This window comes from Streptomyces sp. NWU339 (assembly GCF_003143855.1).
Lineage (GTDB): Bacteria > Actinomycetota > Actinomycetes > Streptomycetales > Streptomycetaceae > Streptomyces.
This window is the reverse complement of the sequence record NZ_QFRK01000040.1, coordinates 1-56789: the sequence shown is the minus strand read 5'-3', so window position 1 is coordinate 56789 and position 56789 is coordinate 1. Positions and strand designations below refer to the sequence as shown.

The 56789-nt window shown below is 70.5% G+C and carries 54 protein-coding genes and 1 pseudogene (1 of these 55 running past the window's edge); 10 read left to right on the top strand and 45 right to left on the bottom strand.

Going from position 1 to position 56789, the window contains the following annotated elements:
* The 3 genes from DIZ27_RS33035 to DIZ27_RS33025 all read left to right on the top strand — a co-directional run.
* Positions 1 to 1424, top strand: the 3' portion of a protein-coding gene (locus tag DIZ27_RS33035) for an acyl-CoA synthetase (RefSeq protein ID WP_109382090.1). The gene continues 64 nt to the left of window position 1, outside the view; the window shows 1424 of its 1488 coding nt (coding positions 65-1488); its start codon lies beyond the left edge, outside the window; its stop codon occupies positions 1422 to 1424.
* Between the two features lie 148 nt (positions 1425 to 1572).
* A complete protein-coding gene (locus tag DIZ27_RS33030) occupies positions 1573 to 2610 on the top strand; it encodes a rod shape-determining protein (RefSeq protein ID WP_109382089.1) in 1038 nt (345 codons plus the stop codon).
* 396 nt (positions 2611 to 3006) lie between these two features.
* Positions 3007 to 3678 carry an ANTAR domain-containing protein gene (locus DIZ27_RS33025; protein WP_181383801.1) on the top strand — a complete coding sequence of 224 codons (672 nt, stop codon included), beginning with the start codon at positions 3007 to 3009 and terminating at the stop codon, positions 3676 to 3678.
* A gap of 23 nt (positions 3679 to 3701) precedes the next feature.
* Here DIZ27_RS33025 and DIZ27_RS48910 read toward each other — a convergent pair whose 3' ends face one another.
* Positions 3702 to 4022, bottom strand: a complete 321-nt coding sequence (locus DIZ27_RS48910) for a hypothetical protein (RefSeq protein WP_181383800.1) — start codon at positions 4020 to 4022, stop codon at positions 3702 to 3704.
* A 362-nt stretch (positions 4023 to 4384) separates the two neighbouring features.
* On the opposite strand from DIZ27_RS48910, the gene DIZ27_RS33010 reads away from it, so the two are divergent.
* Together DIZ27_RS33010 and DIZ27_RS33005 are read left to right on the top strand one after the other, a co-directional pair.
* Entirely contained in the window at positions 4385 to 5224 is an 840-nt protein-coding gene (locus tag DIZ27_RS33010; protein ID WP_109382103.1) for an SDR family oxidoreductase, read from the top strand.
* A gap of 6 nt (positions 5225 to 5230) precedes the next feature.
* The gene (locus tag DIZ27_RS33005) at positions 5231 to 6709 is read left to right on the top strand and encodes an NAD(P)/FAD-dependent oxidoreductase (protein WP_258308650.1); all 1479 of its coding nucleotides are present in this window, start codon (positions 5231 to 5233) and stop codon (positions 6707 to 6709) included.
* Here the strand turns inward: DIZ27_RS33005 and DIZ27_RS32995 are convergent.
* The 3 genes and pseudogenes from DIZ27_RS32995 to xerC all read right to left on the bottom strand — a co-directional run bounded on the left by DIZ27_RS32995 (position 6669) and on the right by xerC (position 12951).
* Positions 6669 to 8488 (bottom strand): annotated as a pseudogene (locus DIZ27_RS32995) (glycoside hydrolase family 15 protein). The gene DIZ27_RS33005 and the pseudogene DIZ27_RS32995 sit on opposite strands and share 41 nt — an antisense overlap.
* Before the next feature lie 123 nt (positions 8489 to 8611).
* Positions 8612 to 10414, bottom strand: coding sequence for a sodium:proton antiporter (locus DIZ27_RS32990; RefSeq protein WP_109382087.1), 1803 nt, complete (start codon positions 10412 to 10414; stop codon positions 8612 to 8614).
* A 911-nt stretch (positions 10415 to 11325) separates the two neighbouring features.
* Positions 11326 to 12951, bottom strand: coding sequence for a tyrosine recombinase XerC (xerC, locus tag DIZ27_RS32985; RefSeq protein WP_109382086.1), 1626 nt, complete (start codon positions 12949 to 12951; stop codon positions 11326 to 11328).
* Positions 12952 to 13161: 210 nt separating this feature from the next.
* Here xerC and DIZ27_RS32980 point away from each other — a divergent pair, with 210 nt between their 5' ends.
* Entirely contained in the window at positions 13162 to 13470 is a 309-nt protein-coding gene (locus DIZ27_RS32980) for a helix-turn-helix domain-containing protein (RefSeq protein ID WP_219933674.1), read from the top strand.
* Positions 13471 to 13544: 74 nt separating this feature from the next.
* Here the strand turns inward: DIZ27_RS32980 and DIZ27_RS32975 are convergent, their stop codons facing one another.
* Complete coding sequence (locus DIZ27_RS32975; protein ID WP_181383799.1) at positions 13545 to 14360, bottom strand: phosphotransferase; 816 nt, start codon at positions 14358 to 14360, stop codon at positions 13545 to 13547.
* Between the two features lie 72 nt (positions 14361 to 14432).
* Between DIZ27_RS32975 and DIZ27_RS46075 the strand changes: the two genes are divergently transcribed.
* Positions 14433 to 14927, top strand: coding sequence for a GNAT family N-acetyltransferase (locus DIZ27_RS46075; protein WP_181383798.1), 495 nt, complete (start codon positions 14433 to 14435; stop codon positions 14925 to 14927).
* A gap of 77 nt (positions 14928 to 15004) precedes the next feature.
* On the opposite strand, the gene DIZ27_RS46070 is transcribed toward DIZ27_RS46075, so the two are convergent.
* The 7 genes from DIZ27_RS46070 to DIZ27_RS32940 form a co-directional block, all read right to left on the bottom strand.
* Positions 15005 to 15160: a hypothetical protein gene (locus tag DIZ27_RS46070; protein ID WP_181383805.1), complete on the bottom strand. Its 156-nt coding sequence runs from the start codon at positions 15158 to 15160 to the stop codon at positions 15005 to 15007.
* Positions 15157 to 16281: a radical SAM protein gene (locus tag DIZ27_RS32965; protein ID WP_109382083.1), complete on the bottom strand. Its 1125-nt coding sequence runs from the start codon at positions 16279 to 16281 to the stop codon at positions 15157 to 15159. Before DIZ27_RS32965 ends, DIZ27_RS46070 begins: the two co-directional genes overlap by 4 nt.
* 279 nt (positions 16282 to 16560) lie before the next feature.
* Positions 16561 to 17253: a hypothetical protein gene (locus DIZ27_RS32960; protein WP_109382082.1), complete on the bottom strand. Its 693-nt coding sequence runs from the start codon at positions 17251 to 17253 to the stop codon at positions 16561 to 16563.
* Positions 17250 to 17648 (bottom strand): DUF6415 family natural product biosynthesis protein, encoded by a 399-nt coding sequence (locus tag DIZ27_RS32955; protein ID WP_258308649.1) that lies wholly within the window; start codon positions 17646 to 17648, stop codon positions 17250 to 17252. Before DIZ27_RS32955 ends, DIZ27_RS32960 begins: the two co-directional genes overlap by 4 nt.
* A complete protein-coding gene (locus DIZ27_RS32950; RefSeq protein WP_109382081.1) occupies positions 17645 to 17995 on the bottom strand; it encodes a hypothetical protein in 351 nt (116 codons plus the stop codon). Before DIZ27_RS32950 ends, DIZ27_RS32955 begins: the two co-directional genes overlap by 4 nt.
* Entirely contained in the window at positions 17985 to 18545 is a 561-nt protein-coding gene (locus DIZ27_RS32945; protein ID WP_258308648.1) for a hypothetical protein, read from the bottom strand. Before DIZ27_RS32945 ends, DIZ27_RS32950 begins: the two co-directional genes overlap by 11 nt.
* A gap of 199 nt (positions 18546 to 18744) precedes the next feature.
* Positions 18745 to 19995, bottom strand: coding sequence for a helix-turn-helix transcriptional regulator (locus tag DIZ27_RS32940; RefSeq protein ID WP_258308647.1), 1251 nt, complete (start codon positions 19993 to 19995; stop codon positions 18745 to 18747).
* A gap of 477 nt (positions 19996 to 20472) precedes the next feature.
* On the opposite strand from DIZ27_RS32940, the gene DIZ27_RS46065 reads away from it, so the two are divergent.
* A complete protein-coding gene (locus DIZ27_RS46065; protein ID WP_181383797.1) occupies positions 20473 to 20649 on the top strand; it encodes a hypothetical protein in 177 nt (58 codons plus the stop codon).
* Positions 20650 to 20804: 155 nt separating this feature from the next.
* Here DIZ27_RS46065 and DIZ27_RS32930 read toward each other — a convergent pair whose 3' ends face one another.
* From DIZ27_RS32930 to DIZ27_RS32880, 10 genes are all read right to left on the bottom strand, one after another.
* Positions 20805 to 21200 carry a hypothetical protein gene (locus DIZ27_RS32930; protein WP_146229036.1) on the bottom strand — a complete coding sequence of 132 codons (396 nt, stop codon included), beginning with the start codon at positions 21198 to 21200 and terminating at the stop codon, positions 20805 to 20807.
* Positions 21201 to 21267: 67 nt separating this feature from the next.
* Positions 21268 to 21588, bottom strand: a complete 321-nt coding sequence (locus tag DIZ27_RS32925; RefSeq protein ID WP_109382078.1) for a hypothetical protein — start codon at positions 21586 to 21588, stop codon at positions 21268 to 21270.
* Entirely contained in the window at positions 21585 to 21878 is a 294-nt protein-coding gene (locus DIZ27_RS32920; RefSeq protein ID WP_109382077.1) for a hypothetical protein, read from the bottom strand. The genes DIZ27_RS32925 and DIZ27_RS32920 overlap by 4 nt, the downstream gene beginning before the upstream one ends.
* A 4-nt stretch (positions 21879 to 21882) precedes the next feature.
* Entirely contained in the window at positions 21883 to 22968 is a 1086-nt protein-coding gene (locus tag DIZ27_RS32915) for an N-acetylmuramoyl-L-alanine amidase (protein ID WP_109382076.1), read from the bottom strand.
* Entirely contained in the window at positions 22968 to 23321 is a 354-nt protein-coding gene (locus tag DIZ27_RS32910) for a hypothetical protein (protein WP_109382075.1), read from the bottom strand. Before DIZ27_RS32910 ends, DIZ27_RS32915 begins: the two co-directional genes overlap by 1 nt.
* Before the next feature lie 14 nt (positions 23322 to 23335).
* Positions 23336 to 24205: a hypothetical protein gene (locus DIZ27_RS32905; RefSeq protein WP_109382074.1), complete on the bottom strand. Its 870-nt coding sequence runs from the start codon at positions 24203 to 24205 to the stop codon at positions 23336 to 23338.
* 200 nt (positions 24206 to 24405) lie between these two features.
* Positions 24406 to 25137 carry a hypothetical protein gene (locus tag DIZ27_RS32900; protein ID WP_109382099.1) on the bottom strand — a complete coding sequence of 244 codons (732 nt, stop codon included), beginning with the start codon at positions 25135 to 25137 and terminating at the stop codon, positions 24406 to 24408.
* 501 nt (positions 25138 to 25638) lie between these two features.
* A complete protein-coding gene (locus DIZ27_RS32890) occupies positions 25639 to 27321 on the bottom strand; it encodes a poly-gamma-glutamate hydrolase family protein (RefSeq protein WP_146229034.1) in 1683 nt (560 codons plus the stop codon).
* 120 nt (positions 27322 to 27441) lie between these two features.
* Positions 27442 to 28767, bottom strand: coding sequence for a hypothetical protein (locus DIZ27_RS32885; RefSeq protein WP_109382071.1), 1326 nt, complete (start codon positions 28765 to 28767; stop codon positions 27442 to 27444).
* A 2-nt stretch (positions 28768 to 28769) separates the two neighbouring features.
* A complete protein-coding gene (locus DIZ27_RS32880) occupies positions 28770 to 31604 on the bottom strand; it encodes a hypothetical protein (protein WP_258308646.1) in 2835 nt (944 codons plus the stop codon).
* 156 nt (positions 31605 to 31760) lie between these two features.
* Here DIZ27_RS32880 and DIZ27_RS47655 point away from each other — a divergent pair, with 156 nt between their 5' ends.
* Positions 31761 to 32123, top strand: coding sequence for a hypothetical protein (locus tag DIZ27_RS47655; protein ID WP_258308645.1), 363 nt, complete (start codon positions 31761 to 31763; stop codon positions 32121 to 32123).
* On the opposite strand, the gene DIZ27_RS32875 is transcribed toward DIZ27_RS47655, so the two are convergent.
* The 22 genes from DIZ27_RS32875 to DIZ27_RS32775 all read right to left on the bottom strand — a co-directional run bounded on the left by DIZ27_RS32875 (position 32101) and on the right by DIZ27_RS32775 (position 55082).
* The gene (locus DIZ27_RS32875; RefSeq protein WP_109382069.1) at positions 32101 to 32319 is read right to left on the bottom strand and encodes a hypothetical protein; all 219 of its coding nucleotides are present in this window, start codon (positions 32317 to 32319) and stop codon (positions 32101 to 32103) included. The genes DIZ27_RS47655 and DIZ27_RS32875 overlap by 23 nt on opposite strands.
* Positions 32320 to 32324: 5 nt before the next feature.
* Positions 32325 to 32864 carry a hypothetical protein gene (locus DIZ27_RS32870; RefSeq protein ID WP_109382068.1) on the bottom strand — a complete coding sequence of 180 codons (540 nt, stop codon included), beginning with the start codon at positions 32862 to 32864 and terminating at the stop codon, positions 32325 to 32327.
* An 87-nt stretch (positions 32865 to 32951) separates the two neighbouring features.
* The gene (locus tag DIZ27_RS32865; protein WP_109382067.1) at positions 32952 to 33329 is read right to left on the bottom strand and encodes a hypothetical protein; all 378 of its coding nucleotides are present in this window, start codon (positions 33327 to 33329) and stop codon (positions 32952 to 32954) included.
* Positions 33326 to 33910: a hypothetical protein gene (locus DIZ27_RS32860; protein ID WP_109382066.1), complete on the bottom strand. Its 585-nt coding sequence runs from the start codon at positions 33908 to 33910 to the stop codon at positions 33326 to 33328. The genes DIZ27_RS32865 and DIZ27_RS32860 overlap by 4 nt, the downstream gene beginning before the upstream one ends.
* A gap of 12 nt (positions 33911 to 33922) precedes the next feature.
* Complete coding sequence (locus DIZ27_RS32855; protein ID WP_109382065.1) at positions 33923 to 34732, bottom strand: hypothetical protein; 810 nt, start codon at positions 34730 to 34732, stop codon at positions 33923 to 33925.
* Positions 34733 to 35449 (bottom strand): hypothetical protein, encoded by a 717-nt coding sequence (locus DIZ27_RS32850; RefSeq protein WP_109382064.1) that lies wholly within the window; start codon positions 35447 to 35449, stop codon positions 34733 to 34735.
* 13 nt (positions 35450 to 35462) lie between these two features.
* Positions 35463 to 36152 (bottom strand): hypothetical protein, encoded by a 690-nt coding sequence (locus DIZ27_RS32845; RefSeq protein ID WP_181383796.1) that lies wholly within the window; start codon positions 36150 to 36152, stop codon positions 35463 to 35465.
* 83 nt (positions 36153 to 36235) lie between these two features.
* Positions 36236 to 36541 (bottom strand): hypothetical protein, encoded by a 306-nt coding sequence (locus DIZ27_RS32840; protein WP_109382063.1) that lies wholly within the window; start codon positions 36539 to 36541, stop codon positions 36236 to 36238.
* Positions 36542 to 36615: 74 nt separating this feature from the next.
* Positions 36616 to 37089 carry a hypothetical protein gene (locus tag DIZ27_RS32835; RefSeq protein WP_109382062.1) on the bottom strand — a complete coding sequence of 158 codons (474 nt, stop codon included), beginning with the start codon at positions 37087 to 37089 and terminating at the stop codon, positions 36616 to 36618.
* 57 nt (positions 37090 to 37146) lie between these two features.
* Positions 37147 to 38532, bottom strand: coding sequence for a hypothetical protein (locus DIZ27_RS32830; RefSeq protein WP_109382061.1), 1386 nt, complete (start codon positions 38530 to 38532; stop codon positions 37147 to 37149).
* Between the two features lie 77 nt (positions 38533 to 38609).
* Positions 38610 to 44615, bottom strand: a complete 6006-nt coding sequence (locus tag DIZ27_RS32825) for a hypothetical protein (RefSeq protein WP_109382060.1) — start codon at positions 44613 to 44615, stop codon at positions 38610 to 38612.
* 3 nt (positions 44616 to 44618) lie between these two features.
* Complete coding sequence (locus tag DIZ27_RS32820; RefSeq protein ID WP_258308651.1) at positions 44619 to 45134, bottom strand: hypothetical protein; 516 nt, start codon at positions 45132 to 45134, stop codon at positions 44619 to 44621.
* Positions 45135 to 45139: 5 nt separating this feature from the next.
* Positions 45140 to 45982, bottom strand: coding sequence for a cupin (locus tag DIZ27_RS32815; protein ID WP_109382058.1), 843 nt, complete (start codon positions 45980 to 45982; stop codon positions 45140 to 45142).
* 88 nt (positions 45983 to 46070) lie between these two features.
* Positions 46071 to 47723 (bottom strand): major capsid protein, encoded by a 1653-nt coding sequence (locus DIZ27_RS32810; RefSeq protein ID WP_109382057.1) that lies wholly within the window; start codon positions 47721 to 47723, stop codon positions 46071 to 46073.
* Positions 47724 to 47831: 108 nt separating this feature from the next.
* The gene (locus DIZ27_RS32805) at positions 47832 to 48092 is read right to left on the bottom strand and encodes a hypothetical protein (RefSeq protein WP_109382056.1); all 261 of its coding nucleotides are present in this window, start codon (positions 48090 to 48092) and stop codon (positions 47832 to 47834) included.
* A complete protein-coding gene (locus tag DIZ27_RS46060) occupies positions 48092 to 48247 on the bottom strand; it encodes a hypothetical protein (protein WP_181383795.1) in 156 nt (51 codons plus the stop codon). The genes DIZ27_RS32805 and DIZ27_RS46060 overlap by 1 nt, the downstream gene beginning before the upstream one ends.
* Before the next feature lie 26 nt (positions 48248 to 48273).
* Positions 48274 to 51600, bottom strand: a complete 3327-nt coding sequence (locus DIZ27_RS32800; RefSeq protein ID WP_109382055.1) for a phage minor head protein — start codon at positions 51598 to 51600, stop codon at positions 48274 to 48276.
* A 3-nt stretch (positions 51601 to 51603) separates the two neighbouring features.
* Positions 51604 to 51828, bottom strand: a complete 225-nt coding sequence (locus DIZ27_RS32795) for a hypothetical protein (RefSeq protein ID WP_109382054.1) — start codon at positions 51826 to 51828, stop codon at positions 51604 to 51606.
* Positions 51825 to 53606, bottom strand: coding sequence for a hypothetical protein (locus DIZ27_RS32790; protein ID WP_109382053.1), 1782 nt, complete (start codon positions 53604 to 53606; stop codon positions 51825 to 51827). The genes DIZ27_RS32795 and DIZ27_RS32790 overlap by 4 nt, the downstream gene beginning before the upstream one ends.
* 6 nt (positions 53607 to 53612) lie before the next feature.
* Positions 53613 to 53978 carry a DUF1360 domain-containing protein gene (locus DIZ27_RS32785; RefSeq protein WP_109382052.1) on the bottom strand — a complete coding sequence of 122 codons (366 nt, stop codon included), beginning with the start codon at positions 53976 to 53978 and terminating at the stop codon, positions 53613 to 53615.
* A 334-nt stretch (positions 53979 to 54312) separates the two neighbouring features.
* Complete coding sequence (locus DIZ27_RS32780) at positions 54313 to 54594, bottom strand: hypothetical protein (protein ID WP_109382051.1); 282 nt, start codon at positions 54592 to 54594, stop codon at positions 54313 to 54315.
* 143 nt (positions 54595 to 54737) lie between these two features.
* Positions 54738 to 55082, bottom strand: coding sequence for a hypothetical protein (locus tag DIZ27_RS32775; protein ID WP_109382050.1), 345 nt, complete (start codon positions 55080 to 55082; stop codon positions 54738 to 54740).
* A 545-nt stretch (positions 55083 to 55627) separates the two neighbouring features.
* Here DIZ27_RS32775 and DIZ27_RS32770 point away from each other — a divergent pair.
* The gene (locus DIZ27_RS32770; RefSeq protein WP_109382097.1) at positions 55628 to 56020 is read left to right on the top strand and encodes a VOC family protein; all 393 of its coding nucleotides are present in this window, start codon (positions 55628 to 55630) and stop codon (positions 56018 to 56020) included.
* Positions 56021 to 56034: 14 nt separating this feature from the next.
* Here the strand turns inward: DIZ27_RS32770 and DIZ27_RS32765 are convergent.
* Positions 56035 to 56789 (bottom strand): IS630 family transposase (locus DIZ27_RS32765; RefSeq protein ID WP_219933673.1); only part of this gene is annotated, 755 nt, incomplete at its 5' end.

The window sequence follows — 56789 nt, the reverse complement described above, 5'->3', positions numbered from 1 at the left end:
GCGAGCGCTCACTGACGTACGGGGAACTCGCCGCCGCGGCCGGCGCGGTGGCCGGCGGCGTGCGGGAGGCGCGGCGGGTCGCCGTCTGGGCGACGCCGACGCTGGAGACGGCGGTCGCGGTCACCGCGGCGCTGCTCGCCGGGGTGACCGTGGTGCCCCTGAACCCCCGGTCGGGCACGAAGGAGCTCGGCCACATCCTGTCCGACAGCGCCCCGGACCTGGTCCTCGCCGCCCCCGGCGAGGACCTCCCCGCCCCACTGGACGGCCTGCCCCGCCTGGACGTCGACCCGGCCGACCGGGCCCCGGGCGATCGTCCCCTCCCCGAGGACCGGGGGCGGGACGAGGACCCGGCCCTGGTCGTCTACACCTCCGGCACCACCGGCCCGCCCAAGGGCGCCGTCATCCCCCGCCGCGCGATCGCCTCGACCCTGGACGCGCTCGCCGACGCCTGGCAGTGGACCGGCGACGACGTCCTGGTGCACGGGCTGCCGCTGTTCCACGTGCACGGGCTGGTCCTGGGCGTCCTGGGCCCGCTGCGCCGCGGCGGCTCGGTGCGTCACCTCGGCAGGTTCAGCACCGAGGGGGTGACCCGTGAGCTGAGCGGCGGCGCGACCATGCTCTTCGGGGTGCCGACGATGTACCACCGCGTCGCGGAGGCGCTGCCCACCGAGCCGGAGCTGGTCAAGGCCCTGGCCGGGGCGCGGCTGCTGGTGTCGGGGTCGGCGGCGCTGCCCGTGCACGACCACGAGCGGATCGCGGCGGCGACCGGGCGCCGGGTCGTCGAGCGGTACGGCATGACGGAGACGCTGATGAACACCAGCGTCCGCGCGGACGGCGAGGCCCGCCCCGGCACGGTGGGCGTGCCGCTGCCGGGCGTGGAGCTGCGGCTGGTGGAGGAGGCCGAAGAGGGTGAGGAGGCCGAAGAGGGCGTGATGTTGGTGACGGCGTACGACGGGGAGACCGTGGGCGAGATCCAGGTGCGCGGCCCGAACCTGTTCACCGAGTACCTGAACCGTCCGGACGCCACCGCGGACGCCTTCACCGCCGACGGCTGGTTCCGCACCGGTGACATGGCGGTGCGCGACGCCGACGGCTACGTCCGGATCGTCGGCCGCAAGGCCACCGACCTGATCAAGAGCGGGGGTTACAAGATCGGCGCCGGGGAGATCGAGAACGCGCTGCTGGAACACCCCGGGGTCCGGGAGGCGGCGGTGACCGGGGAGCCGGACCCCGACCTGGGCGAGCGGATCGTGGCGTGGATCGTCCCCGCCGCCCCCCAGGCACCGCCCTCCCTCGAGGAGTTGGCCGACCACGTCGCCCGCCGTCTGGCCCCGCACAAACGCCCCCGGGTGCTGCACCGCCTCGCCGCGCTCCCCCGCAACGACATGGGGAAGATCATGAAGCGGGCGCTGCGCGACGGCTGACCGGCAGCCCCTCCGCGCCCGTCGTCCCCCGTTCGGCGGCCCCCCGCTCGGCCCCCTAAAACGGGTGAAAACTCCTGAATCCGCGCAGGATGGTCATGAGGTCCGCCGCCCGGCGGCCCGCAGGACCGCGCACTCGGGAGGATCTGCCGTGACCGCCAGTCTGGAGCAGTTGCGCCGCTGCCACTTCGCCGTCGACCTGGGAGCGGCCCGCACCCGGGTCTACGTCAAGGGTGCCGGTCTCGTCGTGGACCAGCCGTCCGCCGCCGCGGTCAACACCCGCAGCGGCGCGCTGATCGCGGTCGGGGAACTCGCGGAGCGGATGACGGGACGGACCCCGGGTTACATCCGCGTCGTACGGCCCGTCTCCGGCGGCACCGTCGTCGACATCGAGATGGCGCAGCGGATGCTGCGGCATCTGCTCGACGACAGGGTCCGCCGCACGCTGCGCCGCAGGCCGGGCCTGCGCGCCGCCGCCTGCACCCCGCACGACGCCGATCCGCTCGCCCAGCGCGCCGCGATCGAGACCCTGGTGGGGCTGGGCGCGCGCCGGGTGGAGCTGGTCGACACGCTCATCGCCGCCGCCGTCGGCTGCGGGCTGCCGGTGGAACGTCCCGAGGCGACCATGATCATGGTGTGCGGGGCGGCGACCACGCAGGTGGCCGTGCTCTCCCTCGGGTCGATCGTGACGGCCGAGCGCATGCCGGTCGGCGGTGACGCCGTGGACAACGCCATCGTCCAGCACCTGCGCCACCAGCACGAACTGATGCTGCCGAGCCAGTCCGTACGGCCGTTGCAGCTGGCCCTGTCCGGCAACGGGCTCACCCCGCACGGCCCGGAGTCGACGGAGATCCACGGCCGGGACGTCGCCACCGGCCTGGCCCGCTCGGTCAAGGTCGACACGGCCGCCGTGCGGCACGCCATCCAGACCCCGCTGACCGCGGTGCTGGACGGGATCGGCAAGGTGCTGCGGGGCTGCCCGCCCGACCTGGTCGCCGACCTCGCCGACCGCGGGATCATGATGGTCGGCGGGAGCGCCCTGCTGCCGGGTCTCGACCAGATGCTGCGGCAGGCGACGGGCATGCCCGTCCACATCGCCGAGCGGCCGGACATCTGCGCCGTCCAGGGCCTGGGCGCCATGCTCGAGGGCAAGATCGCCCCCTTGGTCCTGGACCCCCTGGCCACCTGACCCGGGCACGCGGTCCCGGCAGCCGGCTCGGGCAGCGAACGTCACCGGGGCCGCCCGGAGGACCGGGACCCCACCCACCGCACGGCCCGCGGCCGCCTGCCCACAGCCCGCCGCACGGCGTGGCCGGCCGCCCGGGAGCCCGCCCCGCCCCGCACCCGCCGACCCGGCTCCGGGGTCGAGGTGCGGCCACGCGCGCTGTCGCCCCGGTGCACGACCGCGCCCGGTCACCGCCCCGTGCCGCCGGAATCACGCCGGTTCGAAAAGCGGGGGTGTAGGACGTCGCACAGCGGGCAGGCGCATCCGCGAGCGCAGCCCGGACCCCGCACTGCCCGCCGCCCGGTCCACGGCGGCCGAACCCGACGCCCGGCCACGTACGGGTACCGACGAGGCGGTGACATGACCTCCGCGGCACCATCCCCTTCCTCCGGACGGCACGACGTCCTGGTCATCGGCGGACGCATGGACGCCGACCGGGCCCTGCTCACCCCGCGCGGTGAACTCGTCCGGGGATGCGCGGACACCCTCGCCGAGAAGCTGGCCCAGCTGCCCGCCCGCACGGCCCGGGTCGATCTGGACATGAGCGGGGTGCGCTTCATGGACACGGCGGGGCTGCGGTTCCTGGACGTGCTGCGCGACCACGGCCGCCGGCGGTCGGTGCCGGTCACGGCCACCCGCTGGAGCGGTCAGCCGCGCCGCCTCCTGGAACTCGTCGGCCTGGACACCACCGACCCGCTGCGGCCCCCGCGCCGCGGCGGCGCTCCCACGCCCTCCCCCCCGGCCCCGCACGGGACGGACCGGGCGCACATGGCGGAGGAGGAGATCGAGCAGCTCCGGCAGGCCATCGCCGCCCGGCCGGTGATCGACCGGGCCCGCGGCATCCTCATGGCCTCCCACGGCTGTAGCTCGGACACCGCCTGGCGCGTCCTGCGCGAGGCGTCCCAACTGTCCGGCACCGGGCTCCGCACGGTCGCCGCGGCCGTCACCGCCGGTGCCGGCCGGGCGGGCCCCCGCCCTCCGGAGGAGGTACGGGAGGCCCTGGCCACGGCCCTCGCCCGCCACCTGCCCTGAGCCGCCACCTCGGCGGTGGTGGATCAGGAGGGTGCGCCCACCGGCACGTCCGGCCGCGGCTCGCCGTCCTCGTCCAGGTCCGGCGGGACCGTCGGCAGCGCGCTCGCGCGGAGGCCCTTCGTACGCGGCATCCGGAAGCCGATGAGCGCGGCGGCGGACCCGAGGATCGCGCAGAGGGTCACGGCGCCGTGGAACGCGGTCATGAACGCGTCCCGTCCCGCGGCCACCACCTGCTCCCGCAGGGCGCCCGCGTTCGCGGCGACGGCGTCGAACGCGCCGGACCCGCCGGCGTTCCCGGAAGGGCGGTCCGCCGCACGGGGCCCGGACTCGTCCCGATCCGCCACGGCCGGATGTCGGGGTCCCGTTCCGCTTCCACCGGACGCCGCGATCACGGCGTCCGACCTGGCCGACGGCCCGCGCTCGGGACTCACGGCCCAGCTGTGCGGAGACGCGCACCCGCTGGGCTTCCGTCTGCCTCCCTCCCCGGAGGAACGGCCTCCGGGTGCCGGGTCCGGGGGCGACCGCACTCTCATAGGCCGCCCGTGTGGTGTGCCCGGCCCGATGCGGCCGCGTGGCGCGCCGGTGTGTCCTGCCCGCGGCGCAGGGTGCTTGGGTCGGGACGCAGGGTGTGCGACGACTCCTGTGTCGTCCGCGTCGCCCGTTCCTGGCGTGCGTGACCTGTCGAAACGCTGAAGGAGAGATCGTGGTGGCAGGAAAGGGCGACGTGAACCGTGGGGCGGTGTCCGCGCAGCTCCTCAGGGGCCAGAAGGCGCTGGTGACCGGTGCCAACTCGGGCATCGGCCTGGCAACCGCCGTTGCCCTGGGCCGGGCCGGAGCGGACGTCGTGGTGAACTACGTCGTCGGTGCGGACGAGGCCGACAAGGTCGTGGCGGACATCGAGGGCTTCGAGGTCCGCGCCTACGCCCACGAGGCCGACGTGTCCGACGAGGACCAGGTGACCGCCATGGTCGCGCGGATGGTCGAGGAGTTCGGCACCATCGACATCATGGTGGCCAACGCGGGCCTCCAGCGGGACGCGCCGGTGACGGAGATGACGCTCGCCCAGTGGCAGAAGGTCATCGACGTCAATCTGACCGGCCAGTTCCTGTGCGCGCGGGAGGCCGCCAAGGAGTTCGTGCGGCGCGGCGTCGTGGAGGAGGTCTCCCGGTCGGCCGGGAAGATCATCTGCATGAGCTCGGTCCACCAGATCGTCCCGTGGTCGGGGCACGTGAACTACGCCTCGTCCAAGGGCGGTGTGGGCATGCTGATGCAGACCCTCGCCCAGGAGCTGGCCCCCCAGCGGATCAGGGTCAACGCGATCGCACCCGGTGCCATCCGCACCCCGATCAACCGCGACGCCTGGTCCACCCCCGAGGCCGAGGCCGACCTGCTGCGCCTCATCCCGTACCACCGCGTGGGCGACCCGGACGACATCGCCAACGCCGTCGTCGCCATGGCCTCCGACCTGCTCGACTACGTCGTGGGCTGCACGCTCTACGTCGACGGCGGGATGACGCTCTTCCCCGGCTTCGCCACCGGCGGCTGATTCCCGATGCAGGACCACGTCACGCCCCGCAGGGTGGTGATCCTCGGCGGAGGGTTCGCCGGGCTGTTCGCCGCTCGTGCCCTGCGGCGGTCACCGGTCGCGGTGACCGTGGTCGACCGCCGCGCGCACCACCTTTTCCAGCCGCTGCTCTACCAGTGCGCCTCCGGCATCCTGTCCGAGGGGCAGATCGCGCAACCGCTCCGCTGGGTCCTGCGGCGTCACCACGACGTGAGCTGCCTGCTCGCCGAGGCCACCGACGTGGATGCCGAAGCCCGGCTGGTCCACGCTCGACGGCCCGACGGCGAAGCCGTCGAGTTGCCCTACGACGATCTGATCGTCGCGGTCGGCCTGCGCCAGTCCTGCTTCGGGCACGACGAGTTCGCCGCGCACGCTCCCGGCATGAAGACGCTGGACGACGCGCTGGACATCCGCCGCCGGATCTACCGGGCGTTCGAGATGGCCGAAACGGCGGCAGACGACCGGGAACGGCAGCAGTGGCTCACCTTCGCGCTCGTCGGCGGTGGGCCGACGGGTGTCGAACTCGCCGGACGGCTCCGGGAGATCGCCGGCCACACGCTCGACCGGGAGTTCCGGACGATCGACTCCGCCACGGCCCGGGTGCTGCTCTTCGAGGGGTCCGACGAGGTGCTGGGGGCATTCGGCCGCCCCTTGGCCCACCGTGCGGCGCGGAGCCCGCGGAACCTCGGCGTGGAGCTTCACCTGGGCACGACGGTCACCGACATCGACGAACGCGGCCTGACGGTACGCGATCGTGACGGCGCGACGACCCGGTTCGAGGCACGCACCGTGCTGTGGACGGCCGGGGTCGAGGCGCCGCCGATCGCCGCCGCACTGGCGCGGGCGACCGGCGCCGACCAGGACCGCGCGGGGCGCATCAAGGTCGAACCCCGCCTCACCGTCCCCGGCCACCCGGAGATCCGCGTCACGGGCGACGTGATGAGCCTGGACCGGCTGCCGGGCCTGGCCGAGGTCGCCATGCAGTCCGGCGCTTACGCGGGCCTGAGCGTGCGCCACGCCGTGGAGGGCAGGACGAAGCAGCCGAAGCCCTTCACCTACCGGGACCTCGGCAGCGCCGCCTGCATCGCCCGCGGCCGGGCCGTCGTCAAGGCCGGTCCGCTCCGTCTTTCGGGTTTCACCGGCTGGCTCGTCCGGCTCTTCGTCCACCTGGCCCCCCTCATCCGGTGCCTCGCGGGCTCCGGGTCGTCCGGACCGGACGACGTCTCCACCGGTGCGGCCAAGGTGACCGTCCGACCGGTCCGCCCCTCGCGGATGGCGGCCGGCACACGGGCGGGGGTGAGAGCGGCCGGCGTGCCCCGGTCGCCCTCGACCCAGGCGGCGCGCGAGGCCAGGCGCCGGTACAGCACGGCGGACTCGGCCGCGCTCAGCCGTGGCTGCCCTGCCGGACGGGCATGCGTGACCACGGTCAGCGCCCTTGCTCCGCGTCGAGCGCCTCGTCGAGGGTGATGGCGGCCATGATCAGGGAGAGATGGGTGAACGCCTGGGGGAAGTTGCCCAGTTGCTCCCCGGACGGACCGATCTCTCGGCGAACAGCCCGACGTGGTTGGCGTAGGTCTGCATCTTCTCGAAGGTGTAGCGGGCCTGGGCCGACCGCCCCGCCCGGGCCAGCGCGTCGACGTAGAGGAAGGTGCACAGGCTGAAGGTGCCCTCCGAGCCGCGCAGCCCGTCCGGCGACGCCGCCGGGTCGTAGCGGTAGACGAGGCTGTCGGAGACGAGCCTGCGGTCCATCGCGTCGAGCGTGGAGAGCCACGCCGTGGTCCGGGGAGCGATGAACCCGACCCTGGGCATGAGCAGCAGCGAGGCGTCGAGGACATCACCGTCGTAGTGCTGGACGAAGGCGCGCTCCTTCTCACTCCAGCCGCGCTCCACGATCTGGTCGAAGACGGCGTCCCGCACCGTGCGCCACCGCTCCAGATCGGCGGGCCTGCGGAAGGACTCGGCCAGGCGCAGCCCGTGGTCGAAGGCGACCCACGACATCACCCGGCTGAAGGTGAAGTCCTGGCGGCCGCCGCGGGTCTCCCAGATGCCCTCGTCCGGCCGGTCCCAGGTGTCGGCGAACCAGTCCAGCGTCCTGGTGAGCGCCTGCCATCCCTCGAAACTGGCCTGCGGCGCGATCTCGCGCCCCTGGGCCACCGCGTAGATGGCCTCGCCGTAGATGTCCAACTGGAGCTGATCGGCGGCGCCGTTGCCGACGCGGACGGGGTAGGAGCCGCGATAGCCCTCGAAGTGATCGAGCGTCTCCTCCGGCAGGTCGGGATCGCCGTCGATCCGGTACATCGTCTGGAGCGGCTCTCCCTCCGTGCCCGCGCGCTCGCGCAGCCTGTCCACCAGCCAGTGGACGAAGGCGGTGGCCTCCTCGACGAAGCCGAGGTCCAGCATGGCCCGCACGGACAGCGAGCCGTCGCGTACCCAGGTGAACCGGTAGTCCCAGTTGCGCTCTCCGCCGACCTGCTCGGGCAGGCCGGTGGTGGCAGCCGCGATCAGGGCGCCGGTGGGGGCGTAGGTGAGGAGTTTGAGGGTGATGGCCGAGCGGTGCACCAGCTCGGGCCACCGTCCTCGGTAGCGGGACCGGCGCAGCCAGTGCTGCCAGAACCGGCCGACTTCCTCGACCTGCCCGTTGAGCCCGTCGACCGTGGGGGGTGCGGGCGCCTCGCCGCCGGACGCGCAGACGGTGAACACGGCGCCGCCGAACTCCCCGGCGTTCAGCGTCACCTTTCCGCGCACGTCCTGACCCTCGCGCTCCAGCGGGAAGGTGGAGCGCAGGTGCCCGTCGATCCCGCGGGTCCGGAACAGAGCGCCGTCCTCGCCCAGTTCGAGCTCGTGCTCGGCCCGGCCGTAGTCGAAGCGCGGCCTGCATTCGAGGGTGAACTCGACCGTCCCCCGCACGGCACGGACCCCGCGGATCAAGGTGTGCCGGTCAGTGGCGGTTCCGGTCCGGTCGGGGGGCATGAAGTCGATCACCTCGCCGACCCCGTCCGGTGACATGAACCGGGTGACCAGGATGGCGGTGTCGGGGTAGTAGAGCTGCTTGCAGGTCCCGTCGGGATGCTCGGGGGCCAGCCGCATGTACCCGCCGCGGTCGTGGTCGAGGAGGGCGGCGAAGATGCTGGGCGAATCGAACCTGGGAGCGGCGAACCAGTCGATGACGCCCTGCGACGAGACGAGCGCGGCGGTCTGCAGGTCGCCCACCAGGCCGTGTTCGGCGATGGGAGGGTAGCGGTCCATGGCTGCTCCGAGGTCTCGGAAGACGCCCCCGCGTCCACTATCCGGCACTCCGGTCGCGCCTGTCACGCCGAAGCGGTCGGCGCCCGCCCGCCCACAGCCCGGCCGCGGCGGCCTGCACTCGCCTCATCCGGAGACGGGTCCGGGAGGCTCCTGAGGGGTAGCGGGGTGATCCGGTACGAATCCGATCATGATTGCGACGTCACCGGGCTGCGGTGTGGGTGTGCCACCGTCGTCGGCGGGCACCAGTCGGCCCCCGGGACGCACCAGGAGCAGCATGTCGTGCTGGTGCGGGACCGTGCCGTCGAAAGGCCGCGCCACGATACGGGCCCCCCGTGCGTACCGCTGGGAGACGGCGAGACGGGTGAGTTCCGGAGCGAGCAGGGTCTCACCACTGCCATAAGGGGCGACGACTCCGTACTCGCGACTGCGCGGTCCGAGGCGGTAGACCGGAACCTCTCCGCCGCGGCGCAGCACCGTTGCCGCCAAGGCGTTGAAATCGTCTTCGTCCGTGAGGAGCAGCACCGAGGTGATGCCCTCGAGCCGGGCGCCGCGTCCGGTGGCCGCTGCCAGCAGCTCTCCGGGGGCCAGTTCCAGTCCTGCTTCCCGGATACGCCCGCGCTGTTCCTCGGAGCTCGCCCACATCAGCACCTCCAGTCCCGCCGAGCGCAGTGCGCGCCCGAGATCGACCGCCCACGGATCACCGCCGACCAGCAGGGGCCGGGCGCGGGTGGAGCGGGTGACACCCAGGCGCCGGGCCACGGGTGCCGCAGTCAGGCCGTAGAGCGTCACGGTCGCGGCGATCACCAAGAACGCGGCCGGAAGGATCTTCGAAGCCCCGTCGACACCAGCCGCGACGAGACCGACGGAGAAGGTCGACGCGTTGGCCGCGGCCACGATGCCGCGCGGGGCCATCCACGCGAGGAAGCCGCGCTCGCCGCGTGTGAGGCCCGTGCCGAGCGTGGCCGACCACACCGCGAGCGGACGCGTGAGCAGGACGAGGACCGCGACGATGCCGAGTGTCGGAAGGACCACACCGCTCAGGGAGTCCGGGGTGACCGTGGAGGAGATGGAGACGAACAGCAACCCGATGACCAGCTGGACCAGCGTCTCGAGGAAGGGACGGCGCTCGGGCAGGTCGAAGCCGGGCAGGTAGGTCACCGCGAGGCCCATGAGGATGGCGGCGATGAGCCCGGTGTCGTCACGGGCCATGTCGCAGGCCGCGGCCACCGCGATCACCGTGGCCAGCTGTCCGGTGGCGGCGAGCACCTCACCGGGCCGGAGCTCGACCAGCAGCAGCCACAGCAGCGCCGTGCCCACCACGGCTCCCGCCAGACCGACCCCGACGCTGACCGCGAAGTGCACCGCCCCACTGCCGAAGTGCCTGTTGTGGCTGTGCTCCAGGACGGCGGCGAAGACGAGGGCCCCCAGAATGGCCCCCACCGGGTCCACCAGGGAGCCCTCCCAGGCGAGGATCCGCTGGAGCCGGTCGGTCGGCCGGACGAAGGCGAGCAGCGGCCCGACGACCGTCGGCCCGGAGACCACGAGGATCGCCCCGAGCATCACCGCCGCGTCGGCGGACATCCCCAGCAACGGCCCGGCGAGCAGCGCGACGGTCACCCCTGACAGGATCACGCCGGCCACGATCAGCCTGACCACGGTGCGGCGCGTTCGCCCCCGGAGCTTGCGCGGGTCGAGCCCGAGCCCGGCCTCGTACAGGATCACCGCCACGGCAAGCGACACCAGAGGCTCGAAGGCCGCACCCAGCAGCCGGTCGGGGTGGATGTCGTCGGTCAGGGCGCCCGCGACGAAACCCGCCGGGAGCAGGATGATCAGCGCCGGAACCCGCACACGTGCGGCAACCACCTGGGAGCCGACCGCGAGTACGAACGTCAGGCCCACGCCGAAGAGGATCTCGTCAGTCGTCACCGCTCGCCCTTCTCCCCACCTCCCACCACCGCTGTCGCCACCGTCCGCGTCCCATGGTCACCCAGCGAGGAGCCACCCGCCTCCCCTGCACTCCCACGCCGTGTCACCGGCTCTTCCGCGCACCGATGAGGGCCGTAGGGCAGGTCGAACATCCGCAGCGCTTCCAGGGAGCGGACCGGCACCGCCACCGGCGCGCGGGCTTCACCGGTCGCGCAGCACCGTCATCCGCCAGGTCCGTATCCGCGCTTCGCCGACGGGAACGGTGACGGCGACATCGCCGGCGCCCACCCCCGCCTGACATCCACCGAAGCGAGGAACTCGGCCTGCCGGAGTGCGAGTGCGGGGCACTGCGGTGGAGCTCCAGCACCGACGTGCTGTCCCGGGGACCGCGATCGCGACAGCGTGACGCAGCGAAGGGGCGGAGAGCAGCCCCTCTCGGTCCCTTCCCCATACCGATGTCCTCGCAGTGCCCTCGCACTGCGGCTCTTGCGCGATACGTTCGGCCCGCCGCGGCTCGCACCAGCTGTGCCTCTACCGCGTCCGTACAGGTCAAACGGGCATCAGCCGATGCAAGGACTGAGTGGAGGTGACGCTCCGCCACCTCGAAAGGAACGTTTCCGCAAGCCAAGGGCCTGCTTTGGTGGGGCGGGTGGGACTCGAACCCACGGCCGACGGATTATGAGACTGCCGTCGGGCCACCGCCGCTCGTGACGCCTAATGACGCCCGGTGCCGCACACTGCCGAACAGTGCAGGTCAGCGGCCCTATCGGCACCCCCGCCGCGCCCCGCTCATGATGCCTCGTGACGCGGAATGTCGGCGCGTTACGGGGCGTTCGGGCGAGCATCGGGCGAGCAGAAGGCCCCCCTCACCTGCGGTGATAGGGGCCTCAACGTGCGCTCACCCAACGAGCCTACGCAGCTTCGTCGGCGTCGTCTTCCCTCTCCTGGGCGTCCTCGACCGGCTCGGTGGGGACGTTCTCCGGGCTGCGCCGGGCCCGCGGGACCAGGCTCGCGGCTCTCTCCGCGATGCCCCGGTCGACGTCCTCAAGTAGCTCCGTATAGGTGTCCGAGGTGAGCTGAATGGTCGTATGCCGGAGCACCTTCTTCACCGCGTGGATGTCGCCGCCGCCTGCGTGCACGAGCGTCGCCGCGAGGTGGCGCAGGTCCCGGAGGTTGATCGGCGGCAGCCCGGCCCGCTTGGAGATCCGGCGGAACTCGTCGCTGACCTGCTCCGGGTGCAGCCACGAGCCGTCAACCTCGGTGAACACCTTCCCTGTGTCCACCCAGTCCGCGACGTCCTTGCCCTTCGCGCGCTCGGCGGCCGCGTGCCGGTTCCACTCGTCCCGCTCGGCGAGCTGCCGCTTCCGGTGCTCACGCAGAACGGCGACATTCAGCGAGTCGAGCGCGATCGTCGACTGAGACTCCTCCGTCTTCGGGTCGTCCTCGAAGACCTCCCAGTTGTCGACCACAAGGTTCTTCGACGGCGTGATGAGCCCGGCGTCCAGGTCGATGTACGACCACTCCTGCCCGACGCCCTCACCGCGGCGCAGGCCTCGGAACGCGATCAGGTGAAAGAAGGCGTACAGGCGCGACGACTCGGCCTCGTCGAGGAACTCGCCGAGCTGGGCGGGCGTCCACACCATGACCGGGCTCGGCTTCTCACCGGTCCGCTCCCAGCGTTCGACGTGCTGCGCGGTCCACAGCTTCGCCTTCGGCCGTTTGCCTGATTCCAGCTCGACCCACTCGGCAGCGTTGAACGTGATCAGCTGCTTACGGATCGCGGAATTCAGCGCGGCCCGGAGCGTCGCCCGGATCCTCTGCTTCGTCGCCGGCCCCGTGATGTGCCGATACGGCGGCATCGCCTTGAGCTTCTCCCGCTCGACGGCCAGGCGCGCCGAGACGTCGGCCGGCGGCTTGCCGGGCTTCCCCCACTTACAGCGGGCTTCCTGCTCGCGGCGCTGCTGGTTCTCTGCCCGGATCACCTCGTTCTGCTCGTCGATCCCGTCGAAGAATGCCTGCACGTGCCCGATGTTCAGCCGGTCGAGCCGGTAGCGCCCCAGGCCCGGCCGCAGGTGCACGCGGATGTGGGACGCGTACCCGCTCGTCGTGCGCCGCTTCGTCTTCTTCGCCTCGACCCACGCATCCAGCCACTCCCCGACCGTCATGTCACTGTCGAGCGCGACGCCGCCCACGAGCCGCCGCTTCACCTCGGCCGCGTCGGGGATCTCGGCACGCTCCCGCATCACCTTCGCCAGCAGGTCACTCACCTGGTGGCCGTAGTGCTCGTCGTCGCCGACGAGGTCCAGGACGGCGCGGAGCTTGTCCATGTCCGACTGCGCGTCACCCACCATCGCGTACCCGGTACGCCGGAACGTCCGCCGCGTCCCGTCCTCGGCGGGCGGGAGCTCCTGCCGGAGCTGGTAGGCGCCGTGGTTGCGTTTCTTCAACTGCGGGCACTTCTGCCCGAGTCGGACGCCGTCCTCCCCCCGGCACTCGCACCGCTTCGTTATTCCGCCGGCTCGTCGCGCCCCGGCCATGTCCCCTCCTCTGCCGGCCCGGCGGCGACTGCTGCTGCTGCCGGACCGAGTGCGTCCACACAGGCAGGCGTGCGAGCGGAATCCGCCGCGCAGCCTCACCGGATAGCTGACCGTAACGGCCGTGTTGTGCAGTGACAACTAATGCCGTACCGTGCGCACCTAGATGCGCAGTGCGCGCAGTAGCGCGCAGTAAATGAACGGGAGAACGCAGTGACGCAACACGCCACCGACGCTCAGGCCCTCACGACGGCCGACCTGTTCGCCCTCCCGCCGACCACCGACGTCGAGACCGCGGCCCGCGCCCTCGGCATCGGCCGGACCCTGGCCTACCAGCTCGTCCGCACAGACAAGTTCCCGTGCGAGGTCATCAGGACTGGGCGCTCATACCGCGTCGTGACCGCCGACCTTCGACGCGTCCTCGACCTCGACGCGTCCGGGGCAGTGAAAAACTCCCGCCGCCTGGGCCGTCTGCACGCGCTTCACCGCACGGCGAACCGGCGGACCGCCCCGTCGCTGTAGCCGGAGAACCGGCCGTGTCCCGTCCTGCTCCTCGCCCTCGGTGAAGCCCTCCCTCCCCGGTGGCCGACTACCACCTAGTTGCTCTCGCTTGCAGTCGCCGCAGCCCACGCAGCTGCCGCATCCCGCAGGTGGAGCGCCCACGACACATCGCTCGTCTCGACGATGTCCTCCCACATGGCCGCGGCCATGACGGCGTACGCGTGGCGTGCCGCAGGAGCAGCGGCCTGGTAGGCGGGCACCCTCGCCGCCCAGGCGTGGGCGGCGGCGGGAGTGTGGCCGAAGGCCACGAGCCAGATACCCCAGGCAGCAGCGTCGAGCCACGGAGCGCCGAGGGTGGCCCATCCCCAGTCGACAAGGCGAGCCGTCCCGTCCTCCGTGACGAGGACGTTCCCCGGATTCAGGTCCGTGTGGAGCAGCGCGTCGCCGGCTACGTGCCGTAGCTGCGCTGCGGTGCCGTAGGCGGCCAGGCGCTGCTCCGCGCGGCGCAGCTCGACGTCCTCGGGGACGCGGAGCCGGGTAACCGCCCGGAGCAGCCCGACGACGGCGGTCAGGTCCGCGGAACCGGGCCAGTAGTCGGCGTGCCGGGCGTTGTCGATGTGGTCGAAGGCGACGAGGTGCCAGCCGTCCGTACGGATCTGCCAGCGCGCTCGAGGGCCCAGGCCTTGCAGGTGGCGACTGATTCGGAACTCCCGGCGCTGTGTCGCGACCCGCCCGGGTGAGGCGTCCGGCAAGCCCTTGACGAACAGGGTCCCGGCTACGGTGTCGAGGCGTACGGACAAGGGGCTGTTGTGCCCTGTGGTGGTGGGGCGCATCGCAAGCACCAGGCCCGTACGTCGCGCCACAGCGTCGCGTACCGGGAGCGGCATGTTCGCCAAAGTGAGAGTGCCCATGTCTCGTTCCTGCCTTTCGGGCTCCGTAGGCTCTGCTGTGTCGCACGAGCCTGGAGCGTTTCCTTGTACTGCATGCGTCCCGCTACTGAGAACGACCGCGACGCCATCGAGCGCCTGGTTGCCGACCGGTTCGCATGGATGGCCGCCCGTGGTCATGCCCCGTGGCCTCAAGATGCCGAGGAGATCGCCGCCAAGGCCGGCCGTGCCCCCATGTGGTGTCTCCTCGACGGTGACCGCCTATGCGGTGTCACGATCCTCGTTGACCGGCTCGGCACTGCGGCCTGGACCGAAGCCGAGCGCCAGGAGCCGAGTCTCCTGCTGGTCTCCACAGTCACCGACTCCACACGAGCCGGACAGCGGCTCGGCGCGCGTATCGCGTCGTGGACGGTCGACCATGCAGCCCGACAGGGGGCACGGTGGGTCAGGCGCGTCACTACAGAACCCCGCCTGGCGGCGTACTACCAGGAACAGGGCTTTGCCCTGGTACGCGAGCGCGCGTTCCAGGGACGTCCGCTCTATGCCCTTCAACGGCCCGCGGAACTCCGCCCGGATCCCCTCGGAAACTGAGTGGGCCGGGGGCCCGCCGAAGCGGCGGACCCCCGGGACTACTGGGCAGTGCCGCATGGCCTACGCGGCGGGCCTGCCTAGTAGGGGTTGTCGTCACCGGCGTTGCAGGAGCACTTCTCGCTCTCGACGATCGTCTCCAGGTCGCCGATGAGAATGATCGCGTTGTCCTTCAGCGGAGCGATCTCGACGGGAACGGGCCCGTTCGTGGGCCGTTCGATGATGCTGGCGGTCATGCGGTTACCTCCTGCGGTGCGTGTTGGCAGTACATCTGGAGTGGTGCCTTCGCCTCCTGGTAGAGCTTGGCGAGCGGCCTGCATACCCGGCAGGAGCCGGACAGGGCGCAGCCGGAGCAGCCACCGGTGCGAAGCATGAGGCGATCCGCGATCCGGCCAAGGCGGGTGAGCCCTTCGACGCCCTCGGCAACGAGGTCGATCTGCTCATCCCGGCCGACCTTGCAGATCGAGATGCGGCCGTGCGGATCGGAGTGGAAGAAGGTGTGTCCTGCGTGGCAGCCGCCAAACGGCTTACGCTCGCGCAGGTGCTCCTTCGACTGGGCTGGCAGCGATTCGGCGCCGCCGTAGATCGTCGGGGACATGTTCGAGAACACGTGATACGGCAGGCCCCACTGCTCAGCCATGCCGATCATCTGCTGCTCCTCGTGGGCGCAGCTCTCCGTGATGATCAGGTTGAGGGACAGCGTGAGCCCCGCGGCGAGCGCGGCCTCGACACCACGCTGGAACTTACGGAAGGACCCCCGGCGCTTGGTCAGCCCGTCGAAGGACTCCTCCGAGGCGCCATACACGCTGACGGTAACCCGGTAGGGGCGGCGCTCGGTGAGCAGTGCGATGTTCTCCGGCTTCCACATCACCGAGGCGTTCGTGCTGACCGACAGCATCATGCCCAGGTCGTAGGCGTACCGATAGGTCTCCGCCCACAGGCGGTCGATCATCGGTTCGCCGCCCGTCATCTGGAGCCAGACAACACCGGCGTCCCGCATCGCGGTCAGCAGCTTCTCGCGGTCCTGCCAGTCCAAGCCCTCGAACCGCTTCTGCGCCAGGTAGCAGTGGGCGCAGTCGAAGTTACACCCGAGGTTGAGCTCGTACGAAGCACGGCAGTAGCCGTAGGGCGACTCGTCGCGGACGAGGACCGTACTGACCATAGCCCGTCCAGCGATGTCGAGGTCCCACGACTGCCGGACCGTGTCAGCGAGCCACTGCGGGACGTCTCCGGAGCAACTCGCGGTGTCGCGCAGCTCCACGTACAGAGGTGCCGGAATCGTGGCACCGCTTTGCTCTCCTGGCCGTAGAAGCAGGTGTTTGTCCAGGAACGGGGCTACCAGGACCTCGTAAGCCATCGTGGAATCCTCCAAGTGTTCCGTGCCGATAGGTGTTGGGGACACTCGTACGGTCAGCCCAGGGCAGAGCTGGAACCGGCGGGGCGGGGGAAGATTTCGACCTGGCCCCGCCGGGGTCTACAAGAGGCGACCAACGATCCGCCGGACCGTCGGCATGAACCGCTCGGCTCATGCCGACGGCCTGGGGCTGCCTCCGGAGGCAAGTCGCCGTCAGCCATCCCGGAAACTGATGGCACGACACAGCCGCTCTCGTCGGCGTCCGGGCCACCGAGCCGCGGCTCACGCGGCGGCCGCCAGCTTGGCGAGGACCTCGTCCAGGCCGAGCACGCGGAACGACGACAGCCGCCGTACGAGCTGCGAGGCCAGCAGCAACGGGGCCCGCGGATCCCCGAACGGCACCGGCTCGGCCGGCCTAGAGACGACCTCAACGTCCCCGTGCCCGCCGAAGACGAAGTCGTAGACGCTGCCCATCGCCCCGTACAACGGAGCGCCGCCGGCGAGGAACACCATCGGGTTCTCTTCCATGTGCGGGCAGAGCTTCGCCGCCGTGCGAATGTGCCGCGCGCACACCGGCGGCTGGTTCGTCAGGATGGACGGCTGCGTCGGATCCTCGTCCTTCGGCCCGGCGAGGAAGACGAACCCGAGCGGCGTCCGCGCCGGCCGCGTGCAGATCTGACACCGGCCGGCGAGCATCGTCACCATCTGCCGGTAGGGGTGCATGAGCTTCCATTCCGGCTCGCCCGTCGGCATGCCGTGCTTGCCCATGCTGAAGCTGCACCGCGCCCACAGGATGCCGCGCACCGGCCGGTCCCTGAAGCTCTCGTCGACGTAGAACAGTCGCGGGCCCTTGCCGTTCTGCTGGCGAAGGATCGTGAGGTCGGCCGGTGCTGCCTCCTCCCCCTTGCGCTGGGTGATGAACGGGACCACTCCACGGTCGCTCGAGGCATGCACGGTACGGGGAAACTCGATCACGCAAACTCCTCCAGGCACCGCAGGGCGCCCAAACGTTCCAACAACTCGTTAAGGGCCCACGCCATCCGGCGCAGGTGCCCGACGGCCCGGTGGTGGTCGCCCGGCAGGTCCTCGGCTCGCACCTCGCGCGCCCGCTCGATCAGCACGGCGGCCTGCTCGTCCTCGCCCGCCTCACTCGCGACGGCGATCGCGACGAGCCGCATCAGGTGACCGCGCAGCCGCTCGGCGAGTTCCTCGACGTCGTCCTCGGCCGGTACCACGTCGTCCAGCACCGCGCCGACGTCATCGAGTAAGGCACCGCCGTCCAGCGGGGTCCAGGCCCGTACAGCTTCGAGGAGAGCCGTCAGCGTCGCCTCATCGGCAGGCGCCCACTGCCGGACGGTCAGCGCGCTCACCGGGCGGCTCCCTGCTCGATCTCGCCCGCGAGTTCGAGCAGGTTCAGCAGCGACCGCGTGACGACGCCGAGATCGTGCAGCCGCGCCGACAAGTCCCACGCCGGCGCGCGCTCGTCGCGGACCTCGTCGACGTTGCGTAACACGACGAGCGCCGTGTCCTTCATCTCGCCCTGTATTCGCGGCGCGCACGCCGCCAGCACCGGCCCGAGCAGCCGCGCGTGCCCCTCGATCCGCTCGACGAGGAGCCGCGTCTCGTCGCGACTCGACACCGGCGGCTCCCACAGGGCGCGCTGACAGTCCTTCCGGATCGTCTCGATGTCGAGCGGAGCCGTCTCACTACCGCCCACGGCGCGCCTCCTCGAGCACCATCCGATGCCGGGCGTACGCGACGAGCTGCGAGACGGCGTCCGGCCCGCACAGGGCGCCCGGCCCGTCCATCGGCACGCACCAGTAGGAGAAGCTCCAGCCGTCGTTCGTGAACTCCGGCCGCGGCACCCCGAGGTAGGTCCCATGGCCGAGGCACTCGGCGCCGGGATACCGCCGGTCCTGCCACTCGCGGCGCTTGGGCGTGCTCGTCGGTACGAGCGCGTAATAGTGGCGCGAGTGCTGGTCGACGAAGACCGGACCGCCGTACAGGGCCTCGGCCAGGAACGCGTTCACCGTCTTCGGTTCGTCCGAGTCGGCCGCCGCGTGAATCAGTTCAGTCTGGATACGGACGGCGGCGAAGAGCGCACCGCACCGCAGTAAGGCGACCCCGGACACATCCCAGTCACCGCGAACACGCTCGTAGTCCGTCGCGGAGAGCATGAGCCAGGACCGGACAGCTGCTTCTCTGGTCTGCCGCGCGTGCACGAGCACAGCGCCGGACTTCTGGTCCCGCTCGCCGGTCCCGGTCACTGCACGACCTCCGGGCGGGGCGATAAGCCGCTGCGGCCGGGGGCCTCGCCTATCACGTCCCCGCCGCGTGGGGGACCCGTGCGGGGCTGTCGTACGGCTGTCGTCATCCTCACGCCTCCACGAACACGGTGATCCGTCTCACACCAGTGACCGTAGAAGGCCGTACACGGCAGAAGGGGCAGGAATCCTGCCCCATGCCTTACGCCGCCAGCAAGCCCAGTTTCACCGCCAGTTCGGACGCGCGTCGACGCCGGTCCGGCTGCTTCGCCTCAGTCTCCTCCAGCACGATCCGCCGCGCGTAGCCGTTGTACTTGATCGTCTCGGAAGCGGCCTCGTGTGCCTTGTCCAGCGTGGCCAGAGCCACGTCCGGCTGCCCGTCGAGCTGGTAGCCGCGGGCTTCCTCGATCCTGTGCCGGGCCCGTCGGGGCCTGGACTTGATGACGGTCTTGTCCGCGCGTGCCGCCTGCCTGACGGACTCGCCGCCCTGGTGCAGCTCGACCGCGACCGTGACGGCGTGAGCGCCCATGATGGACCGCGAGAAACTGGTGACCGGGTGGTAGTAGTCGGCCGGCAGCTTCTTTGCTGTCTTCTCCGCCTTGTCCCACCAGCCCCAAGCCGAGCCCGCCTCACCTCGGCGCGCTGCCGTGTACCCGGCTTCGAACTGCAACGCCCCGGCGATCGCCAGTACCTCGTCCGCCGCGTCCGGGAGCTGGGGTTCGAGGTAGCGCAGTGCCTCCATCGTGACGTCGTCGGCGGCGTCGAAGTGCGCGGGCCCGCTGTCGCGATGAGCCTGTGCGGCGAGCCACGCAGCGACGCCGATGACGTGCGGGTCCTCCGATTCCTGGGCGGCGACCATGCCTCGCTCGGCCACCCGCCAGAGCAGGGCGGCGTCTGGCTGGTAGGCCACGAAGAACTGCGACAGCGAGTAGACCTCGGAGAGGATGGCCTGCGCCGCGCGCCGGTCGACTGCGCTGTCGGCCTGCCTGACGGCGAGTTGCGCGTCACGGATCAGGCCGGGCAGCAACTCCCCAACGACCTCCCGATGGTTCGGTGCCTCATGGCGGGCAGTCCAAGCCCGGTCCAGGCGGTGCCGCAGGTGCAGCGTGGTCGGCGCCTCCCGGTCCACGGGGAACGGGAACGCATCCACGGCGGCCTTCACCGCGGCGAGCCTCGGGTGACCGGGGCCAATGAACAGTTCGACGTGCAGGGACTGATCGCCGGTGAGGTCGGCGAGGTCACGGACACGCAGCAGCTCGGCAATGCGAAGAATCATGGGCAACTTCGGGGGTTGGATCTGGCCGCTCTCGACTTGCTTCACCCAGGACGGGCTTTTATCGAGGAGGCCGGCGAGGACGGGGCGGCTCATGCCCCGGCGTTGGCGGTAGATCTGCATCCGCTGACCGAATGCGAGCGGGTTCGTGTACGGGTCCGGGGTAATATCAGATGGCACGGTCTCGCCCCTCTCCTACAGCTTCGACACTGTCAGGGTATGGGGCGAGACCTTTTTCGTGGGCTGACCGGTGAAGATCCCCTCTCCCGGGCATCGCAGAAGTGGCCTTCACTGCCCGAGGATTGATGCACCGACGGCTCGGCGCCTTCGAACACCACGGCGTAACAACGCAAGTTGAGAGGGAGCCGCTCAGCTCCCGGGCTTCACGCTGGTGCCCCACTTCTGTTGCAGGTCGGCTCGGCAGTACGAGCACAGCGGATTCCCGCCCCTGCCGTAACGGTGGGTCCTCCGCTGGCACGTCGCACACATGCCGACCTGCTCACCGGAGCACGTCGCGACCGACGGGTCGTCTTCCGAAACGGGAGGGTGAAGGCTAGTCATGATCATTCCGTCCTGTTACGCATTCGCGTCCTCGAACGGAGAATAGAACGGACCCAGCCGACCGGCGATGTCAGACGCTCGCCCTACCTTGGCGGCATGCCCTCGCTACTCCCGCCCTGCGGTCTGCCCTGCCTGTCCGCAGACGCGGTCAACGACGCGATGCGTCGGCTGATGCGAGACGAGCCCGACACCCCCGAGCGCCGCGAGACGTACCGCCGGCTCCTCGAGCGGTGGTGCGCCCTGACCCGCGGCGACGTCGAGCCGGCCGCCTGAACGGCCACGCCCCCGCCTGAGCAGCTCAGCGGGGGCGCAAGGTCATCCGAAAGCCGTAGCCAGCAACCGTACGGATAGGACACGAGCACAGTAGCGCCGGGCGCGGACAATGGCCGTCGCCAGGGGGCGCCGGCCACGACCGGCCCGCGCGGTCGTCAGCGGCCGGGGTGCGCCTGGTCGAAGTGCTCGGCGATCGTTATCTCGACGCGCGCCCGGAACACTGCTGCGCGATTCTCCGCCTGCGCCGTGAGCGCCTCGTCCGCCTTCTCCGGGTCGAGCGGCATGACGAGCGGCGCGATCGCAGCCTCGCGCGCCGGGTTTTCGTCGTGGTACCAGCCGCAGCCGAGCACGCACGCGAACCGCATCGTGCCGCCGAGCGGATGGTCCAGCATCGACCAGCCGTACGGGTACGACGGCACAGGAATCGTCGTCAGCTCCGGGAGCGTCGCAGCGGCAGCACGGCGAGCCGCAGTGAGCTCCTCGAACACCTCGCGCGGCGACCGCTTCGGCAACCGGGCCATCAGCTCGTCGAGGTCGTCGTGTGCGTCCATGCGGGCCAGCATGGCAGAGCCCCGCCCCCGGAGCGGAGGAGGGCGGGGCTCGGTCCCAAGGACGCCGTCAGCGCACGAACATGGCGACGACGGCCGTCACCGCACCCGCGACGCCGGTCGCCGCACCGATAGCTGGCAGCGGCCACCGCCGGGCCTCCGCCCCCGCGATCCGCGCCTCGTTGCGCTTCTGCCGCTCGGTCTCCCCGAGCTCCAGCGCGCGAATCCGCGCTTCGTGGTCAGACAGGTCGCTCTTGACCTCTCGCATCTCTTCGAGGAACCGGTCGAGCTTGCCGTCGATCTGGTCCACCTTCCGCCCGAGCCGCTGGACCTCGGCATACATCTGCGCCGGCGGAATGTACACGCCGGGGTCCGGCGGCTGCGCGGTCATGACCTGCTCTGGCGCAGCAGCTCGGCGACGTCGTCCGTCGACTTGTACCGCGGCGGCTGCGCGTAGCCGAGGAGCGCACCGACGGCGCCCTTCAGCCAGACCGGGCCGCCGAACTTCTCAGCCGCCCGTTCGACGAGCCGGAACACGAGGTAGTAGACGCCCGCGACAGCGAACGCCACACCGGTCTGCGCGACGTCCGACTCGAGGGAGAACCCGAGCCCGGTGAGAGCGACGAGAATCCAGCCGGCGACGAGCGGCACAACCGTGCGCAGCAGGGAGGGCAGCAGCATGGGGTTACTCCTTCCAGACGAGCGCGGTCAGGACCGCACTCTCAACGGTGATCGGTTCGGCGGCCTGGTTCAGCAGCCGCACGCGCATGCCCCGGTCGGCCGCGACGCGCTTCGTCAGCGGCACCACACCGAACGTTCCGCCGGCCGTGCCGATCAGCTCGTCTATCGGGTGATCGGCCTTGTGCTCCTTGTCGGCGTACTCGGACATGCGCACCTGGACGACGCCGCCGACCGGCAGCTTGGACAGGCGCAGGCTGACCGTGCCGGTGAACTTGGCGGCGCCCCGCACGAATACGCTGCCGTTCGCCGCGTGGTCGCCGGCCGTGTCGCTCCACTCGGTCGTGAACTCGACCGAGTCCCAGACGCCGGGCTTGAGCGTGAACGGCTTCGCGACGCCGAGGTTCACGTAATCGGGCATGTCGTCCTCCATATCGGTGGGGTTCCAGCTCGCCGGATGCGCCAGGCGCTCGTCGATGTCGGCACGGAAACGGCCCATCGTGAACGTGAACCGGCCGCGCTGGCCGTACCCCTCGACCGGCCCCTTCGGATCGACCTTGCCCTCGACGCTCGTCTCCAAATGACCGGCGACCGACCCGGCCGACCAGCCGTGATGACGGCAGATCGCCGCGTTGAAACGGACCCACGTGTCGTACTGCTCACGCGTATACGGGTCCTTGCCGTCGCCGAGGTTCTCCGTCTCAATCCCATACAGGCAGTCGTTGCCATCGACGGTGCCCGAAGCCTTCGACGGCGCGGGGAACTTCCGCTCGGCGACGAGCGCTTCGTAGACGTTCCGCGCGACCGGCCCCGCGTGGTTGGCGCGGCCGTCCGCAACGAGCGTCAGCACACCCGTCTTGGCCAGGTACGCGTGAGCAAGGGGCGGCGGCAGGCCCGGCACCCCGTTGACGGCGACCACCGCAAGCGCGTTATGCCCGGCCGTGTGATGGTTCAAAATGCCGTTGACGGGCCCGAACACCTTGCCCGTGGCCGCGTCACGGCCGCGCGTCGTCCAGCCCGGATACTCGACGAACCGCACGCCCTCGGCGCGCAGCGCCTTACGCAACTGGTCCGGGGTCATCGGCGGCGCCATCAGGCGGCCCCCTCGTTCGGCACGTCGACCTCCGGCTCAGGCTCAGGCTCAGGCGGCGTGTAGCCCGCCAGACGCTGCGCGACAGCGTCCGGTAGCCCCGCTGCGATCAGCGCCTCATAGTCCGTCTTCGCCTGCTGCTGCTCCTGCTGCCTGATCTGTTCCGCGTGCTCCTCGATCGCCTGCTGCAGCAGCACCATCTCAGCGTTGTACTCGTCCTCAGTGATGAACGTCCCACCGGCCGGAGGCGCCGGCTCGGCGTCCGAGTCTGCGTCCGAGTCGATAACGAGCTTGCTCAGTGACCCGTCGTCGTACCGGATGTAGTAGACGGCCTGACTGGTGATCGGCTTACCCATGACCCCTGCGCCCCTTACTGCGAGATCAGATGGAAGCGGATATTGCTGAAGATCTGGTGGTAGGTCGCCCCGTTGGATCCGCGTGCCATCGTCACGTCGTAGCACCACTCCAGCGTTCCGCCCGGTCCGACGGTGGCCCGTTGCAGCTTCGAGAACGTCAGGTGCGCAGAGTCCATCCGCGTCGAACCGGTGTTCTTTACCCGCCACATCTCGTCGCTGCCCTGTCCTGCCGCAGCCTCAGCCCCGGCCGGCAGGATGAAGAACACGTCGGTTTCCTGCGTTATCACCACCAGCGCGGTCCGGCACGGATCCGGGTTGGTGATGCTCGCGCAGAAAGTAGCTACCGGAGTGTCGTCAGGGAACGGCACCGCCAAGTTCGGGAACGTCCGCGGCTCATAGTTCGACTGGAACGCGGTCCGGGTCCGCGGCTCCGCCTTCAACTGGCCCGTGGCAGGGTCGCAATACACGTCGCTGCCCGCGGTACCAACCGGGCACGCGTAGAGCCACGCGCCGGTGTTGGCCGCGACCGGTGCCGAGGCGGAGCCGTCGCCGACGATGCCGCATCCGACGTTGACGGTCGCCGCGCCGGTCGGGACGAAGAGGCCGTCGTCGTCGATGGTCAGGTTGTTGCCCGGCGTCGTCGAGATGTCCGCGCCGATCACGCCGGTCGCCGGGTCGTAGTCGACGCCCGGCCCGGCCGAGATGCAGGTTCGCACCTCGGCGCAATTCGTCTCCGCGCCGATCACACCGGTCGCCGGGTCATAGTCGACGTTCGGGCCCGCCGACAGACAGGCCCGCACCTCGGCACAGTCCGTTCCCGTGCCGATCACTCCGGTCGACGGGTCGTAGTCAATGCCCGGCCCGGCCGCCAGACAGGTCCGCACCTCGGCACAGTTCGTTACCGCACTGACGACGTACGGATTCGCGTTGCTTCCCCCACCGTCGACCGTCGTATTCGGGCCGGCGATGACAACGCAGTTGCAGCTTCCTCCGCCGCACTGACACCTGGCCAAAACGCCCGCCTTTCAGGAAGCGTTCGTGGCCCGGCCCAGAACCAGCGGCACCGCAATTCTATGAGGAGTGTTCACCCGAACAGGTAGACCACCACAAGCCCGTCCCCGCCCGGGGTGCCCTGCACCGATTCGCCGTACGACAGAGCCCCACCGGCCCCAGCACCACGCCCTCGAGGGACGCCCCCCACCCCCTCAGTCCCGCGTGGGTAACCGCCATGACCGAGCCGGGATTCGCCGCCGGCACCGGCCAGCGCCTCCCGGGCGCTCAGCCGGATCGCCCCACCGCCCGGGCCGCCACCCGCAATCAGCCCGCCACTAGCATCGGTCGACGACGCCGACGCGCCAGGAGTGCCCGAGACGGCATTGGGAGTCGTGCCGGACGACATGGCCGCACTGCCACCATCCCCACCAGGAGCCACAACGAGGCCGCCGAAACTGCTGGATCCGCCGGCCCCGCCGGAACTGGCAGTGCCACCAGCGATACCGCCAGCACCCACCACAATCGTCTCAGTGGCACCCAACGTAGCCACGCCGATATGCGAAGAAGAGAACCCGCCACCAGCGCCGCCAGCACGAGCGATGCACTCGCCGTTAGCTGCGTTCGCCCCGGCGCTGCCACCACCGGCGCCCTGCACCTCCACGAACACGCGGGCCAGCCACGGATACGAGGCTTTCGTGAACTGATGTGTGCCCGGGTCCCGGTAAATGATCCGTTGCCTGAACCCCTGGATGCCGGGCTTCAGCGTCAGCTCCCCATCGGTGTTGACGTTGAAGTACCAGTTATCGACACACACCCTGGCCACCGGGATCACCCTTTGCCGACTCAGTGCCGGGCCGCCCGGCGCGGGAATGCTGCTAGGAATCCAGTCTAGGCAAGGCGAACAGGTGAACGAGGACGCCTGAACCGGCCGGGCTCTCCGGGCTGGTACGCCACACGCGGGCCGTGACCTGCTCGGACGTGACAGTTTCCAGAACCACGGTGGCCGTGCCCTCGTCGCAGGGGTCGACAGGGGAAGCCACCACGACCGGCGGCGCGGGAAACGGAGCCGAGAAGCGCCATACAGCCCGGCCGCTGTCGTCGGTGGACGCCACATGACCAACCGGCGCCTGCCCCGCCGGACCAGGCGGACCGGGCGGACCGGGCGGACCGGGCGGACCAGATGCCCCCGCCGGACCGGCCGGGCCCGGTGCACCAGCCCGGCCGACGCCGCTCGTCGTCGACCGGGCACGCCGCTCCAAGTCCCGCAGCATCCCGCCCAACGGGTTACCAGGCACCCGCCTACCGGGACTGCCCCGCATCGCCATCAGCCCGCCTCCGCCCCGGACGCAGCCACCTGCACCTGCACCCGCTCCTGAACCACCGCACCGTCCCCACCCGAACCCATGCGCACCGTCACACCAACGATCTTGAGCCGCTGTGTGATGTCGCGGCACGTCGTCACCGTGGAGATGTCCAAAGACCAGCCGGGCACCAGGCTCGCCACATCGATATTCGCCTCCGGCGCAATGGTCACTTCCCGCGTATCGATGAACACCGGCACAGGAAGCGACGACCGCAGCAGCGCGCGGGCCGCCGAATGGGCCGACGCCTGCGTCTTAATGGACGTCTGCTCGACGTAGCGTTCCAGCAGCCCGTAATACGCATCGGACCCGCCCGCATCCCCGACCAGCTCGCCGTCCTGGCCGGCCGCCACGATCCACCGGGTCCCGAGCGCCGCACCGTCCTCGGCGACGACAAGCCCCTCGGGCAGGTCCGCATCAATCAACTGACCGACACTCTGCGACCACCCATCGGGCAGAATGATGATCTGGCTTCCGACCACCGTGAAGTCGATACCCGTTTCGGCAAGGTCCTTCAAATGGTCGAGGCTCTGGCCGATGTTGCGGCGGTACTCCCGGCCTCCTCTCACCCCTGCCTCGCCGACGACGTTCACCGAGTGCCCCGGATCGTCAGGCTCGAAGGCATCCCGGATCAGCCAGGAAGCAATGTCTGTGAGGTCCGAGTCGTTGAACACGAGTCCCTGGTGAGGGACCCTCCGGGCCAGCCACGCGGAGATATCAGCCGCGAAGACGTCCACCTGCCCGGCCGACCACTCCACCGACAGGATGGGCCCGCCCCACACGAACACGCCGTTCCGGTAGATGTACAGCTGATGACGCCAGGACCGTACCTGACCCATCTGTTGGCAGCAGTCCTCATCCGGCATCACAGTGACCTGCGCCGTGCTGGTGTCATTGAGCAGCCGGCTCCATTCGACATCCGTCAGCACAGACGCCTCAGCAACAATCGCGCCGTCCCGGTCCACGACGCGCGCCGAATACTCGGCATCGCAGTCGTCCGCACGCGCCCCGGCGCTCAGGAAGCCGAAATAGCTGACGACGACTTGCCGAATCGCCGCCACGTAGGCGTAGAAGGCGGGGGTGCGGGCCCCGCTGTCACGGCTGGCCCGCCCGGAGTTCCCGTTCGGGAAGAACGAGTCGCGCAGCGGGCGGGACATCTCGATCTGCACGCCCGCGAGGATCTTGTTTTCATTGACGATGTTGTTGGGGTTGGTGCCGCTGATCTCCTGCGGGGCGTCGATCACGGCGAAGCCAGCCGCGATCAGCGCGGCCTTGACCTTGTCTCTCAAATCGGTGTCGAGGCCACCGATGGCAGTGACCGGCGTTCCATCACCGGTGTAGCCGTGAAACGAGAGCGTCCGGGTTGACGCGGCGACGATCCCCTCAGCGATCGGCTCATCAAAGTTCGTGCTGGTGACGTGCAGCCGCGAGTTCCCCGAGCGCAGGAGGCCCGCGAACTCGTAATGGTTCATGAGGCCGGCGGCGACCACACGCGACACCTCACCCGAACCGGGCTCGATACCGCCGCCGTGAATGGCGATGCTGGCCCAACTGGTAGCCGTCGAAGGTATCTGCCGCCGCTCGTACGCGACGCCCTCTTCCTCGGCGGCCGCCAGCTCCGCGTACGACCCATAGACATCAGGCACTGCCCGGACTCCTGACAACAGACATCGCCCGGCCCAGAACCAGCGGCTGCCATCAGACTACGGCCGCCGCTGGACTGCCCCTCTCCGCACCGCAACGCGCCCCCAGTGGCCGCCTGCTGCTCAGTAACCCCGGCCCGACACGGCGAGAGAGACCGTCGCATTCTCGGCCGGAGGATTGCTCACGTCCGTAGTGATGCACAGGCAGTACGAGGCGCAGTCCAGCGTCTTGAAGGAAGGCGGCGCACCGTTGGCGCCGGAAACGTCGCGGCTCGACTCACACCCGCCGCCGCACTCAACAACCGCCCGGCCCACCTGGCCGTCGATCGTGAGAGCGCCACCGGCGGGCACGTACTGCACGCTGTAAACGCTGTGCGGGCTGCACCGGTTGAGGTCCGCTATCTCGTCGCACGTCAGCAGGTCTTGCGCGCTCGTCTTCTCGTACAGCGTGATCGTGACGTTCCGGAGGTCGGACACCCCCGCATGGACCGTGATCATGGGAGCGCTCACCGACCACTGAGGCAGGTGGGACAGGTCGATGTCGTAGCAGGCCCGTTCGGTTGCCAGGGGCAGGCAGAAACAGGTGTCCAGCGCGGTCGGCCCTGGTGGCGCGGGCGGCACGCACCGAGGGTTCGTGCACTGCGCCTCTGGGTCGAGACACTCGGCGTACTGGCACGCGCCGGCGCACCCCGGGGCGGTGCTGCCTGTCAGGCACCACGTCACGCACGTGTCGCTGTCGTCGACCGGCGGGGCAACGGCCAGCAGGGGGGCGGAATCAGTCCACGCCCACGGGCTCGCCGCCACCAGCACGAACTCCACGCTGACGATGTCCGCGCCCGACTGGCACCGGCCCTCGGCGCACGACCCGCTACCACTGCGCCCGGTGACTGTCGGCCCGTCCACCAGGGCCACGCGACGGAACGTGCGCCGGTGCCGCGCATTGAACTCCTCCGACGTCATCTCCTCGCCTGGGCAGCAGTTGTACATCGTGACGCAGTCCCCACCGCACGACGAGCCCCCGCACCCCTGCAACGCCTCGCCAAGCCAGTGCAGCCCGTACTCGACAGCGCAGCACGTAGCGCCGAGGAGAATGCCGGTCACGGTGATCGTGCGCGGCAGCGCCCGCGCCGGCCCGATCGCGCCACCACCGATCACGGCGTTCGTCACGGTACGGCGCACCGGGGAGTCGTCCACGCCGTCGATGGACAGCGCCATGAACCCCGCGAAGGCGGCAGACTCGGGCACATCGGGATCCCACCACGGGGCCGGGCTGTCCGGATCGTCCGGCGTCGTATACGGCAGATGGTCCAGCACGTCCGCAGTCAGGCTGTCGCACGCGCAGATCTCCGCACCGGAGTCCAAGGGCGATCCGACGGTGCCGAGGTAGGCCCGCAGCCTGGCGTGGTTGACCACCTCGACGCCACCGACAGCCATGTAGTCGTTAAGCAACTTCAGACCCCTCCCAAGGACATCACGAGACGGTGCAGCACGCGCTTGGCAGTCATCTCGGGATCGCCGTGCGTCGTCATGTTGAACACGGGCGCGACAGTCAGGCTCTTGCCGCCGTCTCCCTGGGCAGGCTTGGACGCCCCGATGATGCCCATCAGCCCGGACTCCTCGACGAGCTCCGCCGCGCGCCGCGGCCGGGTCAACGGGATGACGACCTCGGGGCCCGCCTCACCGATCAGGGCGCGTGTCGGCCCGAAGACCATGCCCCCGTCGGCGAACGGCAGGTACTTCTTGACCGCGGACGGGAGGCCGGACTTGATGCTCGACATGATCCGCCCGCCGATGTTGCCGAGCGCGCTGACGATCTTTCCGGGCAGTCCCGAGAACAGGCTCACGATGTCGGTGATCAGCGACGCGACGGCGCTCATGGCGGAGGTGCCTGCGTTACGGAAGACGCCGGCGAGGCGGGCGACGATCCCGCCGACAGCGGTCGCGATCCGGCCAGGCAGTCCGGTGAAGAACGTCACGACGGACGTTCCGAAGGTCGCCGCTGCGGCGAGCGCGCTCGAGCCGGCCGAGCGGAACAGCGTGGCGAGCTGGCCCGGTAGCGCGGCGACCGCGGATCCGATCCGGCCCGGCAGTTGCGAGAAGAACGTGGCTGCCGACGAGAGGAACGAGCTGATGGCCACCGTCGCCGAGGTGAACGCCGAGCGGAAGGTGTTCAGCAGTGTGGAGCTGAGTGAGACGAGCGCCGCCGCGATCCGGCCGGGCAGCTCGGTGAACATGAACACCACGGCGGCCATCGCGGTGAGCAGCGCGATACCGATGGCGGCGACCGACTGGACGAAGAGGTCGACGAGCAGCCCCGGCAGTGCGGCCAGCGCGGCGAGGATCATCTGTGGCAGCGCGACGAAGAAGGCGATCACCGCTTGGAAGCCGGTCGTCACCCACGTGACCAGGTCCGTTGCGAGCGTCGTGAAGAAGTCGCCGATCGCGGAGCCGAGCAACGACAGCCCGGCCATGATCATCGACGGCAGATTCGTGATGAAGGTGACGGCGCTGGTCAGTCCGCCGATCAGCCCGGACAGGACGGAGACGACACCCTCGATCAGGGGCACGACGGCCTGGAGGATCACCCACGAGCCGAAGCCGACGGCGATCTGTAGGACCGGGGCCATGAGCTGCACGAGCATGGTGACGAGCGGCGCGATCGCGGCGACGAGGTCCACGACCGGCTGCACCAGCGGCAGCAGGGCGTTCACCAGCGCGAGGACGGCTTCGATGATCGGCGGGAGGACAGGCAGCAGCGCGGAAACGAACGCCTGCACGAGTGGCGCGATCGCGGCGACGACCTGCGCGGCGGCCCCGGCAAGGCTGGCGAGCACGGGGGCGAGTCCGGCGAACAGCTCGGCGAGCGCCTGGCCGACACCGGCCGCAAGCGGCGTGAGAGCGGCGACGAGCTCCAGGAACGCGCCCGCGATGATCGGCAGGACCGGCAGCAGCGCGTCAGCGAGCGTCGAAACCAGCGGCTCGAACAACTGCACGAGCATCGAGATGGTGGGGGCGAGGACCGACGCCAGGACGGCGACGATCTCCCCGGCGAGCGGCAGCAGCGGGGCGAGCGCGGTGACGACTTGGCCTACCGCAGCACCTACTGGCCCGAGGCTCGGGCCGATCGCGCCGAGACCTTCGGCGAGCGCCGTCGCCAGGGTCTGCAAGCTCGGCACGATCGCGGCGACCGCCGGCCCGAGGCTGTTGATCAGCGAGACGAGAGCCGGCCCGAGCGCGGTGAAGATGGGCGTCAGGGCGGGCGCGATCTGGCCGACCTGGGTGACCAGCGCGGCAAGGATCGGACCGAGCTGCGCGGCGACCTGCGCGACCGCACCGAAGAGGTTCCTGATCGCCTCCCCGCCCTGCGCGCTGTTCACGAACTCGCGCATCTGGCCGGTGATCCGCTCGAGGTTGGCCAGCATCCCGCCGCCGGACGCGCCCGCAGCGGAGAAGACCCCGGAGAGGATGCCGCCGATGTTCGACGCGATCGCACCGAGCTGCCGGAAGACCTCGACCGCGCCACGTACCTTGTCGACGGCCGCACCGGACGCGGCGAGCGTCGACAGCCACGTCCCGATCTGCGCGCCGCTCTGCGCGATCTGCGCGCCGACCTGCGACCCGAACGCCTGCAGAACGGCCGCCGCGATGTCGAGGAAGCCCTTCGCGAGCGGCGCGACAACGACTTGCAGCCCCGACGCCGCAGCCGTCGTGCCCTGGATGATCGCGCGGAGCGGCGCAACAGCCTGCTGCGACGCAGCGAACCGAAGCCCCTCCGCTGCGGCCTTCCCGAACTCCCCCGACAACTTCGCCAGTTCGGAGCGGAGCGGCAGCAGGTTGCGGATCGCCGCGCCGACGTCGCCGGCGAACTGCCGGAAAAACGCCTGCTGGATCGACTGCTGCACCTTGTGCAGCTCCGGCGCGAGGTCGCGGACGGCCCGCACAGCCTTCTGCGCGGCCGGAGCGAGGCTCTCCAGCGCCTCCTGAAACGCCTCGGCGTCGTCGCCGAGCGCAGCCGACAGGGCGTCACCGACGCCCATGACGGCGAGCTTCAGCGTGCTCATCGACACCTGCACCGCGGCGACGGCCGCCGGTACCGCGGCGAGGATCCCGGCCGCCGGTGCGAGCGCAGCAACGAAACCAGCCACGCTCTGGGTTGCTGCCGCGGCGGCAACCCCGATCGCCCCGAACTTCAGCAGCCCGCCGAGCATCGAGCCGACACGGCCCGCGACACCCGCAAGCCCGGCGAGCGCCCGCTGAAACCGGTCGGTGTCCGGCTCGACGTTCACCGTGACGTCGGGCGGCCGCTGCCTGCGGATCCGGGAGTCGAAGCCGTCGAGGTCCGGGACGACCCGGACCGAGACCTCTTCACCGGCGAGCGCGGCCCGCAGCCGCGTCATGAACGCGTCGAGGTCCGGGGCGACCGGGATGTTCAGCGAGCCGATGTGGCTCAGCCCGGCGAGGAGTTGCGCGTCGAAGCGCCGCAGGTCGGGCTTGACCTGGACGGTGACAGCACCCGCAGCGCGCAGGCTGCGCTGGATGTTCCGCTGGATCTGCCGCCCGACGTCACGCGTCGCGCGGTCGAGAGCGCGCCGGATCCGCAGGCCAAGGTCACGCGCCTCGCCGACAACGCCGCTGTCGTCGAGCTCGATCGTGATCCGGGCGGACCCGTAATCCTCGCTGTCGCCGGCCGGGGTGGACACCGGGCACCCTCACGAGATCGTGTGGTGCCCGGCCCAAAACCAGACGGCGAACGGCAGCGGTACAGCTGCCGTGATCTTCCGATTATCCGCTACGCCCGCGCGTGAGCTGGGCGTCTTCCTGCGCGACGGCAGACATCATGGCCTTCACCTGGTCCAGGCTCATCCCGGTTGCGGCCGGCCGGGACTTGCTCGTGTCCCGGCGAGCGCCACGGGGCGGCGCGTACAGCTTGGCCCGGTTCCGCTCGCGGGCGGCGTCGTCCTCGGCCGCCATGTCCATCGCCGCCTCGGCGGCGTTCAGCATCCGTTTCAGCGGCCACGAGCGCGGGTCGATGCCTTGGAGGGCGAGACTGCCGTCCCACGCGTCCCAGCTTTCCGCGATGCTGTCGCAGATGCGGAGGACGACATAGTAGGGCGGCTCCCACCGCCCCCGAACAGCTCGACGACCCACTCGAGGAGTTCGACGAGAACACGCGTCGGCAGCCGGAGCCCGTCGACGACGCGGGCGCCGGGACGCTGCGCCGCGTACTCCTCGGCCTCCTCCAAGTTCTGGAACGACTTCAGCGTCTTGCCGTCCTTGACGACGTCGAGACGGGTGATGAGTTCCGCGCTCTCGGGGAGCATCTGCCGGGCGAGGAACTGGCGCAGTGCGCGCATGGCGTGCCGGATGACGCTGGGGTCCAGTTCGGCGAGGTTCTCCAGGTCGATGCCCTTCTCCTTCTGCGCGTCGCGCAGGTCGGCGTAGGCGTCCATGAACTCGTCGCCGAACACCTCGGGCTCGAAGAGCAGTTCGGTTTCGCCGACCTCGGCGACGTGAGGCTCTGTGTGGAGGGCGAAGGATTTACGCACGGCTGATCCCCTGGGGTCCGCTCCTCGCCCGGCCCAAAACCAGTCAGCGCACCCCCGAGGGTAGCCAGCAGCGCGGACCACACGGGGTCAGCGACCCATCCGCAGCGCTCGCTGAAGGAACGGATTGGCCCTCGTGCCGGGGTGCCTGACTCGCTTCGCGAAGACGACACGGCCGCCGGTCTCGAAACGCAACGCCTTCGCCCTGCGCGGGCGGATGATGTGCGGCCGCGTCCCGTCGAGGACGAATCGCACTGCGTGGTGGTCGCACACGATGACGCCCTGAAGACCGCGCGGCCCCTCGGTGACCTTCCAGTCGATGTACTGGCCCATGCGGCCGGGCGCCTCCTGTCGGGCGATGTCCGCGACGCGCTGCGTGCGCGCGGACATCCTGCGGTGCGCGATGCTGCCTCGTGCTCGCACCATCGCCAGCAGCCGGCCCGGCTCCACTCGCACTTCGACGCTCACAGCATCACTCCCTCGCTCGGGCAGCCGCATCCCGGCAGCGCTACCGTGACGCGCTGCTCGACGCCGACACAGCCCCCTTCGGGGCCGACGATCCGGGACGGGCCGAGGACGAACTTCCGGCCCCGCCGGCTGCTGCTCGTGCCGGGCAGGCAGCACAGCAGCGCGTTCATGATGACCGTCGAGTCAATGTGGACGATGCGGGCAGCCTCCGCCTGCTCGTCGCACGTGGGCGGGCAGCCGTTCGCGTTCGGCAGGGGCGCGCACCGCAGCAACGTCACGAGGTACTCGACAGCGGTGACCGGCGGCGGAGTGCAGCCGCGTACGCCCTGGATGTTGGTGTCCTGTTCGGGGAAGTTCCGCGACGGGTAGAGGCGGACCGTGGACACAGTGAGCTGCCCGCCGACGTCTCCGGTACAGGGGTCGGCGCAGCCGTCCCACGCGGGCGTGCCGGGCACGACACAGGCCCGGCACGGGCAGCCGGGATAGTCGTCGATCTGGGCGGCGGTCTCGTCGAGCGCGGAGCACACGCACCCGAGGATGGCGTCAGCGATCTCGTGCACGGCGAGCGTCGGCAAAGCCATAGGGGCGGCTCCTTACCTGGGCCAGGTCTGCGCGCGTGGGCGCCTGAAGTCGGGGCTGTAGACCCTCGAGGGCGATGTCTGCCGGTACGGGTTCACTGCCGTCAGCCACAGGTCCACCAGCGGCAGACCGGTGCGCATCTCGGAGTAGACGAGCGTCGGGTCGGCGAACTCCTGGTCGACGCCCTGCCGCGACAGGCGGGTGACGTTCGCCGGCATCTTGCAGCCACACGAGCCGCCACCGTTGCAGCCCTTCAGCAGGTGGCAGACCAGTTCGGCGAACGCGGCCTCAGCAGCATCATCGAGCGGCAACCCGACCCGGTACGTCACACCAAACGTGTCCGGCTCGCCGAGCGGCGCCCCCATGTTCTGGCAGTCGGGCCAGCACCCGCCGTCCTGCCGCACCAACAGACCGGCGTCGTCGACTCGGTACGTCTCCGGCGGCAGCTCGACACCGTCGATCTGCACCGACACGATGTCGTGGACCGGGCCCTCGAGCCGCACCTCGCACAGCTCACCGCACGAGCAGTCCGACGAGCAGCCGCAGACACTCGCGTTGTACCAGTTCCCGTCACGGCCGATGTAGGGCACCCACGGCGACCCGGACCAACTCGCCGCGAGCGGCTGCGAGTCCAGGCAGCGGCGACGGCACGGGCGCACCGTGAACGGGCACGACGGCCCCCAACGGCGGCCGGACAGGTGGAACAGGATCGTCGTCGCGACGCGCCGCCACTTCTCGACAGTCTCCTCGTCGGCCTCGTTGGCCGCCGGACAGCAGTCAAGGTCGAGCGGCCACGGCTCGCACGGACTCGTCTGGATCGCCACTCAACGCCACCGCCCCGGCTTCTCGTAGCGGCACTTCTTCGGGAACGCGGCACGGATGTGCCGGCCGACGACACCGTTGGCGAAGGTGTCGGGCAGCGTCGAAAGGAACTGCGAGTCGCGGGGGAAGCGGTGCCGGGTGAGGACCTTGACGTCGTCGATACGGTCCCCGCCGATGCCATTCAGCACCCCGTAAGCAGTGCGCTTGTGCAGCACATCAAGGCCAGCCCCAGCGTCGAGCGCATACAGCATGCCCGCCTTGGTGACAGGCAGCGGAACGTGCAGCTCATACGACAGGGGCTCGTCGTGCCCGAGGCCGGTGAGGAACTGCCGCGTCTCCCGCATGCCGCGCACATACCGGCCGTTGTGGCCACGGGCGGTGTAGTGCTCCTCGACGTCGCGGACCAGCCCGCGGTGCAGCACAGGCATCCGCTCGACCGGCCGCATCACGAAGAAGTCGTCATTGCAGAGGAGGAAAGTGTCGGTCACCTCCGGGTGTTCGCAGGCTGCGCGGACGGCCGCCGTGGTGTTGGCGTACTTCGTGCCCGACTGCGGCACGGGAATGTGACGTACGCCGTGCAGCCACGCCGGCCGGTAGCCGACGATCCACACCTGCCGGTGCGGCAGGTGCGCCGACCATGAGCGCAGCGCATAGCGCAGTTGCGTGTTGGTCGGCTCCTGCCGCACCGGCACGACAATGTCCGGCAGCACTTCGCTCATCGTCGGCACCGGCCTATACGGACGCGTCGCAGAGCACCGGCACGTAGTCGCAGCCGGGCTCGGGCGGCGGCGTCGTGGTGATGAACGTCCGCCGGTGGCAGGACGGGCCGAGGGGGGTGAGCATCGGGCCCGGTGTGCCTGCGCCGTCGATCGGCATGACGTCGTACGGGCCGACACCCCACGAGCCGCCAGCTCGGGTCGCGCCGGTGACCTGGAGCGTCACCGCCTCGGATCCGATCTCCAGGTCGCCGAGGAGCCCGTTCGTCACCCACGGCAGCAGGAAGTAAATCCATTGTCCCTGGGCACCTTCCGCGCACTCCTCGCCGAGGACTTCGGCCCACAGTTCCAACGCGAAACCGGTGTCGCAGCGGACCGAGCAGGTGTCGAAGCCGATCGGCTTCCCGTCCCAGCCGAGGATGACGGGGTTGCCGGTGAGGATCTCGATCAGCTCCGGGGAGACCGAGAAGATGTTCATCTCCAGGTCGAAGCCGCGGAACGTCGGGCAACCGCGCTTGTACCCGCAGACGCGGCCGTTGGCCGCCTTGTACTCGATGTCTTCGCCGTCGTCCGAGTTGTTGTTCATTCCGAGGCTGGCGAAGCAGTCGAAAACGAACCCGTTCTCTTCCCCACAGACCGGGTTGCCGCACTGGTCGAGGCGCGTCACGCGCATGACGTCGGCATTGGCGATGAGCGGACAGGACACGGCCGCAACCTCCTGAAGTGCTTCAGAAGGCCCGGCCCAAAACCAGCTGCCCAGGTAGTGAGTTTATCGGTCTGCGATCACCGCTAGGGAGCCGTCGCCGTAGCGTGCACGACGACCCCCGGCGCCGGGGCGCCCACCGCGAGGACGCCGAGCCCGAGGAGCGTCACCCCGGCCGCCGCCTGCACGTTCACCGTCGTTGCCGCCGCCGTGTTCGCGGTGACGGACGCCGAACGGAACGCGCTACCGCCCTGGAGGGCGACGGTCACGACCGGCGGGCTGGCGAACGTGCCGGCTGGCCAGGCGAAGACGGCGTTCCCGTTGCTGTCCGTCGTCGCTGTCGCGTGCACCTGCCGCCGCTGCGGCGCCGCATAGCTCCCGGCAGTGCTCATGCCACTGGTTCGCGCCGCAGGGCCGTACACCCGCCTCTGAGGAGGCCGAAGCCTGCCTGTGTTCCGGTCACGTCTCACACCTCGCAGGTCGATGTGACGAGGAAGTCGGACCCGGTGACTCCCGTGAACACGAACGCGTCCTGGAGCTGCTCGCCCGTAGGGCCGCCGCGGTCCACACTCCACGTCAGGGAGGTCCCCGGAGCGAGGGGGACGGCCGGGCCGTCGCCGATGGTGACGGTCGGCTCCCCCGCGTAGACGACGAGGGTCACCGAGCGGGCGCCGGCTTCGATCGTCACCGTGCCCGTACCGGTCTGCCGTTGGATCGTCGAGTCGATCAGGGGGTTCGGTGCTGGCGGCTCCTGGGAGTCGCACCGCACCACCGCGCCCGTGGGCGTGTAGGCCGTGGTGCCGTCCAGCTCGGTGTCCGTGACGACCGTCGCCCCGGCCTCGGTGCTGTACCGGCGCAGGAACGCCCCTGTGTCGTCGCACAGGACCTCGTACTCGCCATCGGGCGTGGCAACGGCCACGCTCCCGCTGGTACCGGACATGAAAGGGGCCTCCTCGAACCAGGGCGGGGCCACCGGCGGCGGCCCCGCGTGGGGCTGCTATCGGTGCGTCCAGGTGAGCAGGTACGCGGTGTCTTCCGTGGTCCCGGCGAACGCCGCGGCGGCAAGACTGCCCCCTTCCACGGCCCAGGTGGCATCGACGCCGGCCGGGACCGGCACGGCTTCCCCTTCGGTCATCGTGACCGCCACCGTGCCCGCCAGGACGTGCAGGGTGACGTTCTGGACGTCGGCGAACTCCGCCACGAGGTCCTGCGGCTCGGTGCCGGTGACGTGACGGACCCCGGTCGACACCAGCCCGCTCTCGACGGTGAGCAGCGCGGCCGGGGCGGCGAGGAGACCCGCACCTCCGGTGCCACCGCTGGCGGCGGTCGCACAGGGAGTCAGCTCGCCCTCGGGCGGCGCGATCTCGTTACCGGCCGCGTCAAGCCACTGGACCGACGTGGCGCCGTCGCAGTCCTGCGTGAACACCTTGCTGTAAAGCGTCGTCTCCTGCGACTGCGCCGACCCCAGGGTGAACGTGCCGGCCGTCCCCCCGGCGATGCGCTCCAGGATCATCTGCCCGTACACCGTGCTCGGGTCCGCAGCGGCCGTACGGATGTACCACAGGCACTTTCCGTTGTAGGCGGCCTGCCACAGCGCATCCGGGTCGAGCGTGGCCAGGACGGCGGCCCATGCGCCGTGAAGCTGGTCCAGGTTTCCGCCGCACCCGACGGCGGTGAACGTGGGCGGCGTGCCGGTGACCCGCTCCACACCGTTGACGATCCAGGAGTTGAGACGCCAGGTGCCGGCGCACTGCGTCATGTTCGGGGTGATGGAGCCGCAGGGCGAGCCGGCGGTGTTGTCGTAGGCGGCCTGCGCCGTCACCATCGACCAACACTCGGTCTGGTAGGAGGTCGGGCAGTCCTTGATGGCCGCGCAGTCCGTGACGACCGTACCGACCGGCGTGTACGGCGTAACGCCGTCCAGCTCAGTGTCCGTCACGCTGACGACCACCCCAGTGCAGTCGTGGCACACGACCCGCATGAACGCCACCGGGTCCCCCGTGACGGGGACGTCGCAGAGGACGAGCGGCTCGCAGCCGTAGCAGTCCGAGGAGCACTGCCCGACCGTCCCGGCCGGGGTGTATGGGGCGCCGTCCAGGGCGTAATCCGTGTGGCCGACGATGGCGCCCGTCTCGTCCCGGGCGTAGTCCCGCACGAACGGGGTCACGGTGCCATCGTCGGCGGTGTCGCACAGCTGGAGGACGTCCAGCTCCGACTGCTCCGCCCCGGCCGGGCAGACGGTGACGGTACCGGTGGGGGTGTAGGGGTCGCCGGTCACGGGGTCGGTGATCCGTGTGGCGACCCGGGCACCGCTGTTGGTGTCGTAAACCGGCTCCACCAGGACCGTGGCGGCCACCGTGCCGTCCGGAAGAACATCGCACATCAGCTGCGTCTCGACGTCAACGCGAGGCGCGGCCGCCGCGCCGCTGACGATGACGGGCCCCTGCCCGCAGCATCCACTCACAGGGTGACTCCGATCGTGTACGAGAGGGTGACGGTGCCGGTGTCCGCGGTGATGGTGAGCGGCCCAGTCAGGGCGGCGTCGGTGTCGCGGCCGACGCTCCAGGTGGCCGCCTCGCCCGTGTACAGCGTGCTCGCGCCGTCAGTAGTCGTGACCGTGCCCGTACCGCCGTGAGTGACTGCGGTGACCGACTGAAGTGTCGGCCAGGCGGAGGCGTCCCACGTCTCACCGGCCGCAAGCTCGACGCGGCGCGCCTGGACTCCGAACGCCGGCTCGGCGTCCCGCTCGCCGCCCGTGTTGCAGGCAACGGGCGAGACGGGGCTGTACGGCTCGGCCAGGTCCGGGGTGTACGTGCCGAGGCTGGTCAGCTGGCCGTCGCAGTCCACACCCAGCAGCTCGACATAGTCGACGTCAGCGACGCCATCGCCGTCGGTGTCGTCGCACCGGCACGCCTCGATGACGGTGTGGGCCGGGCAGTCCACCGGAGCCGGGGGCGGGCAGCACTCGCCGCCGGCCGCCGCGCACTGGCCGACCTTCCCGGTCACCGTGTACGGCGCACCGTCCAGCGTGGTGTCGGTAGTGGCGACTACCTCCCCCGTCTCACAGTCCACCGTGATGTTCCGAAGGAACTGGGTGGCGCAGTCGTCGCCGAACTGCTGCTCAATGCCGACGCTGAAGCCGCTGACCGTCCACTTGATCGGCCCCTCGGACCCCGCGAAGCAATGGCTGAACCCGGCCTGCGATTGGCGGTAGGTCCGCAGGTTCAGCCACACGTACACGTCGCCTGCTGCCAGCTCAGACGACGGCACCGTGGCGGTCACCGTGACGGGGATGGTGGTGCCGACGGTGAACGCCGGCTCCGACGACTTGCCAAGCCCCTGCCCGGTCGTGACGTAGGCGGTCCCGTCCCCCGCGAGCAGCCTCGCGCTACCGAACGCACCGCACGCGTTGGCCGGGCCGTCCACCCGGGCGTCGAGACGGACGGTGACGCGGGCGGTGCCAGTACCGTCATCGCACGCCGGCGCAGGCGACGTGATCCGTGCCGCAACCCACCGGTGCGTCTCAGAACCGTTACCGGCGTTCCCGTTCGACTCGGCCGGGAACTCTACGGATCCGCCCGACCAGAGAGAGCCGCCACCGCCGGGCAGACGCGCCCACCCGGGCCAGGAGTTCAGCTCTTGGGCGTGGTCCTCGAAGGTGGTGTCACCCGGGTCCAGGGCAGTGTCCAGGTCGCACAACAGCACCGTGCTGGAGTTGCGGCACGGCTCCGGTTCCGGCTCGGTGGTTAGCTGGCACACGCCGACCTCACCGGCCGGGGTGTACGGCGTGACCCCGTCCAGGCCGGTGTCCCGGACCTCAGGCGCAGCGGCGTCCTCGGTGTAGGTGAGATGCCGCAGGAACGTCGTCACGGTGCCGTCGTCGGCGGTGTCGCACAGGGTAAGGACGTCGGTGTTCACCGCCGGGCAGCACTCGGTGACGGGCTCGCACTGGCCGACAAAGCCGGTGGGCGCGTAAGGCTGCCCGTCCAAGGTCGTGTCCGTCGTGGACACGACCTGGCCCGTCTCGCAGTCCACGACCTGCCGCCTCATGAACTGCACGGTTCGGGTCGAGACGGCGTCGAAGGACAACGCGATACAGGCCCCGGTGAAGCGGTAGGACAGACCGGCTGGCGGGCGGTCAAAGAACATGTAGCCGGTCTGGTTGTCCGTGCTGGAGCGGATCACGCCGCTCCCTGCGGCGTACGCGTTCCCGCCGAGCCTGTTGGGCGAGCCGTCCAGCATCGTGACGGTCTCGTTGGTGTCGAAGTCCCCCAGGTTGACCCGAAGGGTGTCCATGCCGCGAGCGACGTCGTCCAGCTCGTACGTGAACACGGCCCCGCTGCCCCAGTACGGCGGGATACAGCCAACTCCCCCTTGGGGCCGGTCCACGGTGACACGGATCGTGCCGACCGTGCTCGAGTCATCGGTCGGGGACAGGCTGTAGATGAACCCCTGTCCAGCCGGCGAGGCCGGGTCCGGGGCCACACCGACCTGCCTCCACGTCACCTCTGTCGAGGTGTCACACAGGAGCGTGGACGTGGTGTCCCGGCACGGCTCCTCCGCCTCCGGGGCCGACTCGCACACGCCGACCGTCCCGGCCGGGGTGTACGGGGTGACACCGTCCAGGCTGGTGTCCACGACCGTGGGGGTGGTCGCTCCGGGCAGGTAGACCAGGTGCCGCAGGAACGGCATCGGATCGGCGCCGTCGACCAGGTCGCAGAGCTGGACGACCTCAACGTCCGGTGTCGGCTCTGACTGCTCGGACTGGCAGACGCCGACCTCGCCGTCCGGAACGTACTCCGTGCCGTCGAGGAGCGTGTCACGGACCGTCGGCGTACCGGAGCCTTCCGGGTAGGTGAGATGCCGCAGGAACGGCGTCACCACTCCGTCCACGCCGGTGTTGCAGAGGGTCACGGCCTCCGTGTCCGGGCAGCATCCGCCGCCCTCGCCGCCGCCGAGCGTCGTGCACTCGCCGACCTCCCCCGTGACGGTGTACGGGTCGCCGCCGAGGGTGGTGTCCGTGACGCTGATCGTCTCGCCGGTCTCGCAGTCCGTGACGATTTTCCGAATGAACTGGGTCTCGCAGCCGTCCTGCTGGAACTCGTAGGAGGCCGTGAAGTTGCTGAGCAGCCAGGCCGAACCGGTGTTGCCGGTCTGATCCCATGCCTCGACGTCGAGGGCAACGACGATCTGTCCGGCGGCCAGGAGCGCGGCCGGGACGCCCACGGCCGTCGTGGTCATGGTGCGGACCGTGCCCGCCGGCATGCTGCGGAGGGTGTCGGTGCCGCTGTTGGCGAGGCGTGCCCCGGTGTCCGTGCGGTGGAGGCGGATGCTTCCGGCGTAGTTCACGGCGGTCGCCGAGGGCCCGTTGTTGCGCGCTGCGACCGCGACGGTGATCGTGACGGTGCCCGAGTCACAGGACGGCCGCTCGGCCTGGAGACGGGCCGCCACGCCCGTCAACCACTGGTTCGGGGTGCAGGAGCCGGCACCGCTGGCACGAGCGGGGATGGTGACCGTGCCGCCGTCCCACAGGGCTTGGCCGCCACCCGGGTGCTGGTTGACGCAGCGGATCTGATCGCCGTCCCACGGGTACGCCGTGGCGCTCACGTTCGTCGCCGACGGGATGCCAGCCGGGTCGCCGACGGGGAGGTCACAGACCTGCGTGGTGTACGTGTCCCGGCACGGCTCGGGCGGGCACACGGCGACGCTCACCCCGGCCTGTACCTCGACCGGGTCGCCGGTGACCGGGTCGACGTACCGCTGCGCGATGCGCTCGCCGCTCTGATCGTCGTAGACCCGCTCGACCAGCACGCGGCCGATCACGTCCCCGCTCGCGTCGACCAGGCACAGCAGCCCGGTTTCCACGTCCACGCGGGCCTCCGGAGGACAGCACTCCCCGCCGCCGGTCGCCGTGCACTGGCCGACCTCCCCGGTGACGGTGTACGGCTGCCCATCGAGCGTGGTGTCCGCCGTGGCGATGACCGCACCGGTCTCGCAGTCGACAGTGACCGTACGGAGGATCTGCGTCTCGCATCCGGTCTGGTCGTAAGTGACGGTGGCCTCGAAGCCGCTCAGGTTCCATCCGCCGATGCGTGCCCCGCCCGTTCCACTGCCGCTCGGGCAGCCGCTCGCCCCGGCCTGGTACGTCTCTAGCGCGCCGGTCAGCACGACGTTCCCCGCCGCGAGGTCAGCCGCGGGGACTTGAGCGGTGACGGTGAGGACGTCGACGTTCCCGACCGGGGCGCTTGCCGTCGTCGCCGTGGCCGCAACCCGCGCGCCGTCGGAGAGCAGCCAGACGTAGCCGCTGCCCAGGCAGGCGGCGTCGGGGCCGGTGCGCTCCGCCGTCATCGTGGCCGTGACCGTCGCCGTCCCCGTGTCGCAGCCGGGGCGCGGCGCCTGGATGGTGGCGGCGAACGAGCGGGCCCGCTGAGGGGAGCCGTCCAGTGCGCCGCTCGTGTCCGCGGGGATGGTGAGCGGGCCGCCGGACCACAGAGCAGCCGCCCCGCCGGCGAGAGGCTCGACGCCGGGCAGCGTCGTGTACGGGACGGGACTGGTGTCCGTGACTGCTGTCTCCGGACTGCCGCCGGTGGGAAGGTCGCACAGCAGGACCGTGCTGGTGTTCCGACACGGCTCGGGCTCTGGAGGCGCCGGGGGCTGGCAGACACCGACCGTGCCCACCGGCGTGTACGCGGTACGGCCGTCGAGAAGCGTGTCCGCCACGGCCGTGACCTCGCCGGAGCAGTCCCGGCACACCGTGCGCGCGAACTCCCCACCGAGGGAGGCGTCAACGGCACCGAACAGCCAGGTGCCGATCCTCCGGCAGTCGGCGAGGACCGTCCTCGTGCCCAGGTACTGGAGCGCGAAGGACGACACTCCGGTGACGCGGAAACGGGCGCTGGTCTCGCGGGTGGGGGCGTCGAGAGTGGTGCAGTCCGTGAGGGTGGCGTCCACGCTCAGGATGCCGGTGGACCGGTCATAGGTGTAGCCGGGCGGGAGGCTGAGCGGCTGCGCCCCGACCGGGAGCTGGGCCGTGTTCTCCCCGGGCCCGGTACCGGTCGAGTGGACCATCATGACGCTGAACTCGGCCGTGACGGGCTGGTCGAACGTGAACGTGGTGACGGGGATGCTCGGGTTGGGGAAGAGGCCCGTACCCCACCAGGCCGCGCCGTCGCCCTGCTGGTTCGGCGGGAGCGGCGAAGGGCCCGTCGCGGTCCAGGCGACACCGTTGGGCAGCGTCCCGGACGCGGCCGTCCCGGCGATGGTGGCCGGAGGCATGGCGTCGGTGTCACACAGAATCTGCGTGGTGCAGTCCCAGCACGCCGACTCTGCAGGGCACACCCCGACTGTCCCCGTCGGCGTGTACGGGGTGCCGTCAAGGAGGTAGTCCGTGTGGCCGGTGATCGCGCCGTTCTCGTCCCGGGCGAAGTCCCGCAGGATCGGGGTTACGGTCCCGTCGTCGGCGGTGTCGCACAGCTGGAGCAGGTCGCGCTCGGGCTGCTCTACCCCGGCCGGGCAGGTCGTCACCTCGCCCTGCGGGGTGTAGGTGTCGCCGGTGACGGCGTCGACCAGGCGCACGGAGTCGATCGCACCGTCCGCCGCGTAGCTGTACTCGACGAGGACCAGGCCGAGGACGTCCCCGCTGTCGGGGTCGATGTCGCAGAACGTGCCGGAAACCTGGATGCTGCGGGAGTCACCGCACGCGATCGTCCCGGCCGGCGGCTCGCCCACGCTGTACGTACCGCTTGTGAGGTTGAGCCAGCCGTCGCGGGTGACTGTGCCGTCGCAGTCCCGGGTGACGATGACGGCGATGGGTGTGCCGTCCGCGAGGCACAGGCCGAGCGTCGCGGCCGGGGTGGTCTGCTGCTCGCACGGCGTCTGTCCCGAGCAGGTGCGCACGGTGCCGGTGACGATGTGCGGGGTCTGCCCGTCGAGGGCGACGTCCTCGAACGTCGCGGTCCCGGCGAGGAAGGTGTACCGGCGCAGGAAAGGGCCGGAGTCGTCGCAGAGCTGAACGGTTTCCGTCTCCGGGCAGCCGTACTCGCAGTCGACCGGAGAGGCTGGCACGTACTCCTGTGACGGGTCGTCCTGGTAGGTGAGGACGAGTTCGGCGACGCCGTTCGCGCGGATGCACCACAACTCGCTGTAGGTGGCGTCCGCCTGGCCGTCGCCGTCGGTGTCGTCGCACAGGGTGCGGCACACGGTGTCGACGCAGCCGGTGTCACACGGTCCGGCGTCCGGCGGGAGCGCGCCCGCAGTGAACATGCCTGTGGTGTCGAGCCAGCCGATGACCGTCGGGTCCTCGGCCGTCTGCCCGCACTCGACGCAGCCGGACTGGACGACGGCGAGGATCGTCGTCCCATCGGACAGGCACAGTGGTGCCGATGCGATGGACGGGGCGCAGCACGACGGCGCAGGCTCACCGCCGCCGCCCTCGCCCGGCGCGCACGGAATCGGCTCTACGGGCATCCGTCAGTCCTCCGCGTGGGCCTGGCGGCGGTGGGTGTCCCGGCCGCGTGCGGTGGTGAACGTGCGCGGGCATCCGTCGCAGGCGAACGGCGCGCCCTCCCCCTCCGAAGGCGCGACGTCGCCCGCCGTGCCAGCCAGCTCGGGCTCGGGCTCGGGTAGGGGGACACTGTCCGGGCCGTATGCGGACTCCGGGGCGGGCGGCAGCACGTCGCCGGGCACGGCGGTGCGTTCGGCGACGAGCGGGACGACCGTCTCCGGGCCGGTCTCCCCGACGAGCACAGGACCGGTCAGGTGCACAGCGCCGGGCGGCGGGGCGTTGTTCGCTTCGTCCTCGAGGGGCGAGCGGTACCGGTGCCCGTCGACGATCGCGCCGATCAGGAGGTTCTCGGGCGCGTCGGTGAACAGCCGGGGCGGCACGGCGAACGTGTCCGGGCTGACGGTGCGCAGCTTCGGTGTGTGCCCGGTGGCCCAGCGTGCGAAGTCGCGGCGCCGCTCGACGGCCGGCCGGACGTGGATCATCTCGTTCACTCGCAAACCCTCACCTTCACCGCGCATGCCTGACAGGTGGTGCCGACGACGTACGTCCGCTCGGCCAGAACGCGCCTGTCGTTGTTCCGGGGGTTGACCGACGCGGCGGCACGGGACCGGTCGGGGACGACGTCGATCGGGCCGCGCCGGATGACGAGCGGCCCGGTGATGTACAGCCAGGCCGTGCCCGGCTCGGCGGGCTGCCCGCCCGGGCCAAGGTTCAGGTACGAGTAACCGGCGCCGATGACGGCGCAGTTCCCGGCGAGGGTGCGCAGCGCGCCCGTGACCGGGTCTTCGCGCAGCACGTTGCAGCAGCCGAGGAGTGCCGCCGCACCGGCGGGGACGTGCAGCACACCGACGCCGCCGTACGACTCGGCGAGACAGCCCTCGAGCGCGGCGACACCCTGCGCGAGCGACAGCGGCCCTTCGGGCGGGGTGAGGTCCTCGGCGTCCATGCTGAGCCGGGTCCGCATGAACCCTGCCTCGACGGCGTGCTGTTCGCCGAGCGCGAGCGATGCGAGAGCCTGCTCGCGGGCTTCCTCGTAGGTGAAGCCGAGCGCGGAGCACTCCGCGCCCGCATAGACGGTGATCGGCCGCGCATGCTCCGCCTGGGGCCGGCAGAACTCCTTCTCCGGCGGCTCGCCGGGGCTGTCGTCCTCGCACGGGTCGGCCCAGTCCCGCGCCGGGCAGCAGCCGAGCGCGAGCCAGTCCACGCCGTTGAGTTCGTGTATGCGGTCTTCAGTGACGTCGATGACGTCCGTACAGGTCGAGCCGAGGATGCCGTGAGGGAGTAGCGTTCCCCGGATCGCCTCTACGTTGCTGCGCAGCCCTGGCGGCATCGCGCGACCTCCAGTCGTAGTCAGGAGCGGTGCCGGGCCGGTGTCAGGTTCACCGGCCCGGCACACGCGTCTCCGGGCCCGGAGGCGGTCAGGAAATGTCGCCGGCGCCGCAGGCGATGAGCGTCTGCGCGCCGGTCTCGCCGGTCGGGCAGACCGGGACGGTGACGACGCGGGTGTCCACGGAGCGGTCGACCAGAGCGATGCATTCCTCGGCGAAGATCGCCGTGTAGTCGTTGGTGACGAACTTCGTGCTGTCGTGGATGACGCCGAGGTTGACCTCTTCGCCACGGCCGATGACGATGCTGCCCGCCGGGTAGATCAAGAAGTTGACTTCGGTGGGCCAGTCGGTCGCCGGGTCCGGCGCTCCGATGTCGGTCGGGACGGCCGGGGACAGGCCCCGCGCCCACTGGATCCGCACGCCGAGCGGCGTGAAGAGGTCCTGAACGTCGCGAGTGGACACCTCGGAGGGGCAGCAGCCGTTCCGGCGCGCGAGGTCGGCGAGGAACAGGTTCTTCGACCACCAGGGGAAGACGACCTCGAGGGCGGTGGTCTCGCACAGGGAGTGCCGTTCGATCATGTCGGCGGCCTGGAGTGCGACGGCCGCGAAGACGGCGGACAGCGCGCCCATGGTTTGCGGCATGGTGACCGGCGTCGCGGTGGCGAGGGCCTGCGTGAACAGGTGCTGACGGATGCGGATCTCGTGCGCCACCATGGCGTTCTGGAGGTACCAGGAGATCAACTCCGGGAAATGACGCTGCGTCAGAATTCCCGCTTCGAGACACACGCCGATGGCGTCGCAGCGCACCTCGACCGGGTCCGGGCACGGGATCTTGAAGCACGGCTTTTCGTTGCCGGCGATGTCGTCGGCCTCGGTGTGGATCCACGTCATCGACGCGACGTCCAGCGACAGCGGCTTGTAGTAGCGCAGGCCACCGCGCGAGAGCTGGATCTCGGGCGCGTCCCACAGCAGGTCGGGACACGAGACGCCCGTGATGTCGTAGAGCGTCTCGGACGGGGCGCACCAGCCACCCGAGGCGACGAGGTCGCCGCCCTGGAGCCGCGACTGCGACGAGGCGGCCATCGCGACCGTCGTCCCCTCCGGGGCGCTCGAGGAGTCGGTGACGATGAGTTCCTTGCCGTACGGGTGCCGGTAGGAGATGACCTGACCGACGCCGCCACCAGCCGTTTTGAGGGCGGTCGCCCGGGAGTTGATACCTCGCACGACGTCGTCGAAGTTCAGGTCGGCACCCGGCGTGTATCCGGGGACGTCGACGGCCGCCGTGATGTGGGTGGTCGGCGCGGGCGGCTCGGGCAGCACGCGCGGCTGCGCGCGGCGCACGGCACCCAGGTTCAGCGCCGGCCGGGCAACAACGGCGGATGCGGTGCGCTCCGGCTCCACCGGGGCGGGCTCGGGCTCGGGGTCGGCTGCTGCGGTCGGCTCGGCCGGCACCTCCTCCGCCGGTTCGGCGGGGGTGTTGCCGGGCTCGTCACCGCGGATCTGCGCGGCGAGCGACTCGATCTCGGCGGCGGCCTGCTGCGCGGCCTGGACCCGCGCCGCCTGCTCGGTACGGATGTCCTCGACCGCGGTTGCGAGCGACCGCATGCGCGTCAGGCTGTCGTCGGTGACGGTCTCCTGCGCGGACAGCGCGGCGAACTCGGCACGCGCACCGTCGAGGGTCTCGGCAAGCTGCTCGTCGTCGAGGGCGGTGACGTCGTCGGGGAGCTCGATGGGCTCGGCCATGACTGCTGTCTCCTGAGTGTTCAAGGAGACTCGGCCCATAACCAGCAGTCGGAAAGGAATCTTAGCTGCACGGACGGCAGGTGAGAGGCCCTGCCGCCCGTGCGGCGTCTACGCCGAGACGTCGGATGCGGTGCTGTCGCTGCTCGCCGTGTCGGTACCGGTGGTGGTGCTCGCCGCCGTGGTGGTGGCGCCGTCCTCCCGGACGATGCTGCCGGGGTACGAGCGTGCAACGGACCGCGCCTGTTCCTTGTCCGTCGACTGGAACGCGACACGACCTTTCCCGCCATCGAGGACGACCTGGTGCAGGGTGCGCGGGGAGCGGCTGTTGCTGCTGCGTGCCCGGGTCTTGCTGCCGCAGCCGCAGCCCATCAGTTGCCCTTCTCTATCGGGCGGACCTTGCGGCCCGCTTCGCGGTCGGCGACGGCCTGCGCGGTCGTCTTGTAGGCCGTCGGGCCGAAGACGCGGCGCCCGCTGCTGTCGACGACCTCGTACTGCGCCTTGTTCTTCCCGCAGTTGCAACCCATGAGCGGTGTCCCTTCTCTTCTTCTGTTTACGCGGCGGTGCCGTGGACCTGGGCGGTGAGCTGCTCAATCTCGGCGCGTTGCTGAGCGGCGCGCTCGGTCTTGCGCTGCTGGAGCGCAGCACTGAACGTGTCGAGGAACTCGGGAGTGAGCAGCGCCGCCGTCACCTCGCTCGCGACGCCGGCCGGTGCGGTGTCGGGAGTGGGGGTGTGCTGCGGTTCGGGCTCCGGCGGGGCGCTGCTCCGGTCGGTGGGGAGCGTCGCGGCCGCCGCGGTCAGTGCGAGGTTCGACCGCTCGACGACCGCGGTCGCCGCGAGATGCGAGGCGGCGGCGAGCCGGGACGGGTGGCCGGGCACGGGTACCGACAGGACGGCCTTCAGCTGCCATGCACCGTCACCGCCCTGCGTCATGTGATAGCTCGGCTGGCAGGCGCGGAACACGGACAGGTCCCACGACGACAGCCACGGCGCGGCGGCCCCGGAGAACCACATACCGCGCCGGTTCATGCCGACGGTGACGATCCCGGCGACGGTCCCACTGTTGTCGAACTGGCAGGCCGCGGTTTCGCATTGGAAGCCGTCGCGGTGGTGACCGACGTTCATCGTGATGGTGCCGACAGCGACCTCTGCGCCGTCGTCGAGGGGGAACTTCGCGCGCAGGAAGTACGAGGTGTCGATCTTGCCGAGTTTGTCGATCTGCACCTTCCGGCCGTGGACCTCGTGCGGCACACCGGCCTGTGCTACCCACCCGTAGACGCGGCCGTTTCTGTAGTGCACTCCCCCGGAGTCCGGGGGGAGTTCCTCGGGGGTCGGCTCGCGGAACCACTCGGCCGGCATCGGCGGCTGCTCCTTCATGACACGCCAGGCAGACGCCTCCAGATCCGTCAGGCGGAAACCGCTCACCAGGACGTCGAGGTCGAGCGCGGCGGCCGACATCACACCTTCGGGGAGCGTCGACGGGCCGATGTAGAGGCTGCGGGAGAGCCGTACGAGCCGCCCGGACTGGGTCGCCTTGGCGAGGTAGCGGCGTACGGCGGCGACGAGCAGGCCGAGGGATGCGGCGACGTCGCGGGCGCCGAGCGGCACCGGGGAGCCGCGGACGTGCGCGACGACCCGTTCGAAGTCGTCACCGGCCGCCGCTGTCGCCTCGACGGCCGCCGCTGCCGCCTGGTCGGGCTCGCCGTCGTCGACCGGCTCGATCTCGTCGAGGACGATCCGCGCCTGGTCGTAGGCGGGCATCGCGACGAGCGTCGCCCCGCGCACGCGGGCGCGGGTGACCCTCACGAGGAAGTCGCCGCTGTTCTCCGCGTGGACGACGACACCTGTGTCCGGGTCGTCCGGGTCGCCGGCGGCCGCGGTCAGTTTCGCGTCGGGGAACAGCGCCCGGGCGACGTCGGCGGGGATACGGCCGCCCGGCCCGGAGATCACCGACGCGGTACGCATGGCGCGCTGCATCGCGGCACCCGACGCGGTCCACTCCGGGGCGCTGCTCGCGGTGATCATCCATGCGCCGTCGCCGAGCGCGAGGACGCTCGCGCGGGCGTAGGCCCCGGCAGCGAGGACAAGCCCCCCGTCTTCGCTCATGGTGTTGTCGACGAGTTCCACGCTGACGTCGTCGAGGTCGACGGACACGCCGAGCGGTGCGCCTTGGTCGAGGAGGTCGACGGCTTCCCAGCCGGCACGCTGCGTCAAGTACAGGACACCGGCACCGGCGAGCCGGTCGCCGTCGCGGTTCATGTCCTGGATCGCTCCGGCGAGTTCGGCCCCGTCGTGGCCCATGCCCATCTCGTCGGCGTACTGGAGCGGCCACGGGCCGGTGCTCTCCCAGTACAGGGAGCCGGCGGCGAAGATCCGACCGTCACCGGTCTGGGTGTTCTCGTAGGCCAGCGCCGTATCCCCCGGCGTCGACCATGCGCGGACCGGCAGCGCGTAGTCCGCGGCGGCGGTGGTGTCCATGTCGGTGGCCTCCTCGGGACCGAGCGGGATGTCGAAGTGTTCGCCGCCGAACGCGAGGCGGACGCAGTCGAAGGTGATCGGGCCGACGCGTTCACTCATGGGCTCCAGCGGCCACGTGTCGGTGTCGTAGGTGGCGGTGACGTGCGCGACCCACGGGGAGTGCTGGGCAGGGATCTCCGGGCGTTCGTGGGTGTCTTCGAGTGCCTGGTAGGCGAGCACGGCGGCGTCGTGCAGGGCGGGCCCGTCGTGCTCGGTGTCGTCGCCGACGGCCCACACCCATGCGGGTTTGTCGCTGCTCGGGTTCCAGTGGTTGACGCCGAACGCGCGGGCCCGGATGGGGCCGGTCAGGTTGCGGGCGGCGTCGCGGACCAGGCTGACGAGTTCGGCGCGCTGCTCGGGGGTCCAGTCGGCGCCCTGGTCGCCGAGGAACACGAGCGTGCAGTGGAGTTCGTCGGCGGGTTCGCCGCCCTCGAGGGCCAGGCGTTCGGCGTCCTCGGCGGTGGGGAGCAGGGCGATCATGCCGCCGCGGCGGTGCTCGTCGTCGGCGGCTGTGACGACACCCGACGGGGGCAGCTTCGATTCGTAGGCGTCGGGGCCCGGATCATCCTGCGATCTTACGGACGCCGAACGGTCGGCAGCCTGCAATCGAAGGACGCAGCGGCAATTGACGGTGAGGGACGGGGGCGCGGCCGGGTCGCCGGGCGCGGTCATCGCGACGCCGGCGACGGTGAATGGCTCATCGAGGAGCCTGAGCTGCCCGTTGACGGCGGCGTGCGCGTCACGGACCTTGGGGTCGCGGCGGGTCAGCCACTGCTTGACGAGCGGCCGGTCCGGGCTGCTCATCGCCTGGGCGGCGGCGAGCGTGGCCGCGTTCCACACACGGCTGCTCTCGGTGCGGGCGATGCGTTCCTCACGGGTCGCGCCGAGCTGTGTCCCGTCGGCGGCCAGCAGGGCGCGGAGCCGGGACCGGAGCTGCTCAGTGTCCTCACCCGCGTTGAGGCCCTCGGCGAGCGCGGCGACAGCGGCTTCGGTGAGCCGGTCCCCAACAGCGCGCAGCAGGTGCTCTGTCTCCTCGGCGTAGTCGCCGAGCGGGCGTGGGAGCCGGTCGTCGTCGTAGCGGGCGGGCAGGTCGTCCCAACCGTCCGGGAGGCTGCTGTCGGCGTCCGTCGCGGCCTGCTCGGCGGCGGTCTCAGCGACGCGGAACAGGCGCCGCATGATGCGGGGGACGCGCTCACGCCATGCGGTCGCGATCCGGCCGAGGCTGAACCGTGCGGCGACGATCTCGGTCGCGTCGGCGAGTTCGGCAGCGAGTTCGGCGGCGAGTTCGTCGAGGACGGCACGGACCTCGCCGGCGACCGCGTGTTCGGAGTCGGCGAGACGCTGTTCGGTCTCCTCGTCCATCGGTCACGCCTCCTTCGAGCGCGCGCCGAGGGTTCGGGGCGGCTGCTGGTCGTCGGGGTCGTCGCACAGCTCGCAGACGGCGACGGTGGTGATGTGGACGACGCCGGTCGGGAAGAGCCCGAAGACGTCGACGGCGAGCGCGGTCATGGCCTTGCAGCCGGGGCACCACTTCGACCGCGGTTCGCTCATCGCGGTGGTGACCGTCACGCGGATCTCACGCGGGCTCATGCGGCCTCAGCTAGGCAGGAGGTGCGCAGGACACGGGCGGTGTCCTCGTAGGCGTGCGGGTGCCGGGCTGCGATCAGCGCGCGGGCGTAGTCGTCGAGGAGGCCGGTCAGGCAGTCCGCGTCGAGGCCGTACCGGGTGGCGATCTCGGGGACGCGGACCCATGCGCCGTCGAAGAGGCGCCATTCGTCGATCTTCTCGGGGTCGACGGGGAACTGGGTGTGCAGCTCGGCGGGGACGATCTCGCGGGCGCGGGCGCGTTCGGGACGCGGGCAGGCGGGCCGGTTCCGCAGCCGTACGCCAGCGGCGTAGAGGGCGTTCCAGATCAGGCCGTCGACGGCGGCAAGCGCACCGTCGGGGAGGGCTGCCGAGGCGGGGAGGGTGTCGGGTATCGAGGTCGTCTCGCTCACGGGCAGGCTCGTTTCTGACTCGTTGCTGGGGTCCTCGGCGGTGTCGCTGTCGTCGGCGTTGTCGTCGGTGTCGTCGCCGTCGTCGTTGGTCTTCTTGACCGGTGGGGCTGCGGGGGCGTCGGACTCGTCGAAGCCCGTCTCACGGCGTGCGGAGGCAGCGGAGATCAGACCCAGGCCGAAAGCCTCGAGCGCGGTCTGCGCCCGGTTGGCCTGCACGCGGAGGTTGCTGGTGTCGTACCAGACGAGGTACTCCTCCGCGTCTTCGACGCCGTGGTCCTCGAGGAGGGGCCGCAGCCACTGCACGGTGAGGGCGTGCGAGATGAGCGCAAGCCGGGGCTCGACACCGAGACGGATCGCTTCCGCGGTGAGCGCCCACGCCGACCAGTGGTTCGCGTCGCCCAGGCCGAGGAGGATCTCGGCGGGGACCTCGAGGCCGTTGGCGAAACGGCGGATGGCTTCCTCACGGAGGCGGATGGCGAGGTCGTCGAACTCGGACTCGAACTTCAGCCACTTGATGTCGGAGATCGACTCGGCGGGAACCTCGAGGACGATCGGCACCGTGGCGGCGGCGCTGTCCGGCTCTCTGATCGCGGTGGACGCGACTTCCATGAACACGTCGATCAGGTCGTCTTCAGCGTCCGACGGGCTGCTGGTCGACGTGGGGAAGCGGGTGCCCTTGGGGATGAGGAGGACACCACGGCCCGTGAGCCGGGAGCGGGCGATAGCGGCGACGGCCGCGTTGAGGAGTTGCAGCTCCTCCAGGAGCTGGAGGCTGGAGCGGACAGGGCTGTCGGCTTCGATGTGCCGTCGCGGGGACGGCTTCCACACGCGGATAGCGATCGGCACCGTGTGGTCGTACTCGGCGTCCGGGTCGTACTCGGGGATCTCGACGGGCTCACCGTCGATCTCCGCAACGAGTTTGCCGCTGTGCTGGGTGACCTCGGCGATGGACAGGACACGCCACTCGTAGCCGGTGACGGCAGTGCCCGTCTTTTCGAGGAGGGGGCGGACGATGACCCATCCCTCACCAGCGACGACGAGGTGCGGGCCGAAGTCGCCGAGGAGCGCCGCCTGCCCGTCGGGGCCTCCCGCGATCTCCTCGACGATGTCGGATGCCGGGTGGTCGTGCGGGAGCCGTTCGATGCTGCCGTCCTCGGCGCGGCGGCCGGCATAGAGGGTCGCGCCGCCCATGGCGTTACCGATCCACGTACCGGCGAACCGCACCTCGGGGACCTTCTCGAAGAAGTCCCACGCGCTCGCCTGCCATGAGCTGTTCGGCTTCTTCTGCTGGTTGCGGTTGCGCTGGACGGTGTAGCGGGCGGCGGCAGCCGTGAGCTGCCGCGGCAGGGGGGAGATGAGACGGCGGGACATGGCGGGTCACCCGCCGAACGTGTCGTCGCGCCGGTTCAGCAGGGATTGGGCGCCGGCCACGGCGAACCAAAGCAGACCGAACTGGATGATCGGGTTGTCGCCCCAGAAGTGCCAGGCGGCGAGCACGGCGCCGGACGCCCACCAGCCGAGGCAGTAGATGCAGCTGATCAGCTGTATGAGCAGGGCGCGCGGCTTGGACTCGATCTTGGCGGCGTGCCAGGAGCCGAGGCGCTGCCGCACGGGGTCGAGGATCGAGTCATGGACGCCGAGCTGGGTTGCGCGGTAGCCCGCGAGGCCGAGTACGACGAGCGTGGTCAGCGAGATCAACGGGCCGCCTCCGGTCAAGATCCCCAGGTCATGAACGGCGGCCATGGTACTGCGCGAAGTGCTGAGTAGTGCGCGCGCACTGTGCAGAACGGGGGGAGTGAGTGTGCGCCGGGTCAGAACAGGGGCACGGTGTCCATGCCGTCCGGGTCCATGTCGGCGGCCTCCGCGAGTTCGAGCTGCCGGGCGGGGAGCGGCAGGTCGACGATGGCGAGGGAGCCGGGGCAGGACACCAAGGCGGTGCCGTACAGGGCGTGCCGCTCGAGCGGGTCATGCCGCGCCAGGCGGCCCTTGCTGAGGCGGCCGGCGACCGGGCCGGCCGCAGTCCTGGCATTCGACGCGAGGCAGCTTCACGCCCACCAGTGTCCGGTCGGGGGAAGCATCAGTACGCCCACAAGGCGGGGTCATCCACGACTTCCACCCGGGCGGAGTCGTCGCCGGCCTGGCGACGCGCGATATCCCGTATTTGGTCGCGCCCCTCCTCGCTCGCCGGCTCCCACAGGGCGCGGTCCACAGGGACGTGCGTCCAGCGGACGCCGCCGCTGGTTGAGGTCTGGCAGTAAAGGGTGATCGTGCCCGGCTGGACGTCCCCCGCCAGATGGAAGTGAACGGGCTCTTCTACTGGGAGCTCGGCGTCATGGTTGGCGAACGGAGACACGTTCACGGGGGAACTCCTAGATGCGCCTGGACCCTCTACCGGGCCCATGACCACCGACGCAGAGGGCTGTCCGCCGGGCCCGTCACCACCGACGCGGACACGGCGACCGTATCAGGCGTGTCGGCCGTTGTCGGGGGCTCGGAGGCCGGTCAGTAGACGAGCTGCAGCTTCACGATGGCACCCTTGCCCTCGATGTCGACGCGCCGCTTGTCGAAGGTGACGCGCTTGCCTTTTCCGCAAGCCTGGGGCCAGTCGTGCTTATTGTCAGTCTCGATGGTGACTCGGGCGCACATGGCGTCACGCCGCGTGTCCTCCACCCACCCGGCCACACGCACATGGTTGTGCGTGCAGGAGATCTTCCAGTGAGCCCTCGCGCCATCGATGACGGGATTGCGGACGGTTCCGCACGGGTCTGCGTTGGCGGGGGTTGCTGTCACCAGGACCGTTCCGCCGATCAGGGTGATGGCGGCCAGTGCAGCACGAATCACGCGCATGGGACGTTCCTTCCGTATAGGGGCCGAACGTCGACGGTAAAGCTCAGCACCACAGGCTGGACCAGACCTCACCCGAAGGGGTGGTCGGCATCCACCCCTGCGAGTGACGGGCGGCTGTCGTGGGTGGTTCGGGGAAGGCCGGCCGGTCGCCGGTACGAGGAAGGGCCCGGAAGGCGGGGTGCCTTCCGGGCCCTTCTGTTACTTCCCGCAGGGGCAGTAGCCGAGCTTCGAGCAGTTACCGAACTAGGCGTGGAAGCAGTCGACGTAGTGAAGTCTTCCCTCCAGCCCCGGGCAACGTGGCCCTTGACTTCCAGGTCGGCGAGCATGGACCGGATTCCCCACACGAAGTACCCGCGGGGACCGTACTCCTTGCTCGTGACCTTCAGTCCGGCGAGCTTGCCTTCTTCCTCGAATGCGGGGCCGCAGGAGGGGCACGGGACCCCCCAGGGGGCCGGGAGGAGCCGGTTAGTGCTGTGACCGGGAAGGTTTGCCGGGTTGGTGGGAGTGCCGCGTGCTGCTCGATCTGCTCCGTAGACTCGGCCGCCATGGAAGCATCAATGTCCTTCGTCCATCACCTGGGCGTGTTCGCTTCAGACTTCGAGGCGAGTGAGCGGTTTTACACCGCTGCGCTGGAGCCGCTTGGAATCACCACCGGCTATCGGACCGACGGCGTGGCCGAGTACTGGCATCCGAAGCGGGACACGCCCTCGCTGTCCCTGGAGCGTGCAGAGAAGGCGACTGCCTCCACCAGGGGGATGCACATCGCGTTCACGGCGGGCAGCCGGGACGCGGTGGATGCCTTTCATGCGGCTGCAGTGGCGGCCGGGGGCACATCCCGGCACGCTCCTCGCTCATGGAGCGAGTACCGCGCCTATTGTTCGTTCGTCAGCGATCCGGACGGCAACAACATCGAAGCCGTTCACAAGGAGATCCCGTAGCGGCCCGGTTCTGTTCAAGCAGCCTCGGTAATCGGCCGTCCGCCCCAGCGGATGCCCTTCTCGCCGCGGACGCGAGCACGCTCCTTCCGCTGGGCGGCCAGCACGTCGGGATGGCGGGCATTCTTGTTGCGCCAGCGCAGGTAGGCGTGAAGCGCCCGGGTCTGCGCGGTGTGGTTGCGGTGGTCGGAATTGGCGACGGTGAACTGCCGCAGCGGCCCGAAGTGGGCCTCGATCGGGTTGGCCCAGGACGCGTAGGTCGGGGTGAAGCAGAGCTCGACTCGGTTCTTCGTCGCCCAGCGCCTGATGGTGTCGCCCTTGTGGGCGGAGAGGTTGTCCAGGATGACGTAGATCGGGCCGCCGTCCGGGCGGGCCGCGCGGATCGACTTCAGCGCGGCCAGGGTGTTGCCGGCACCCTTCTTGCGCCGGTTGACGCCCCAGAGCGTGTCGTCGCCGATCGCGTAGCAGCCATGGAAGTAGCGCACTCCGTGGGTGCGATGGTAGGTCGCGGGGTGCCGCTCGGGGCGTCCCTGCTCGGCCCAGCACGACCCGGCGGTGGGCCGGATGCCCAGCGGACCGAACTCGTCGAACGCGAAGAGGCGGCCCGGGAAGCGCTCCAGGACGTGCTCGATGCGGTCGAGCTTGGCGTCACGGTCGGGGTCGGGGGACTCTTTCCAGGTCTTGGTGCGCTGGAAGGTGATGCCGCGGCGGGCGAGCAGGCACCGTAATGCCTCACGGCCGATGCGGATCACGCGGCCGTGAGGCATTACGG

What these genes read in the sequence shown, in the direction of transcription:
- DIZ27_RS32925 (WP_109382078.1), bottom strand. Translation starts at nt 21,588, where the DNA reads ATGACCGCGCAGCCGCCGGACCCCGGCGTGTACATTCCGCCGGCGCAG.
- DIZ27_RS46075 (WP_181383798.1), top strand. Translation starts at nt 14,433, where the DNA reads ATGCGTCCCGCTACTGAGAACGACCGCGACGCCATCGAGCGCCTGGTT.
- DIZ27_RS32835 (WP_109382062.1), bottom strand. Translation starts at nt 37,089, where the DNA reads ATGTCCGGTACCAGCGGGAGCGTGGCCGTTGCCACGCCCGATGGCGAG.
- DIZ27_RS46065 (WP_181383797.1), top strand. Translation starts at nt 20,473, where the DNA reads ATGCCCTCGCTACTCCCGCCCTGCGGTCTGCCCTGCCTGTCCGCAGAC.
- DIZ27_RS33005 (WP_258308650.1), top strand. Translation starts at nt 5,231, where the DNA reads ATGCAGGACCACGTCACGCCCCGCAGGGTGGTGATCCTCGGCGGAGGG.
- DIZ27_RS32770 (WP_109382097.1), top strand. Translation starts at nt 55,628, where the DNA reads ATGGAAGCATCAATGTCCTTCGTCCATCACCTGGGCGTGTTCGCTTCA.
- DIZ27_RS46070 (WP_181383805.1), bottom strand. Translation starts at nt 15,160, where the DNA reads ATGACCGCCAGCATCATCGAACGGCCCACGAACGGGCCCGTTCCCGTC.
- DIZ27_RS32840 (WP_109382063.1), bottom strand. Translation starts at nt 36,541, where the DNA reads ATGAGCACTGCCGGGAGCTATGCGGCGCCGCAGCGGCGGCAGGTGCAC.
- DIZ27_RS46060 (WP_181383795.1), bottom strand. Translation starts at nt 48,247, where the DNA reads ATGGGTTGCAACTGCGGGAAGAACAAGGCGCAGTACGAGGTCGTCGAC.
- DIZ27_RS32815 (WP_109382058.1), bottom strand. Translation starts at nt 45,982, where the DNA reads ATGCCGCCAGGGCTGCGCAGCAACGTAGAGGCGATCCGGGGAACGCTA.
- DIZ27_RS32965 (WP_109382083.1), bottom strand. Translation starts at nt 16,281, where the DNA reads ATGGCTTACGAGGTCCTGGTAGCCCCGTTCCTGGACAAACACCTGCTT.
- DIZ27_RS32790 (WP_109382053.1), bottom strand. Translation starts at nt 53,606, where the DNA reads ATGTCCCGCCGTCTCATCTCCCCCCTGCCGCGGCAGCTCACGGCTGCC.
- DIZ27_RS32930 (WP_146229036.1), bottom strand. Translation starts at nt 21,200, where the DNA reads ATGGACGCACACGACGACCTCGACGAGCTGATGGCCCGGTTGCCGAAG.
- DIZ27_RS32785 (WP_109382052.1), bottom strand. Translation starts at nt 53,978, where the DNA reads ATGGCCGCCGTTCATGACCTGGGGATCTTGACCGGAGGCGGCCCGTTG.
- DIZ27_RS33025 (WP_181383801.1), top strand. Translation starts at nt 3,007, where the DNA reads ATGACCTCCGCGGCACCATCCCCTTCCTCCGGACGGCACGACGTCCTG.
- DIZ27_RS32975 (WP_181383799.1), bottom strand. Translation starts at nt 14,360, where the DNA reads ATGGGCACTCTCACTTTGGCGAACATGCCGCTCCCGGTACGCGACGCT.
- DIZ27_RS32860 (WP_109382066.1), bottom strand. Translation starts at nt 33,910, where the DNA reads ATGGCTTTGCCGACGCTCGCCGTGCACGAGATCGCTGACGCCATCCTC.
- DIZ27_RS32830 (WP_109382061.1), bottom strand. Translation starts at nt 38,532, where the DNA reads ATGTGCGATGTTCTTCCGGACGGCACGGTGGCCGCCACGGTCCTGGTG.
- DIZ27_RS32775 (WP_109382050.1), bottom strand. Translation starts at nt 55,082, where the DNA reads ATGCGCGTGATTCGTGCTGCACTGGCCGCCATCACCCTGATCGGCGGA.
- DIZ27_RS32820 (WP_258308651.1), bottom strand. Translation starts at nt 45,134, where the DNA reads ATGATCCACGTCCGGCCGGCCGTCGAGCGGCGCCGCGACTTCGCACGC.
- DIZ27_RS32875 (WP_109382069.1), bottom strand. Translation starts at nt 32,319, where the DNA reads ATGCTGAACGCCGCCGAGGCGGCGATGGACATGGCGGCCGAGGACGAC.
- DIZ27_RS32850 (WP_109382064.1), bottom strand. Translation starts at nt 35,449, where the DNA reads ATGAGCGAAGTGCTGCCGGACATTGTCGTGCCGGTGCGGCAGGAGCCG.
- DIZ27_RS32910 (WP_109382075.1), bottom strand. Translation starts at nt 23,321, where the DNA reads ATGGGTAAGCCGATCACCAGTCAGGCCGTCTACTACATCCGGTACGAC.
- DIZ27_RS32915 (WP_109382076.1), bottom strand. Translation starts at nt 22,968, where the DNA reads ATGGCGCCGCCGATGACCCCGGACCAGTTGCGTAAGGCGCTGCGCGCC.
- xerC (WP_109382086.1), bottom strand. Translation starts at nt 12,951, where the DNA reads ATGGCCGGGGCGCGACGAGCCGGCGGAATAACGAAGCGGTGCGAGTGC.
- DIZ27_RS32800 (WP_109382055.1), bottom strand. Translation starts at nt 51,600, where the DNA reads ATGGACGAGGAGACCGAACAGCGTCTCGCCGACTCCGAACACGCGGTC.
- DIZ27_RS32805 (WP_109382056.1), bottom strand. Translation starts at nt 48,092, where the DNA reads ATGGGCTGCGGCTGCGGCAGCAAGACCCGGGCACGCAGCAGCAACAGC.
- DIZ27_RS32795 (WP_109382054.1), bottom strand. Translation starts at nt 51,828, where the DNA reads ATGAGCCCGCGTGAGATCCGCGTGACGGTCACCACCGCGATGAGCGAA.
- DIZ27_RS32810 (WP_109382057.1), bottom strand. Translation starts at nt 47,723, where the DNA reads ATGGCCGAGCCCATCGAGCTCCCCGACGACGTCACCGCCCTCGACGAC.
- DIZ27_RS32920 (WP_109382077.1), bottom strand. Translation starts at nt 21,878, where the DNA reads ATGCTGCTGCCCTCCCTGCTGCGCACGGTTGTGCCGCTCGTCGCCGGC.
- DIZ27_RS32825 (WP_109382060.1), bottom strand. Translation starts at nt 44,615, where the DNA reads ATGCCCGTAGAGCCGATTCCGTGCGCGCCGGGCGAGGGCGGCGGCGGT.